Genomic DNA, 57,131 nt, shown 5'->3' with positions numbered 1-57,131 from the left:
CTGCTAAGGTGGCTATCAGCAGTAACGGAACCCAAATCCATGCGGCATTGGCCAGCGACAATAACGAGCCGTCGGCTTGCGGTACGCCCTGTACACCCAAAAAGGTAAAGATAGGCAGAAAGATCACCAGCGGCGCGATCAACTGCATCACGCTGACGCCAAGGTTGCCGAGACCACCGTTAACGCCTAATGCGCTGCCTTGTTTCGCTTTGGGGAAGAAAAAGCTGATATTACCCATGCTGGAGGCAAAGTTTGCGCCAGCAAAACCACACATCAGCGCAATGATAATAAATACGCCAAACGGAGTAGCGTTATTTTGCACGGCAAAACCGAGCCAGACGCAGGGAATCACCAGAATAATCGTGCTAAAAATGGTCCACCGGCGCCCACCAAATATAGGTACCATAAAGGAGTAGGGAACGCGCAATATTGCGCCAGAAAGAGAAGGCAATGCCGTTAATAAAAACAGTTGGTCAGTAGTGAAATTAAAACCAATTTTATTCAGATTGACGGCCACGGCGCTGAACAACATCCAGACGCAGAACGCCAGCAACAGACAACTTACTGATATCCAGAGGTTTCTGCGTGCAATATGCTTACCTTTGTTTTCCCAAAAGGCAGGGTTCTCCGGTTTCCAGTCAGTTAAAAGATAACGATTATTTTTCTCATTTGATGCTGACATATTATTCTCCATGCCCATGCCGTTCATGAAAAAGAAATAAACGCACAAAGCGCCGCGCGAGTTCTTTTTAGAAACTATTGAAAAGTTTTGGGAATATTGACTGAAAGAATAGATAAAAAAGTGCAATAACGCGGCGTGATGAGGGAATTACATGTTGCTTAAGTGTTACCAATTGTAAAAATAAAAGATGTATTATTAATTCATCTATAACATCAATTAACTAACTCTAACGTAATCATACGATCCAAATGGCGTTCGAATGCAGGGTCGGCCATTTCCTCAATGCCTAAGACATAGATGCCATCCAGGCCGCAAACCAATGCGATTAAGCGCCAGGCCACCTCGGCCGCATCCGGTATTGCTGAAAATTCACCTGCACTCTGTCCTTGAGTGATGATAGCGGCGGTTTCTTCATGCCACATCCGCATGGTTAGCAGGTAGGCGCTTTTGATTTCCGGATCTTTATCCGCCAGGACCTGCGCTTCGCGCCACAGTTTAATGTAGGGTTCGAACCCGCCATCTTCGCTGCCCAACATAGCATGCAGTCGTTCGCGGAAGCTGGCGTTATCACTGACCTGTTCGGCATCCAGAAGGGTCCGTATCAGTTGCACAAAAGCGAGGGATTTTAACTCACCCGCAGAGGTAAAGTGATGGTGTACCTGCCCGGTGGACACCTGAGCTTCCGTGGCAATACGCCGCACCGTCATAGCAGTAAATCCTTCCTCAAGCGCGACACGCATGGCCGCTTGCAGAATAACTTCCCGACGTTCGTCCCGATTCAGATAGCTCATCTTTCCTCCTGTACCCGTATAGCACGCAGTCTAACAAAAAGTTGGACATGCGTTCAAATTTCCGTAGGATCGCTAAAGCTGGACACGTGTCCAGTTTCAGTTTCGTTAGGGAGTTTTATGTTTCGTCAGTGGTTAACGTTAGTCATTATTGTACTGGTCTACATCCCTGTTGCGATTGATGCAACGGTGCTGCACGTTGCCGCGCCCACGCTGAGTATGACGCTGGGTGCCAGTGGTAACGAGCTGCTGTGGATCATTGATATTTATTCTCTGGTAATGGCCGGAATGGTATTGCCAATGGGCGCGCTGGGCGATCGTATTGGCTTTAAACGTCTGCTGCTGTTAGGGGGCGGATTATTTGGTCTCGCATCGCTGGCCGCTGCCTTTGCCCACAGCGCGGGTTGGCTGATTGCCACTCGGGCTGTATTGGCGATTGGGGCGGCGATGATTGTTCCGGCAACGCTTGCGGGTATTCGCGCCACATTCGCTGAGCAACGGCATCGCAATATGGCGCTCGGTGTCTGGGCTGCCGTGGGTTCCGGCGGTGCGGCATTTGGCCCACTGGTTGGTGGGATGCTGCTGGAGCACTTCTACTGGGGATCCGTGTTCTTAATTAATGTGCCGATTGTCATGGTGGTAATGGCCTTAACCGCACGCTTAGTGCCGCGCCAGGCCGGACGTCGCGATCAATCGTTAAATTTCGGTCATGCGATAATGCTGATTGTCGCCATTCTGCTGCTGGTTTACAGCGCTAAAACCGCGCTGAAAGGGCATACGGCGACCGCTGCCATTGCGTTGACGCTGTTAACCGGCGCGTTACTGTTGTGGCAGTTTGTCCGCATCCAGCTTGCCGCTTCCCGCCCGATGATTGATATGCGGCTGTTCACGCATCGCATCATCTTAAGCGGCGTTGTGATGGCGATGACCGCCATGATAACTCTGGTGGGTTTCGAGTTACTGATGGCTCAGGAGCTACAGTTTGTTCATGGTTTAACACCGTATCAGGCGGGACTGTTTATGCTGCCGGTGATGCTGGCAAGCGGCTTCAGCGGACCCATTGCCGGTATGCTGGTGTCACGCCTGGGATTACGTTGTGTGGCAACGGCGGGTATGGCGCTTAGCGCCGTCAGTTTTTACGGCCTGGCGATGACAGATTTCAGTACTCAGCAGATTCAAGCCTGGATATTAATGGCTTTGCTCGGTTTCAGCGCCGCCAGTGCGCTGCTGGCCTCAACGGCGGCTATCATGGCGGCAGCCCCGGCAGAAAAAGCCGCAGCCGCGGGCGCCATTGAGACAATGGCTTATGAACTGGGGGCCGGGCTTGGGATCGCTATCTTTGGTTTGTTGTTGAGCCGCAGCTTTTCAGCCTCGATTCTGCCGCCTGTCGGACTTAATCCACAGGAGATAGAACGAGCCTCATCGTCAATGGGGGAGGCGGTGCAACTGGCGCACTCGCTCCCGTCGTCGCTGAGTGAGGCGTTGCTGTCGGCTGCTAAAGAAGCCTTTACCTGGTCGCACAGCGTGGCCTTAAGCAGCGCCGGCAGCATGCTTATCGTATTAGCGGTAGGAATGTGGTTCAGTCTGGCAAAGGTACAGCGTCAATAACTAATGGGCTAAATGACAGGGGTAATCCATCTCTTCGACTTCTTTCCCACTCAGTCGAGCGTATTGCCCCGTCAGCCTCCAGAACGCAGGCTGTGTTTCCGTATAGATCTCTGCCGCTAAAACCAGGCGGCGGCGATCCACCTCATTCAGTTCCAGCAGCGTCCACGGCACAAAATAACGATCGCTGCCCGTTAGGGTAAACCACAGCGGGCACCCGCAACCGGAACAGAAGAAACGTTCACCACGATTTGAAGAAGGGAAGTGCGAAGGTTCTGCTGAATCTGGCGACATCAGCGGCTGAGCGCTGGCTTCCAGATACATAGCGATGCCACCTGACCACTTCTGGCACAGCGTACAATGACAGGCATAGACATCCAGCATTTCGACGTCGACGGTAAAATGACTCTGCCCGCAAAGACAACGACCAGTGAATGTCTGCACGGCATACTCCTTATGACCGAGTCTACATTAAGAGAAAAAGCCAGCCCTGGAAGGACTGGCTTTGTATTCAGACTACAACAAAATTAGAACTGGTAGTTCAGACCAACAGCAACGATGTTGTCAGTGCTTACACCGGCAGCTCTTGTGAAGTTGTTGGCATCCAGCAGGTTGATTTTGTAATCAACGAAGGTGGACATGTTTTTGTTGAAGTAGTAGGTCGCGCCCAGATCTACGTATTCAACCAGATCCTGGTCGCCGTAACCGTTGATGTCTTTACCTTTAGACTTCAGGTAAGCAACGGACGGACGCAGACCGAAGTCGAACTGGTACTGAGCAACAGCTTCAAAGTTCTGTGCTTTATTTGCAATACCGATGATCTCAGTACCTTTAACAGTACCACCAAAGGTAGTCATGTTACGGGTTTCGGAGTAGGTGGTTGCCAGGTAGATGTTGTTCGCATCATATTTCAGGCCAGCAGCCCAAATTTCAGCGTTCTTACCGTCAGCTTTGAACTGACCGCTGTGGTTGTTCTGGGAGTCAGTACGGTCAGATTTCGCATAGGTTGCACCTACGCCGAAGCCATCGTACTCATAGGTAGTAGACAGACCGAAGCCGTCGCCATTAGCTTCTTTGTCGGCGCTACGATCGTTTTTACCCTGGTACTGCAGGGCAAAGTTCAGACCTTCAACCAGACCGAAGAAGTCGGTGTTACGGTAGGTTGCAACGCCAGTAGTACGACCAGTCATGAAGACGTCAGTCTGGGTCCAGGTATCGCCACCGAACTCTGGCAGAACGTCGGTCCATGCGCCGATGTCGTAAGCTACGCCGTAGTTACGACCGTAGTCGAAAGAACCGTATTCAGCGAATTTCAGGCCAGCGAATGCCAGACGGGTTTTATCTTTGTCGGAACCCTGATCTTCAGAACGGTTGCCTTTGAATTCATATTCCCACTGACCGAAACCAACCAGTTGGTCATTGATCTGAGTTTCGCCTTTGAAGCCCAGACGCGCGTAAGTTTTGTCGCCATCGCTGCTGGTATCGTTAGAGAAGTAGTGTTGAGCGTGAACTTTACCGTACAGGTCCAGTTTGTTTGCGTCTTTGTTATATACCTCAGCTGCGTTTACCGCACCTGCCGCCAACAGGCTAGTCACTGCCACTGCAACTAATTTAAGTTTCATTCTAAATAATCCTTATAATTATTTCTTGGTGTGTTTCCTAAACCATTGCTAAACGAAGGGGTTCGTCAATGGCAAACCATTTTTAAATGACGCAGTGGTATAAGTTCAATAATAAGTTTCATAATATTGCGAAATATTTGAAGTTGTGTGATCCAGATCTACATAATATAGCTGATTGTATTAATCTTAATATGTGACAGATCGGAATGGGTATATTTACATGGGGAACTATTGTGCAGGCTATGATTTAAATGGCGTTAGTTTCGCAGGTGTAATATATACATGTGAAGAGATATAGATGACCGAGTAATACTTTCGGGTGTTAATTAATTTCCATATGTTTAACATTTTATTAAACAAATATAAACATAAACCGCAGCGGAATGAACAATTATTATTCATTAAATTGTCTAAAGTATAGCCGGATTTTATTTGTTTGTGATAAAACCCGACTTTTTTCAGGCACGGCGCGTTGCCAGCCAGCAAAGCAGAGACCCCGCGCAGACCATCAGCGCTCCTTGCCAGAAGGATAGTGACAGCGGGGCGCTGAGCAACACCGCCGCCAGCGCAGAGGACAGCACTGGAGTAAAATAAGACCCGACGGCCATAACGGTCACGTTGCCATGCAAAATGCCAATATTCCACGCGGCATAGGCAAATCCTAACGTTAATGCTGCCGTGAACATTTTAATCGTCACCGAAGTGCTGAAAACCATTTCCGGTTGAGGCGTAATAAAATAGTAAACCCACAAACTTGCCGCCGTTAGTAAAACGAACACGGTGATGCCGTTAAAACCTTTTGCATATTTATTGGTCACCGTGCAATACGTTGCCCAGATAAAAGCGCCGAGAAAGGCGAGAAAATAGCTAAGCGGACTGCTGGCAACATTACTGATAATTTCTCCAGGATTGAGGCCGTTTTCACCCCCCAACACCCAACAAACCCCGGTCAATGCGATGATTAATCCGGGAATCACCAACCAGGTTGTTTTTTGGCCATTAAATAAGATGGCAAATAATATTGTCAGACTTGGCCAGAGATAATTGACCATACCGACTTCAATAGCCTGGTGACGAGTGGCGGCATAGCCCAGGGCCAGCGCTAAGCATATTTCATAGCTAACAAAAAGCACGCTACCGGCGATTAAATATCGCACAGGAATTTTTCTGATATTTGGGAATCCGACGGTAAATATCAGCAACAGGCCGCTTAATGTAAAAATCATCGCCGCGCCGCCTGCCGGCCCCAGTCCTTCGCTTACCCCACGAATAAGCCCGACCATCGTGCTCCAGAGCACGATGGCAATAAGCCCAATTAACGTTGCTTTTTGTTTTGTCATGCTGATTGTCTGTCCATGGTACTGGCAAAAATTAAGCTGAAATGTATAGCACCTTTACACCGTAGCGCGCTAATTAATTCCCTTTTGTCTACTCCCTTATGGGTACAAAGGTTAAGCGAAGTGCACTATTTAGTAGCGGAACCGTTTCGTTATTGATTTGACGCAAAAAAAATATGGATATAGCTGATAGTTTCGTCGCGAAGTTGTACATGTCATCTTTCAATCATGCCGCGCTGGCGCAATTTGAGAGATTTCCTGTACGAATCCCTGCAAAAAAGAGGAAAGCAATGGACGTCAGCCGCAGACAATTTTTTAAAATCTGCGCGGGCGGTATGGCGGGAACAACAGTAGCCGCTCTGGGTTTTGCACCCAAAATGGCACTGGCTCAGGCGCGAAACTATAAGCTGTTGCGCGCCAAAGAGATCCGAAACACCTGCACATACTGTTCCGTAGGTTGCGGGCTATTAATGTATAGCCTGGGAGATGGAGCAAAAAACGCCAAAGAGTCGATTTACCATATTGAAGGGGATCCGGATCATCCGGTGAGTCGTGGGGCATTATGCCCTAAAGGCGCAGGATTACTGGATTACGTGCACAGTGAAAACCGTCTGCGTTACCCGGAATATCGCGCTCCAGGCTCCGACAAATGGCAGCGTATCAGCTGGGATGAGGCTTTTACCCGTATCGCGAAGCTGATGAAAACTGACCGCGACGCCAACTTTATTGAGAAGAATGAGCAGGGCGTAACGGTAAACCGCTGGCTTTCTACCGGGATGCTGTGCGCATCTGCGGCAAGTAATGAAACCGGCATGCTGACGCAAAAATTTGTGCGCTCACTCGGCATGCTGGCAGTAGACAACCAGGCGCGCGTCTGACACGGACCAACGGTAGCAAGTCTTGCTCCAACATTTGGTCGCGGTGCGATGACCAACCACTGGGTTGATATTAAAAACGCCAACGTCGTGATGGTGATGGGCGGTAACGCCGCTGAAGCACATCCGGTGGGATTCCGCTGGGCGATGGAAGCTAAAAACAACAATGATGCCACGCTAATTGTTGTTGACCCCCGTTTTACACGTACAGCCTCGGTAGCGGATATTTACGCGCCAATTCGTTCCGGCACGGACATTACGTTCCTGTCCGGCGTCTTGCTGTATCTGATTGAAAACAACAAAATCAACGCTGAATACGTTAAGCATTACACCAACGCCAGCCTGCTGGTGCGGGATGATTTTGCTTTTGAAGACGGCCTGTTCAGCGGTTACGACGCGAAAAAACGCCAATACGATAAATCGTCCTGGAACTACCAGTTCGATGAAAACGGCTACGCGAAACGCGATGAAACGTTAAGCCATCCTCGCTGTGTCTGGAATCTGCTAAAACAGCACGTTTCCCGCTACACGCCGGATGTGGTGGAAAACATCTGCGGTACGCCAAAAGAAGACTTCCTGAAAGTGTGCGAAGTGCTGGCTTCCACCAGCGCAGCGGATCGCACCACCACGTTCCTGTATGCGCTGGGCTGGACACAGCATACCGTCGGGGCGCAGAACATCCGTACCATGGCGATGATCCAGTTGCTGCTCGGCAACATGGGGATGGCAGGTGGCGGGGTCAACGCTTTACGCGGTCACTCCAACATTCAGGGTTTAACCGACTTAGGGCTGCTCTCTACCAGTCTACCAGGCTACCTGACGCTGCCGTCAGAGAAACAGGCCGATCTGCAAACCTATCTGGCCGCTAACACGCCAAAAGCGACGTTGGCCGATCAGGTGAACTACTGGGGCAACTACCCGAAATTCTTCGTCAGCCTGATGAAATCTTTCTACGGCAATGCGGCGCAGAAAGAAAACGACTGGGGCTTTGAGTGGTTGCCGAAGTGGGATCAGTCCTACGACGTCATCAAATACTTCAACATGATGGATAGCGGGAAAGTCACCGGCTACATCTGTCAGGGCTTTAACCCGGTCGCGTCCTTCCCGGACAAAAACAAAGTGGTGCAGTGCCTGAGCAAACTGAAGTATCTGGTGATTATCGATCCGCTGGTGACCGAAACCTCTACGTTCTGGCAGAACCACGGCGAATCAAACGACGTTGATCCGGCTTCTATTCAGACCGAAGTCTTCCGTTTGCCATCCACCTGCTTTGCGGAAGAGGACGGATCCATCGCCAACTCCGGTCGCTGGCTGCAGTGGCACTGGAAAGGTCAAGATGCCCCGGGTGAAGCCCGCAACGACGGCGAAATTCTGGCCGGTATTTATCACCGTCTGCGCGACATGTATCGCACTGAAGGCGGTAAAGCCGTAGAACCCGTGCTGAAAATGAGCTGGAACTATAAGCAGCCGGACGAACCGCACTCCGAGGAAGTGGCAAAAGAGAACAACGGCTATGCGCTGGAAGACCTCTATGATGCCAACGGTGTGCTGGTTGCGAAGAAAGGCCAGTTACTCAGCAGCTTTGCGCTTCTGCGCGATGATGGGTCTACGTCATCGTCCTGCTGGATTTATACCGGTAGCTGGACCGAGCAGGGCAACCAGATGGCCAATCGCGATAACGCCGACCCGTCAGGTCTCGGTAATACGCTGGGCTGGGCCTGGGCATGGCCGTTAAACCGTCGCGTGCTGTATAACCGCGCTTCGGCGGACCCGCAAGGTAAGCCATGGGATCCAAAACGCATGCTGATCCAGTGGAACGGCACGAAGTGGACGGGGAACGATATCCCGGACTTCAACACCGCAGCACCGGGCAGTGGCACCAATCCGTTTATTATGCAGCCGGAAGGGCTGGGTCGTCTGTTCGCTATCGATAAGATGGCGGAAGGTCCGTTCCCGGAACACTACGAGCCAATGGAAACGCCGCTGGGTACGAACCCGCTGCATCCGAACGTGATCTCCAACCCGGCAGCGCGTCTGTACGAAGCGGATAAGTTACGCATGGGCACGAAACAGGACTTCCCGTACGTCGGGACGACCTATCGTCTGACCGAACATTTCCATACCTGGACCAAGCACGCATTGCTGAATGCGATTGCTCAGCCAGAGCAGTTTGTGGAAATCAGCGAAACGCTGGCGGCGGCGAAGGGGATCTCCAACGGCGATCACGTCAAAGTTAGCAGCAAGCGTGGATTTATTCGCGCAGTTGCCGTGGTTACCCGTCGTCTGCGTACTCTGCACGTCAACGGTCAGCAGGTTGAAACGGTTGGGATCCCGATCCACTGGGGCTTTGAAGGAGTCGCGCGTAAAGGCTATATCGCCAACACCCTGACGCCGAATGTCGGTGATGCAAACTCGCAAACGCCGGAATACAAAGCGTTTTTAGTTAACATCGAGAAGGCGTAAGGGAGGCGAACATATGTCTATGGAAACGCAGGACATCATCAAACGGTCCGCAACAAACGCCATCACGCCGCCGCCTCAGGCCCGTGATTACAAAGCTGAGGTCGCGAAGCTGATCGACGTTTCCACCTGCATAGGCTGTAAGGCCTGTCAGGTGGCATGTTCAGAGTGGAATGATATCCGCGATGAAGTCGGCCACTGCGTCGGGGTGTATGACAACCCTGCCGATCTTAGCGCCAAGTCCTGGACGGTGATGCGGTTTACCGAAACCGAACAGAACGGCAAGCTCGAGTGGTTGATTCGTAAAGACGGCTGTATGCACTGTGAAGATCCGGGCTGCCTGAAGGCATGCCCGTCTGCCGGGGCTATCATCCAGTACGCCAACGGGATTGTTGATTTTCAGTCAGAGCACTGCATTGGCTGCGGCTACTGTATTGCCGGGTGTCCATTTAATATTCCGCGCCTCAATAAAGAGGATAACCGCGTGTATAAATGTACGCTGTGTGTGGACCGCGTCAGCGTCGGGCAGGAACCTGCCTGCGTGAAGACCTGTCCGACCGGGGCAATCCATTTCGGTACCAAGCAGGAAATGCTGGAAATGGGCGAACAACGTGTGGCAAAACTGAAAGCACGCGGTTATGAACATGCCGGTGTTTACAACCCGGAAGGTGTGGGTGGCACGCACGTGATGTACGTTCTGCATCATGCCAACCAGCCGGAGCTGTATCACGGCCTGCCGAAAGAACCGCAGATCGATACCTCTATCAATCTGTGGAAAGGGGCGCTGAAACCGCTGGCCGCTGCCGGATTTATCGCCACCTTCGCCGGACTGATTTACCACTACATTGGTATCGGTCCGAATAAGGAAGTGGACGACGACGAGGAGGATCATCATGAGTAAGTCGAAAATGATTGTGCGCACGAAGTTTATCGACCGCGCCTGTCACTGGACGGTGGTGATCTGCTTCTTCCTGGTGGCGTTGTCGGGGATTTCGTTTTTCTTCCCGACTCTGCAATGGCTGACGCAGACCTTCGGTACGCCGCAGATGGGGCGCATTTTGCACCCGTTCTTCGGACTGCTGATCTTCGTGGCACTGATGTTCATGTTTGTACGCTTTGTTCACCACAACATCCCGGATAAAAAAGATATCCCGTGGCTGAAAAACATTGTGGAAGTGCTGAAAGGCAATGAACACAAAGTGGCGGACGTGGGTAAGTACAATGCCGGGCAGAAAATGATGTTCTGGTCGATCATGAGCATGATTTTCGTGCTGCTGATCACCGGCATCATTATCTGGCGTCCGTACTTTGCGCAGTTCTTCCCGATGCAGGTCGTGCGCTATAGCCTGCTTATCCATGCGGCTGCGGGGATTATCCTGATGCACGCCATCCTCATCCACATGTATATGGCATTCTGGGTGAAAGGATCGATTAAAGGCATGGTCGAAGGGAAAGTGAGCCGTCGCTGGGCGAAGAAACATCACCCACGCTGGTATCGCGAAGTTGAACGACAAGAAGCGAAAAAAGAGAGCGAGGAAGGGGTTAACTAACTTCTGACGTGCCCTGATCGTAATGGCGCTACACCAGTAGCGCCATTTTTTTGCCAAAAAAACGTCATATTTCGATAAGCCGGATGACGGGCCTACACGCGCATTTTGCTGATGTAGGCCTGCCATCCGGCAATACGGTTTACTCCAGTTGTGAGTTCAGGCGCTCAATCTCCTCACGCCATTGCGCCTGTAACAGCGGCTTTTGATGTTTCGGCTTGCGGGCAAGATCGTCAGCCAGACGCTGCTCCAGCTCAAGAAGTTGTTCCAGCAATCCATCGCTGTCACCGCTTATTTCGGCTCTTGCATCGACCACCGTTTTGGGAACGGTTATCTCCGAGGATGTTTCCCGAATACGCGCATTGACCGCGTCCAGATCGTGCCATTCACTGAGTTCGCCGTGGTCGATCAACCAAAACCGGTTACAGCTTTGGCTAATAAGCTGACGGTCGTGACTGACCAACAACACGCCGCCGTTATAGCTTTGCAGCGTTTCTGCTAACGCCTCTTTACCTTCCAGATCCAGGTGGTTGGTCGGTTCATCGAGCATCAGTAGGCTGTAGCGCGCAAGCGTTAGCCCAACAAACAGCAGCCGGGAGCGCTCACCGCCGCTTAGGGAACTGATCCGCTGCGCGTGACGAACCCACGGAAAACCCGCGCTAATCAGCGCCATTTTGCGGATATCAGGCTGCGGAGCAAACGGCTCCAGCGCGTCAAATAACGAATCATTATCTGCGAGTTGGTGCAGCGTCTGGTCGTAATACCCCAACGTAACGCGCGGGTGCAACACCAGTGAAGGTGATGCCAGTTGTGAGTGAAACTGTTGCCAGATAAGCCTTAACAACGATGATTTCCCGCAACCGTTGCGCCCGACAATCGCCACGCGATCGCCGCTTTTTAACCGGAGACCGGCAATGGAAAACAGCGTATCGGCGTCGGGAGCAGGGGCCACGGACAGATTAGTCATCTCCAGCAAACGATCCGCACGCAGGGCATCTCCCTGCAATGTTAGTGTCCACTGACTTCCTGACGTCACTTCAGTCTGTACCTCTTTCAGGCGCTGTACCTGCTTTTCCATCTGCTTGGCCTTGCGGGAAAGATCTTCGTTGTCGTAGACCCGCCCCCAGGTAGCCAGCCGTTTGGCGCTGGCGGTCACCCGGTCTATCTCCTTTTGCTCAGCCTTATGGCGCAGAGCATCGCTGATGTCTCTTTCTGCCAGAGCCTGACGCGCTGCGCTACAGGGCAGATCGAAGGCATGAAGAGTTCGATCGCGCAGGATCCAGGTTCCGTGAGTCACCGCGTCTAACAGCTGCGGGTCGTGGGAAACCACCACAAAACTGCCAGACCAGTTTTGTAAGAACTGTTCCAGCCACAGTAATGTTGGCAAGTCCAGGTGGTTACCCGGCTCATCCAGCAGCAGCAGGTCAGGGTTTCGCATCAGCGCCCGCGCCAATAACAGACGCGTGTGTTGGCCGCCGCTCAGCGTGTGTGCTGTCAGAGATAAATTCTCCGGCGTGAACCCCATTTCAGCGAGCAGTGCTTCAACTCGCCACTGCTGACCTGCGCGTTCATGCTCGGGCAGTTGAGCCAGAACGGCTTCCTGCAGCGTGAGCGGCAATATTTCGTCAGGCAGATGTTGTTCTACACGGGCGAGATGGCAGTGATTTGCCTGCGCGATAACCCCACTGGTCGGCGAAATTGTGCCATCGAGCAGTTTTAACAGCGTGCTTTTGCCGCAGCCGTTGTAGCCGATAAGCCCGATGCGGTCGCCTTTTTTCAGGGTAAAGGAAAGATCGTCGAATAGCGTGCCGAATGCCGTATCAACGTGTAAGGATTGTGCGGTTAGTAATGTGCTCATTGTTGCTTACTCAAGAGTTACAGGCGTAAAAACGCCTCGTCAAACATCGCTGACGATAACCCGGTAAGCCCGAGAGAAGGGGATTTAGAAGTTAGCTTCGCTCAAGCAGAAGTTATCGCAGCACGATACCGATAACGCTTGAGCACTGGCGATCGCCAAAAGCATGTGAAACGATAAAACGTTCACAGTACAGCATAAGTATCCTCCTTATTATTTTCCAAATGTTAATCGATGGTGAAAGTGTAATCGTAAGTCACGCAGTCGCGCAAGTTCTGAGCGCCCGGCAGCAACGTGCCGCCGGGCAAACCGTCAGATAGAGGTACGACGGTAGTCGCGGTATTCTGCCTGCCAGAAATTATCGTCAATCGCCTGTTGCAGCGCTTCGGCGGAGGTTTTCACCGCCACGCCTTGCTGCTGGGCCATTTTACCGACGGCAAACGCGATGGCGCGGGAAACGGTCTGAATATCTTTCAGCTCAGGTAACACCAGTCCTTCGCCGTTGAGCACCAGCGGTGAATACTGCGCCAGTGTTTCACTGGCCGACATCAGCATTTCATCAGTGATACGCGATGCGCCAGAGGCAATTACCCCCAGACCAATACCCGGGAAGATATAGGCGTTGTTACATTGGGCAATGGGATAGATTTTCTCTTTCCACAGTACCGGTGCGAACGGGCTACCGGTCGCAACCAGCGCGTTACCCTCGGTCCAGGCGATAATATCCTGTGGCGTGGCTTCTACGCGGGAAGTCGGGTTAGACAGCGGCATGACGATCGGACGCGGGCAATGCTTATGCATTTCGCGAATGATCTCTTCGGTAAACAGGCCGGTCTGTCCGGAAACACCAATCAGGATGTCCGGCTTAACGTTGCGTACCACATCGAGTAACGACAGCACATCTTCTTGCGTATCCCAGTGCTGCAGATTTTCGCGTTTTTGCACCAGTTTGGTCTGGAAAGAGAGCAGGTTCGGCATCTTATCGGTTAACAGGCCGAAGCGATCGACCATAAACACGCGTTGACGCGCCGCTTCTTCGCTTAAACCTTCACGCTGGATTTGCGCGATGATCTGCTCGGCAATTCCGCAACCGGCGGAACCTGCCCCGAGGAAGACAATGTTCTGTTCGCTTAACTGGCTACCGGCCGCACGGCTGGCCGCAATCAGCGTGCCAACGGTTACCGCAGCGGTACCCTGAATATCGTCGTTAAACGAGCAAATTTCATCGCGATAGCGGGTCAACAGCGGCATGGCGTTTTTCTGTGCGAAGTCTTCAAACTGCAACAGCACGTCCGGCCAGCGATGCTTCACGGCCTGGATGAATTCATCGACAAATTCGTAGTATTCATCATCGGTGATACGCGGATTACGCCAGCCCATATACAGCGGATCGTTGAGCAGTTGCTGGTTGTTGGTTCCGACGTCCAGTACCACCGGCAGGGTGTAGGCCGGGCTGATCCCACCACACGCGGTATACAGCGACAGTTTACCGATTGGAATACCCATCCCGCCGATCCCCTGATCGCCAAGACCCAAAATACGTTCCCCATCGGTGACAACGATGACCTTGATATTGTGGTTAGGAACGTTTTGCAGGATATCGTCCATATTGTGGCGGTTCTGATAAGAGATAAAGACGCCGCGCGCGCGACGATAAATCTCGGAGAAACGCTCACAGGCCGCGCCAACCGTTGGGGTATAGATAACCGGCATCATCTCATCAAGGTGATTATGCACCAGCCGGTAAAACAGGGTTTCGTTGGTGTCCTGGATGTTGCGCAGGTAAATATGTTTATCGATTTCGGTTTTGAATCCCTGATATTGGATCCAGGCGCGTTCAGCCTGTTCTTCAATCGTCTCGACCACTTCCGGCAGTAACCCCAGCAGGTTGAAGTTACGGCGTTCTTCGGCACTGAAAGCACTCCCTTTATTCAGTAAAGGGAATTCCAGCAGAACCGGGCCAGCGTAGGGGATGTAAAGGGAACGCAGTTTTTTAGTTTCGTTTTCCATGTCACTCACTCTTTTTTGAATAACCGTCCCTGGCACTCTTTATGATCGTATGTGGCCTGTCCGCCAGGGAAACGGCCGAAGTATAAAGCATTGTGAATGGGTTAAGGGGTTTTATAAGCAAAAACACCACTGCGGTTGCAATGGTGTTTATCTCGTTATTCAGTCAGACGTGCGAAAGGCTATTTGCCGTCAGCGCGGCGCTTTCTTCCGGTAGGATTATTGACCACGTTGGTTTTGTCACCTTCGGTCACGACTTTGCGTTGGTTTGAGATTTTGTGGTCCAGTCCGAGAATATGACGGGCCTGACGGTTCGATTTCATTCTAACTCCTTAATCCTGTTACTGGTTTCAAGGGCGAGTCCGTATGAGAACGGACGAAATACAACCTGATAGAAAGCCGATGTTAAAAATAGCGGCTTTCTGGATGGTCGGTCATTTCAGCTGAAAGGTCAATGCTTAAGCGGCAAATGAGAACTATCCCGTATGTGCCATGCTTTTTCTCAGCCGTCCTATACTTGTAACTCCAACGACAACACAGGAGAGCGGTAATGACTATCCATAAGAAAGGTCAGGCACACTGGGAAGGCGACATTAAGCGCGGTAAAGGTACCGTGTCGACCGAAAGTGGGGTGTTGAATCAGCAACCGTATGGGTTTAATACCCGATTTGAAGGGGCGAAAGGCACCAATCCTGAAGAGTTGATTGGCGCGGCGCATGCAGCCTGCTTCTCAATGGCGCTTTCGCTCATGCTGGGCGAAGCGGGTTTTACCCCAGATGCCATTGATACCACTGCCGATGTTTCTCTGGATAAAGTGGATGCCGGATTTGCTATCACCAAAGTCGCGCTACACAGTCAGGTGAGCGTCCCGGGGATAGATGCCGCCACGTTTGACGGCATCATCCAGAAAGCAAAAGCCGGCTGCCCGGTATCACAGGTACTGAACGCGGAAATCACGCTGGATTATCAGTTAAAATCGTAAAAAAGGTGTGCCGGATGCGACGGGGTCTTATCCGGCACCAGATATCTTTATTGCGCCACCCAGCCGCCATCCATATTCCACGCCACGCCACGCACCTGCGACGCCCCGTCTGAGCACAAAAATAGCGCAAGCTCACCCAACTGTTGCGGCGTGACGAATTCGCGCGACGGCTGTTTTTCCGCCAGCAGGGCGTCACGCGCGGCGTCAGGCTCAGCGCCTTCGGCAATACGTTTATCGATTTGCTGCTGGACCAACGGCGTAAGCACCCAACCGGGGCACAGCGCATTGCAGGTGATACCCGTCTGCGCGGTCTCCAGCGCAATGGTTTTGGTTAATCCCACCACGCCGTGCTTCGCCGCCACATAGGCGGATTTCTCTTTTGAGGCCACCAGACCATGAACAGAAGCGATATTGATGATGCGTCCCCAGTTACGCGTTCGCATGCTGGGAAGCGCCAGGCGCGTGGTGTGAAAGACAGAAGAGAGGTTAATGGCGATAATCGCGTTCCATTTATCAACCGGGAAGGTCTCCACCGGTGAAACATGCTGGATCCCGGCATTGTTGACCAGAATATCCACACCGCCATATTCGCTATCGGCATAGCGCATCATGTCGGCAATTTGCGCTTCATCGCTCAGGTCCGCGCCATGATAGCCTGGCGTTTTGCCATATTGTGCAATGGCATCTTTGGCGGCTTCCACATCACCAAATCCGTTAAGGATCAGGGTAGCGCCCGCTTGCGCCAGCACCTGTGCGATGCCTAATCCAATACCGCTGGTAGAGCCGGTAACCAGAGCGGTTTTTCCCGTTAAGTTCATGATGATTCTCCTTAAACAATTCCGGTGGTGTAGAAGACGCCGATAACAAACAGCACGGCCAGACTTTTAATTACGGTAATGGCGAATATCCCGCCGTACGCCTGACGATGGCTAAGACCGGTTATGGCCAGCAGGGTAATGACCGCACCGTTATGTGGCAGGGTATCCATACCACCGCTGGCCATTGACGCCACGCGGTGGAAGACCTCGAGGGGAATATTGGCGGCATGGGCGGCGGCAATAAAAGTGTCAGACATGGCGGCGAGGGCAATACTCATCCCGCCAGACGCCGAGCCGGTGATCCCGGCAAGCGTGGTGATGCTGATAGCCTCATTGAGCAGCGGGTCGGGAATGGCCGCCAGCGCTTTTGACAGCACAAGGAAACCTGGCAGGGCGGCGATCACTGCGCCAAAACCGTATTCTGATGCGGTGTTCATGGCCGCGAGGATCGCGCCGCCAACCGCCGTTCGGCTCCCTTCCGCCAGGCGACCTTTAATGTTGCGATAGCCGAAGAGCACCACCAGCAGGATCCCAGAAATCAGCGCCGCTTCTACCGCCCAGATAGCGGTGATTTTACCGACTTCGGTGGTAATCGGTTTGGCAAGGCCCGGAAGTTCCAGTTGATGCGTAGCGCCATACCATTGCGGGATCCAGTGGGTAAACAGTAGGTTAAAAACGCCAACCAGGATCAGCGGAGAGATAGCAATTATCGGGTTCGGCAGGTTAATGTTATCCGGCGTTTCCGGCTCGTTTAACAGTTCAGTGCCGTACCCTTCATTCTTTGCCTGCGCTTTACGACGCTGGCGCTCGAGATAAACCAGACCGACAACGATGATAAACAGAGAGCCGATCAAACCCAGCCAGGGCGCGGCCCAGGCGTTAGTTCCAAAGAAACTGGTCGGAATAATGTTCTGGATCTGCGGCGTGCCTGGCAGAGCGTCCATGGTGAAGGAAAACGCGCCCAGCGCAACGGTGGCCGGGATCAGGCGCTTCGGAATATTACTCTGACGGAACAGCTCCGCCGCAAACGGATACACCGCAAATGCCACCACGAACAGCGATACGCCGCCGTAGGTCAACAGTGCACACACCAGCACAATCACAGGGATGGCGTGACGACGCCCGAGAATGTTGATGGCGGCGGCAACGATGGAGCGAGAAAAACCCGATAACTCGATTAACTTGCCAAACACAGCGCCCAGTAAGAACACCGGGAAGTAAAGCTTCACAAAACCGACCATTTTTTCCATAAACAGGCCGGTGAAGGCAGGGCCGACGGCGCTGGGTTCGGTGAGCAATACAGCACCTAATGCCGCGATGGGGGCAAACAGGATGACGCTATATCCGCGATAGGCTGCCAGCATCAGCAGGCCCAACGCTGCCAGGGCGATTAATACACTCATCATGACTCCTCAATATCATTGTTATAGTGGGGTACAGAAAGAGAAGTTACGGTTTCAGGGCAAAGCGCAGCTGATGCTCTCTGCGTTGCTGGATATATTCCTTGCGCGAATCATCCCAGCGATAAAATCCCTGGCCGCTGCGCAAACCGGTATCACCGTTAGCCACCTTGTCAGCGACCAGAGACATCATGTCGATCCCGGTTGCCAGCTCCGGTAGCAGATGCTGACAAATGTCCTGTACCGTAGAAAGTCCGGTCATATCCGCCGCCTCCAGCGGACCGACCATCGCATAGCGACGACCGAGCGAGGCGCGCATTACCTGATCCACCACCTCTGCGCTGGCGATCCCGCTTTTTACGATATGCAACGCTTCACGCAGCAGAGCGAACTGCAGGCGATTACCGACAAACCCCGGCGCGGCGCGGTCGAGCACGACGGCTTCCAGTTGCATCGAAAGCAGCAGTTGTTGCAGCTCCTGCAGATATTCCGGCTTCGTGGCCGTGCCGGGTACAATCTCAACCAGCGGAATAAAATGCGGCGGGTGCCAGAAATGGGCGATTAACAACCGCTCAGGATGGGCGAGCTTCTCTGCCAGCGCATCCGGCGGCAGGCCGCTGGTGTTACTGGCAATGACGGCCTCAGGCGCGATCAATGCTTCCAGTTGCGCATACAACGCGTGCTTGAGTTCGAGTCGCTCCGGGATGGCTTCGATCAGTAACCCGCACGCGGCAATATCGTGCAGCGAGGTAGTACCATGCAGACGACTCACAGCCTGTGCTTTGTCGCCTGCAGGAAACTGTTCGGTGGCAATCAGTTCATCCAGAATACCGCTGGCAACTGCGCCAATATCTGCAATACGGTTGCTATCGGTGTCGTACAGCCAGACATCGTGACCATAACGGACGAAGTGGGTGGCAATACCGACACCCATTAAACCCGCGCCCAGTACGCAGATATGCTTAGTTTTCATGAGATACCTCCTGCGGGCGCTCAACCGCCAGCGCCACCCCCTGACCGCCGCCTACGCACAGCGTAGCCAGCCCTTTGGCGGCGTTACGGCGGGCCATTTCGTGCAGCAAAGTCACCAGAATTCGGCAACCTGACGCGCCAATGGGATGGCCCAGTGCAATCGCGCCGCCGTTTACGTTCACCCGATTGCTGTCCCAGTTCAGGGATTCGCCAACCGCCAGCGCTTGCGCGGCAAAGGCTTCGTTGGCTTCAATGAGATCGACATCATTCAACGTCCAGCCAGCTCGCTTCAGGCACTGAAGTGATGCCTCTACCGGCCCAATGCCCATAATCGCAGGGTCGACGCCGGAGACAGCGTAGCCCGCCACTCTGGCAAGAACCGGCAGATTGAGTTCTGCTGCTTTGGCGGCGCTCATCAACATCACCGCGGCGGCGCCATCGTTGATTGAAGAGGCATTCCCGGCGGTCACCGTGCCGTTACCTGGGCGAAACGCTGGTTTGAGCTGCGCCAGCTTTTCAGCCTGCGTATCCGGACGAGGCTGTTCGTCACGATCCACGACACGCGGCTGTTTTTTGCCCTGCGGGACGCTGACTGGCGTGATTTCCGCGCTAAAACGACCGGCTTCAATGGCGGCGGCCGCTTTTTGCTGTGAGCGCAGGGCAAAGGCGTCCTGCTGCTCGCGACCGATCACGAACTTATCCGCCAGATTTTCCGCGGTAATCCCCATGTGATAGTCGTTAAACGCATCCCACAGACCGTCATGCACCACGCTGTCTTTCATGCTGGCATGACCGAGCCGCAGTCCCGCCCGGGCGCCGTCGAGGAAATAGGGCGCATTGCTCATGCTCTCCTGCCCACCGGCAATCACAATTTGCGCATCGCCGCAGCGAATCGCCTGGACCGCCTGATGCACCGCCTTCATGCCCGAGCCGCACACCAGATTCAGGGTTAACGCGGGCGTGGTGAACGGCAGTCCTGCGCGTAACGCCGTTTGCCTGGCAGGGTTCTGGCCGCAGCCAGCCGTCAGAACCTGGCCGAAGATCACTTCATCAATTTGCTCAGGTGCCACGGCGGTTTTTTCCAGCAGCGAACGGATCACCACTGAACCTAGTTCAACCGCGGAAAGCGGCGCCAGCGCGCCATGAAAACTGCCAATTGGGGTGCGCGTTGCCGCGACAATAACAACATCCTGCATGGTCAGCTCCTCAGCTAAAGTGCATTTCGGGGACATTTTCGGGAACGATCAGCTTGCCGGCGGTTCTGGCGACAATCTCATCCACGCTGATGCCCGGCGCTCGCTCGCGCAGAATGAACGCCCCGTCGGCAATCTCCAGCAGCGCCAGATCGGTAAGCACATGTTTAATACAGGCCACGCCGGTCAGCGGCAGGGTGCAGGCGGGAAGCAGTTTCGACTCGCCGCTTTTAGAGGCATGCGTCATCACCACGATGATGTTGTCGGCTCCGGCAACCAAATCCATCGCGCCGCCCATGCCTTTCACCATTTTTCCGGGGATCATCCATGAGGCGATATTGCCGTTAACATCCACTTCAAACGCGCCGAGCACCGTCAGGTCGACGTGACCGCCGCGGATCATGGCGAAGGATTGCGCCGAGTCGAAGATTGCCGCGCCTTTGCACGCCGTCACGGTCTGTTTCCCGGCGTTGATCATGTCAGCATCAATTTCATCTTCCGTGGGAAACGGGCCCATACCCAGCAAGCCGTTTTCCGATTGCAGCATTACGTCCATGCCTTCAGGAATGTAGTTCGCCACCAGAGTAGGAATACCAATCCCAAGGTTGACGTAATAACCGTCTCGCAGCTCGCGGGCGACACGCATCGCCATTTGTTCACGCGTTAACATGGTCAGGCTCCTTTCTGGCGCAGGGTGCGTTGTTCAATACGTTTTTCAAACTGCCCCTGGATAATGCGGTTAACGTAAATTCCGGGGGTGTGAATTGCGGCGGGGTCCAGCTCTCCGGGAGGGACAATTTCTTCAACTTCCACGACGGTAATACGCCCAGCGGCGGCCATCAGCGGATTAAAATTTTGTGCGGTGTGGCGATAAATAACGTTGCCGTACCAGTCGGCTTTCCAGCCTTTAACCAACGCAAAATCACCGGTTATCGCCTGCTCTAAGATGTAAGGGCGTCCGGCAAACTCGCGAACTTCTTTCCCTTGCGCGACCGGGGTTCCGTATCCGGTCGCGGTAAAGAATGCCGGGATCCCCGCGCCGCCCGCGCGCAACTGCTCTGCTAGCGTGCCTTGCGGCGTCAGGATAGCTTCCAGTTCACCGCTGAGAACCTGCTGCTCAAACAGGGCGTTTTCACCTACATAAGATGCGACCACTTTGCGTACCTGGCGCGTTTCCAGCAGAACGCCAAGGCCAAAACCATCCACGCCGCAGTTGTTTGACACAACCGTAAGCCCCTGAACCTCCCGACGGCGTACTTCGGCAATCAGGTTCTCAGGGATCCCACATAAGCCAAAACCGCCCGCCAGCAGCGTCATGTTATCGGTCAGTCCTTCCAGCGCCTCTTGATAGGTGGCAACCCGTTTATCCAGTCCAGCCATACACTTGCCCCTCCTGTTGTCCTTGCCGACATCATTGGGGGTGAAAAATGATTTGTTAATTTTAAATTTGTGACTCACTCATTGGGTTTTTTTATCAATTTAATGTTAATTAAAGGTATTCAACAAGTTAAAGGAATGCGAAATGGGAATGAGCATCAAACAGTTACGCGCGTTTTTAGCGGTAGCTCACACTCTGAATTTTGCTCATGCCAGTGAAAGACTGAATATGTCGCAACCCGCTTTAAGCCTGGCGATTAAAGGACTGGAGGATTCACTGGGCGGGGCGTTACTGTTGAGAACCACCCGCAAAGTGACTCTGACGCAGGAGGGGGAAACGCTGCTCAACATGGGGCGACAGCTGCTGGCGGACTGGGAGAATACGGAAGAGGCAATGCGCCAGCGCTTTACGCTGCAGCGCGGGAAAATCTCTATTGCCGCCATGCCCTCATTCGCCGCTAACGTCCTGCCATCGGTACTGAAAACGTTTCGTGATTCCTACTCAGGGATCAACGTAACGGTACATGACGTGATTAACGAACAAGTGATTGAGATGGTCAGTGAAGGGCGGGTGGAGATGGGCATTGCTTTTGAGCCGGACTCTGCAGGGCATCTGCATTTCACCCCGCTCGGCGTGGATCGTTTTATCGCGATTGTTCCGCCGACATGCAAACTGGCGGGCCGGGATCGTATTGCGTGGCGCGAGTTACTGACGCTGGATTTTATCACCCTGCAACGTCCTTCTGCCGTGCGCCTGATGCTGGAAGAACAGCTGGTGCAAAGTGGGCATACGCTGGAGGTGGCGCTGGAGAGCCATCAACTGGTGACGGTTGGTCGCCTGGTGGCGAGCGGACTGGGCGGCAGCGCCGTGCCCGCATTGTGCCGTACGCAAATGACAGAGCTGGGCGCAACCTGTATCGATCTGGATACGCCGGTGATCCAGCGTCGGATCGGCGTTTTGCGTTCGGCGCATCATAAGTTATCTACCGCTTCTGAAGTGCTGGTGGATTCCCTGAAAAAGGCGTATTGCACCTGACTCTCACGCAATACGCCAACCGTTCAGCTCATGCAACTGCCCGCCAGCAGCGAACTTCACCACCGCTATCACTTTTCAGCAATGCCTGTTTCTTCTCACAGCCGCTGGTCGCCAGTGGGCATCTGTCACGGAAAAAACAACCCTGGGGCAGCGTTCGGTTCCCCGGTAGTTCGGTTTTCCGTAACACCAAATCCTCCGCCAGCGGTGCTCCCGTTTTAGGGACCGAATCCAGCAATAATCGCGTGTAGGGATGGGCGGGCTGCGTGAGTACCTGCTGCGCATCGCCCAGCTCAACAATTTGCCCGAGGTACATCACCGCCACGCGGTCGCTCATATGGCGGACCACCGACACGTTGTGCGAGATCAGCACGTAGGTCAGGTTTCTGCGCGCCTGCAATGACACCAGCAGATTGAGAATTTGTGCCTGCACGGAGATATCCAGCGCCGAAGTAGGTTCATCAAGCACAATCACGTCCGGCTCTGATGACAACGCCCGGGCGATGGCAATACGCTGGCGCTGTCCACCGGAAAACGCATGCGGCAGGCGGTCGAGATATTCAGGACGAATTCCCACTTGTCGCGCCAAATCTTCAGCAAGCATACGGCGCTCACGTTCTGCAGGACGTTTTTGGATCCACACCGGTTCGGTGATAATCCGCCATACCGGTAAGCGCGGATCCAGCGATGAAAGGGGATCCTGAAAGACCATTTGCATACCGGTATGCTGCTTGTCACCACGGCGCGCATAGTTGCCCTGACTGGGTTTCAGCATCCCCATCAGCAGTTGCGCCAGCGTACTCTTTCCACAACCGGACTCGCCAACAATCCCCAGCGTTTCCCCCTGACGGATCTGTAAATCCAGACCATTGAGGGCATGCACCCGTTCCGTTACCTTGCCGAGCCAGTTTTTACGCGCAGGGAAGTTGACATGAACATTCTGCAGCGCCAGTAAAAAATCAGACATGTGTTGTCTCCAGTTGCGGATACCAGCAGGCAGATTGTTGATCCCCGCCTCCCTGACTGCGTAACGCAGGTGTTTCTTCACAACGGGGGCCAGCGGCAAAGCAGCGCTCGCGAAACGCGCATCCCGTCGGTAAGCAGGTTAAGTTCGGCACGGTGCCGGGAATGGCGGGCAGCAATGCGCGCGGCTCGCCGTGTTCCGGCGCGCATTTCAGCAGACCAATGGAATAGGGATGCGTCGGGCGTTGAATAACGGTTTGCGTTGGGCCACTCTCAATCACGCTTCCGGCATACATGACGTACAACCGGTCGCATAACTGTGAAACCACTGCCATATCATGGCTGATAAATAACACGGCTGTCCCGCTGGCTCGCGCTTTTAACTTCAGCAAACGCAGCACCTGCAGTTGCACCGTGACGTCCAGAGCGGTGGTCGGTTCATCGGCAATGATAAGCTCCGGTTCACACGAAAAGGCCAGCGCTATCATTACGCGCTGGCGCATCCCGCCGGAAAGCTCAAACGGGAAACGCTTCATGACTTCCGCCGCGTCCGGGATTTGCATCTCCTGGAGTAAAGCAATAGCTTTCTGACGGGCATCCGTGCGGCTTAACGCCTGATGATGGCGGATAACCTCCACCATTTGCTGACCGATGCGTCGGGTCGGATTCAGCGCCGTCATGGGTTCCTGAAAGATCATCGCTACGCGTGCGCCGCGCCATTGGCGCATTTGCTTCTCGCTGGCATTAAGCACATCTTCCCCCAGCAGCGAAACGCGTCCCTGGTGGATATGATAACTGCCTTCCGGCAGCAGACGCATGGTGAGCATGGCCGTTACGGACTTACCGGAACCGGACTCACCAACCACGCCAACGATTTCTCCGCGGTTGATATGCAGCGATACATGGTTAAGCGCATGCACGTCAGCTTTATAGCCGGGAAAACTCAAATGCAAATCTTCGATTTCCAGCACGGGTTGTGTCATGACTGTTTTCCTCCGGCTTTCGGGTCAAGCAGATCGCGAATACCATCGCCAAAGAGATTAAAGCCCACGGCGGTAATCAGAATGGCGGCGCCTGGGAAAGCGCAATACCACCACTGATCAAGCACATAATTACGGCCTATTGCGACCATCGCTCCCCATTCAGCGCTGGGTTGCTGTGCGCCCAGACCGATAAATCCGAGCGTGGCGGCCATCAGGATCGCACTGCCGATATCCAGCGACGCTTGCACAATTAGCGGGGGCAGAGAGTTACGTAAAATGTGCCAGCTAATCAGATGCCAGCGTGATGCGCCGTAGGTCCGCGCCGCCTGCACATAGGTAAACTGGCGCACTACTAACGTTTGACCGCGTGCGAGGCGCACATAAAACGGAATACGTACGATAGCAATCGCCAGCATGGCGTTAAACAGGCTTGGACCCAACGCGGCGGCCAGCGCCATCGTCAGCACCAGCGAGGGAATGGACAGCATAATGTCCATTATTCGCATAATAATTGCATCGGCGCGTCCGCCCATGACGCCAGACAAACAGCCCAGCAGCGAACCCAATCCCCCGGCGATACCCACCACGACCAGCCCCGCAACGACCGATTGTTGGCTACCCACCAGAACGCGGCTGAACAGATCGCGGCCGACTTCATCGGTACCAAACCAGTGAGCGGCTGACGGGGGCAGCAGGCGCGCACTCAAATTGATGGCATTAGGGTCGTGAGGGGTTATCCACGGCGACAACACCATCAGCAGCAGTATCAACACAATGATGACCCCGCCAACCAGCGTCAGCGGGCTGCTTTTCATCATCCAGAACAGTTTAGCCCAGTCCGTGCGACGGCGTGCTGTCTGAGGCGCGGCTGGCGTTTCTTGTGTGAGCATCATTGTGCGTCTCCGCGTCCAATTCGTGGATCGATCCACAAGTAGAGTAAATCCACCACCAGGTTAACCAGCACATAGGCGAAAGAGACCACCACGGCAAATCCCATTACCGCCGGGAAGTCGAGCGCCTGAATCGACGTCACCACCCAGGCGCCCATTCCCGGCCAGGCGAAGACCGTTTCAGTCAGCACCGCACCGTAGAGCAGATCGCCCAATGCCAGGCCGAGAACGGTTATCGAGGGGATAAGCGCATTTGGCAACGCGTAACACAACACGATGTACCAGCCTGGCAACCCGCTGGCGCGAGCGGTGCGAATGTAATCTTCACTCAGTTGCTCCAGCATGGCGGAGCGAATCTGGCGGGCAACGATCCCCAGGTGCACAAAGGCCAGCGTCAGTGATGGCAGGATCAGGTGCTGAAGCGCATTGAAAAAGACTTCGCCATTGCCTTCCAGCAGTGCATCAATCAGATAGAACCCGGTGACGTGAGTTGGCGGATCCAGCCAGTCGTCTAAACGTCCACCGCCGGGTAAAATTTGCAGATGACCATAAAACAGCACAATCACCCCCAGCCCCAGCCAAAATGCTGGCGTGGAGATACCGGTGATCGCCATCAGGCGAACGAGGTGATCAAGCCAGCGGTTGCGCCAGACCGCAGATAAAATGCCCAAAGGAATACCGATAACCAGCGCCAGCAACAAGGAGCAGAAAGCCAGCTCAAGGGTGGCGGGGAAGAAGATGCGCAGCTCATCCAGCACCGGACGTCCGGTGCGAATAGAAGTGCCTAAATCACCGTGAAAAATGTCGCTGACATAGCGAAAAAACTGGACATACAGCGGCTGGTTCAGCCCCAACTGTTGGCGAATATTTTCGACAATTTCATCACTGGCGCGATCGCCCGCCAATAGCCGCGCGGGGTCGCCAGGTATCAGGTGCGAAATAATAAAAGTGATTACGCAAACACCGATAACCACCAAAATAAGTCCCCAGCATCGCTGGCGTAAAATGCTCCAGAACGTCATTAGCTTCCCCTTGCGGAGCCAGAGCGGCTCCGCATTAACGTGGCTTATTTACTCATGGTGGAGATATTGAAGACCTGTTCCAGCATGGGGTTGAATACAAATCCTTTGACGTCTTTGTTCATCGCCAACTGATAGTTTTTCTGGAATAAATAGACGTAGGCGGCTTCATCAATCACGATAGTTTGCGCCTGCTGGTAGTCATTGGTTCTGGCAACCTGATCGGTCGTGGCCAGCGCGCTACGCAGTAGCTTATCGACCTCACCGTTTTCATAGAACGAACGGTTACCCGGCAAGCCTTTCTTATCTGACTCAAACCAGTAGTTCATAAACATGTACGGATCGGCGAAATCTGGGCTCCAGTTGCCAATGGCAATGTCGTAATCTCCTTTGCCCACGCGGTCACGCATGGTGGCGTTCGCCAGTTTTTCCAGCTTCACCTTAATGCCCAGTTTGCCAAGGCTTGCCTGGGTCGCGAGCGCGATAGGTTCCCAGTTGGGATCATTATCCGAGTACAGGAAGCTCAGGCTGTCAGGTTTGGTGGCAACGTTGTCCCACGCCGCTTTCGCTTTGGCTTCATCGAAACTGTACTGCATGGCCTTGTCGTCAAAACCCCACATGCCTTCAGGGATCGGACCCCGCATTTGCTTACCGTTGCCGCTCAGGATCCCGTTTACCATGCCTTTATAATCGGTGGCCCACGAGATGGCGCGGCGTAAATCCACCTGATTGAGCGGCGCTTTACTGTTATTCAGATACAGATAGGTCACGCGCAACGAGGGATAATCCGCCACGTTAACTTTGCCTTCCTGTTTTAAGGCGGCAAGCTGGTCAACCGGAAGCGCATCAGCAATGTCGATATCACCCCGCGACAATTGCAGACGGCGAGAGGCGCTTTCACCGATGATTTTTACCGAAACCCGCTTAAACGGCGGTTTTGCACCGGCATAATATGGGTTAGGAACCAGCACTAACTGCTGTCCCTTTTGCCAGCTTTTGAGCATGAAGGGACCGGAGCCTGCCGTGTTCTGCGCCAGGAATCCGCGGGCATCGTCTGCGGCATGCTCTTTTAAGACGGCCGGGTTAATAATTGAGGCCCCGTCATTGGCCAGCGTATACAGGAACGGCGCAAATGGCTGGCTGAGGGTAAACTTCACCGTATTGTTATCGATAGCCTCGACCTTCAGATCTTTTGGGAACGCTTCTGCAGGCCCCTGGCCGATTTTGAGCAGGCGTTCAAAAGATTGCTTTACCGCATCAGCCGTCACCGGCGTTCCGTCGGCGAATTTGGCATCGTTTTTCAGGATAAACGTCCACTCTTTCTGGTCGTCAGAGGCCTTCCAGCCGCTGGCCAAATCGCCTTCAACTTCCGTGGAGCCTTTACCGCCATCCGTTTTGTACTGAACCAGCCGCTGATAAGAGGGATAGGTGACCGTCCAGTCGTTGTTATCGATGGTCACGGCGGGATCGAGCGTCTGCGGGTCGGCAGCTTTGCCGATCACCAGCATATCTTTGGGAACGGCGGCCTGCGCAGCGGGCAGGGCAAACGCCAGCGCAACGGCTATCAGAGCGGGGCGAAAAAACGCGTTTAACGCAAGTGTAGTCTTCATAACCAGGCTCCAGAATTAAAGGGAATGTTGTGTTGTTATGGGTGTGACAGTGTAACAATCTATCTGATCGTCAAGCAGCGGATAGCGGGCGGCATCAGGTAATTCAAAATGCCACCACTCGCTGCTGATACCGACAAAACCGCCACCGAACATAATGGCATTGAGCAGCAGGCGGTTGCGCTGCGCAGCCGGAGGAACAGAAGGGTGCCAGGCATGGGAACGGTCGTGCATCTCATCAAAGCCCGCGCCCATATCGAGAAGATTGCCACGATCGTCCATTAGCGTAACGTCAATGGCCGTCCCGCGGCTGTGATTGGATCCTATCGCCACATCAACAACATACTGAGGATCTGGACACGCATTCCACAGCACCGCCTGCGCCTGCTGCGGGCGATACGCGTCGTATACCACAAGTTTCAGGCCCGCCAGTTGCGCAATACTGATGCTTTTCGCCAGCGCAGTGACCGCCTCGGTGTGCAACAGGCAACGAGCTTCCCGGTAGATAGGGGCGCCGGTAATGTTGTCTGCCGTAGCGTATTTAAGATCGATATGCAGCGACGGGAATATCACCGACAGATCGACCAGTTCTGGGGTTTCTGACATAGCACGTTTCCTGTTTATTGTTCGAATTGACCAAATTGTTGTTGTAACTGGCGATTGGTTTGCAGGCGTTCTGCGAGGGAGCCACCCAGTTGTGCCACCACCGCAGAGAGTAATAAGTTGAACAGACAGCTCACCGGAGCCAGTGAGTCCCAGAAATGTCCGGTGTCAGTTTTCACCTGAAGTAAGTCAATGGAATAGTCTCTGGCCCACGGGCACCACACATCGGTGATTAACGCCAGCGGAATGCAGCGTTCTGTGGCAACGCGGCAATATTGTCGCGAGATAGCGGAATAGGCGCGCATATCGGTGATCACCACGTAAGGCTGGGTGAATCCTGAATTCAGCGACTCGACCCAACTGCCGGAAAGCCCTTCGGAGTAGCTGACTTTAGGCCGCAGGTATTCCAGGTGACTGAAAAAGGCGTTAGCGATCCCGCGGGTGGACTGGATCCCAAGGATATACACGGCTTCCGCATGCGCCAGCCGCTGCGCTATGCGTAAAAACGTTTCGCCTTGCGCGAGTTGATAGACATAGGTAATGGCGTCGATTTCCAGTAACAGCGACTGCTGCGCGCGATCTGGCAGGCTTTGTTGTTGGTGCCAGGAGTCCAGCCGCTCGTTCATCCCCCAGGGTTGATAGGCGACGACGGGTAGCTCCCGCAGGCTGGCTTTTGCATCTTCCAGATTGCGAAAACCCAGTTTACGCAGATAGCGTCCAACGGTAATGCCGCTGGTTCCGGTTGCTTTAGCAATACCATCCGCGGTTTCAAAAGGGATCTGCACAGCATGGGCTAACAGCCACCCGGCCACGCGCTTTTCGCTGGGCGTCAGTTGGCTAAAGGTCTGCTCTATGCGGGTAAATAACTCCGGTTTCGCTGTCATTACCTTCTCGCTGTTAATTGTTTGTCAGAGTACGGTTCACTGTTAGCAAATTAACAATGCAGGACGCGTGCCATGTTGGTAACAGCGGCACGCCGACCATTTTTGTTAAAAATCAGCACATATCCGTTAACTAATGATCAACATTTGTGCAGCGTAGTTCAGTTTTGGTGCAGCGACAGGGGAAGAGGGGTATGAATCTGCTGATTTCGTCGGAACGATCACATTGTGGCCACGTTTTACACCCAGACATCAGAATTAGTAATGTGAAATATAAATTTCAGCCATATCAATGGTGGCAATCTTTATTCTTATGACGTTAGGGGTATTATTTTTTGCGAACTACATTAACGGTTTGAAGCGCAAGTGTAGATATTATTTATATTATAAATGGAGTACTACAATGAATAAATTCTCCCTTTCTACAGCAGGTATTCTGGTCGCAGCGCTGTTAACCAGTGTCAGCGTCAATGCAGCAACTGATAACGCTAAAACTGAAGTGACTCCAAAAGGCATGAATTGCCAGGAGTTTATTGATTTGAACCCGCAAACTATGGCCCCGGTGGCTTTCTGGGTGCTCAATGAAGATGAAGATTTCAAGGGTGGCGATTACGTAGACTATAACGAAACCGTGACTACTGCAGTTCCTCTGACCGTTGAACTTTGTAAAAAACATCCGCAGAGCGAATTAAGCAAAATAAAAGACGAAATCAAAAAAGAATTATCCAAATAAGATTAAGTTATTATTAAAACCCAGCCAAAGTGCTGGGTTTTGCTATTTGTGACAATGTCACCTATTTATTTTGTGATACTTAAGAAAACTTTATAAAGATATAAACGCCTGTGCCGATACTGGATAAAAGTTAGTCTTTTGCAGAAGGAGTTTGTATGGCCTGGTATCCTACTCGTATTTCAACGCGTTTAACCATCGGCGGCATTCTGCTGCTTGCAGTCACGACCCTTGTTATTGTGGTGATTATGCTCTGGCGTGGTCAACCGCGCGTCGTTGAAATCAACACCGCCCTGATCGAAGAAACAGGGCAAGGTTTAACCCGCCAGTTGAGTACCGTATTGTCCCGAATTGAAGGTGAGACCGTTAGCTTGTCACGACTGGCTGAGGTGCTGCCAAATGATGAATCTCTTTATCAAAGCGTCGTTCCGCATCTGATTGGTGAAGATAAAGATTCGATTATTACCGGCGGCGGCATCTGGCCAGAACCAGACGCTTTCACCGCAGGTGTGGAGAAAAGAAGCTTTTTCTGGGCGCGTAATGCTGAAGGTAAACTGGTGTATTCCAACGACTATAACGTCGAAGGGTCAAGCGGATACCACAATGAAAACTGGTATCAGCATGCTAAAGGGCATTCACAAAACAGTTGCTTATGGTCTGATGTCTACCAGGACGCCAGTTCAGGCGTCAACATGGTGACGTGCAGTGTACCTTATCAACTGGCGGGCAAGTTTGCCGGTGTCGCCACCACCGATATTCGCCTGGATAACGTCGCCACTTTCATGCAGCAGCAGGGAAACAGCACCGGTGGTTACGCGTTTGTGGTGGACAAGCAGGGACAAATCCTCTATTTCCCGCAGGCCGACCTGGCGAAATATAAAACCATTAACGATCTGGCGCAAAGCGCGCAATGGCTTATCCCGGTGGAAAACGGTCTGAAATCTCTGCGCCCAGCGGACGGGGTGAAAACGATTACGCTTGCAAATGATAACGTCCTGAATTCGGCTTCACGGGTGATGCTGTTCCCGATGGCGGATACCGGTTGGGTTGTTGGTCTTGCGACGCCTGAATCGCGTATCGTCGGCCTTGCCAAAGTGATGATGCAGGACGTGCTGGAAGTGTTGATCCCGATCATGACCCTGTTGCTGGTGGGATCCTGGCTGGTGGTTCGCCGACTGATTTCACGTCTCGATGATACCCGTCAGGCTCTCGATGACATTGCGCAGGGAGAAGGCGATCTTACCCGTCGCCTGGATGTGCGTGGCAAAGATGAGATTTCTGCTATCGCCGAAGCGTTTAACCTGTTCGTCGATAAAATCTCAGCCATTCTGATCACTGTCAGAAGCAGTAGCGTAGTGGTGGCGAATAACGCTGTCAGCCTGGCAGACAGTAATATGGAACTTTCATCTCGCGTGACGCAACAGGCCGCTGCGCTGGAAGAGAGTTCGGCGGCAATGGAACAGTTAAATGCGACCGTTCATCAAAATGCCAGTAATACACAACTGGCGGATGAACTCTCTGATAGCACCGCGCAAACGGCCAACCGCTGCGGCGATGTTATGCAGGGTGTTATCTCTACAATGGATAACGTCAGTGCCTCATCCGGCAGAATGGTGGAAATTGTCGCGGTTATCGACAGCATTGCGTTCCAGACCAATATTCTCGCCCTGAATGCCGCGGTTGAAGCCGCCAGAGCAGGTGATGCCGGGAGAGGGTTTGCCGTTGTGGCCTCCGAAGTGCGCACGCTGGCCCAGCGCAGCGCCACCGCCGCGCAGGAAATAAAAGCATTGATCGATGAATCCGTTTCTCATGTAGGTAGCGGAAGCCAGCAAATTCACAATGCGGGCGAACGTCTGGGAGAACTGGTCAGTAATGTACGTCAGGTACGTCAGTTAATGGGGGAAATACGCGTTGCGGGTGAAGAACAACGCAAGGGCGTTTCCGAAGTTACGCTGGCCGTTACCGAAATGGACAGCACCGTACAGCAAAACGCCTCGTTAATAGATGATGCCGCCGCGCGAACGCAGGCGCTGAAAGAGGAGGCGGAACAGCTGGCGATGCTGGTCTCATCATTCAGATTGCCTGAGCCTTCAGTTGCCTGATGGATCGGTTAAGAGCGTCCGTATTACCGGACGCTCTTGCGTTATAAATCCAATACGGACGACCATTAACGCCCCCAACGACTGCGAATATAGGTCACGGCTTCCTGCGTTTGCGGCTGATTAAGGTAATCTTCGCGAAACAAAATTGTGCCGTTAATGTGCGGTTCAGACTCGTTCAGATCGAGCTGTTTTTTCAGCTCCGGCACGCCGCCTTTGACCGTCCAGTCAGGTTCTTTTCGCGACGGCTCACCGACTTTGTACAACGCCACCCCAATATACAGGCGGGTGTTGGTTGATTTGACGACATCTGCCCACCATTTCGCCAACACATCGTAACGCGCCGCATCGCGGGCAAAAGGCCAGTACAGCTGCGGGGCGATGTAGTCCAGCAAGCCTTGTTGCACCCAGCGGCGGGTGTCCGCATACGATTCATCATAGGCTGCCGCGCCGCGCGTGTCGGAGCCCGCCGGATCGTGCGAACGGTTGCGCCACACGCCCGCAGGGCTGACGCCAAATTCAACTTCAGGTTTGAGTTTCTTGATGGTTCGTGAAACCTGAGCGATCAGGCGTTGCGTGTTATCGCGCCGCCAGTCAGCTTTGGAGACAAATCCCTGGCCGTATCTTCTGAAGGTCTGGCTGTCGTTGAGCGCAGAGCCGGGAGACTCGGTATAGAAGTAATCATCGAATTGCACGCCGTCAACCGGGTAATTCTCAACGACTTCAGCCACGATACTGGTTATCCAGTCACGCACTTCGGGAATACCGGGATCTAACACAAAACGCTCGGCCGAGGTACGGATCCAGTCCCGATGCAGGACATAAACGCTGGAAGGCGTCTGTGACAGCGTGTTGTTTAATTCGGTAACCGTTGCCGGTTTAGTGTTAACGGACACGCGGTAGGGGTTAAACCAGGCATGGACTTTCATTCCGCGTTTATGCGCTTCATCGAGCATAAACCGTAACGGATCGTAACCCGGATCCTGACCAATCTTACCGGTCAGGGTATCTGACCACGGCAAGATTGTAGAATGCCACAACGCAGTGGCATCGGGCTTCACCTGGAAAAAAACGGTGTTAATACCAAGACGTTTCAGGTTATCCAGCTTGTCCGTCAGCGCCTTTTGCTGCTGGCTGATACGAACGGCAGGCGAGCTGATGTTGACGGATGAAATCGGCGGCCAGTCAAGACGCGAAACCGTTGCCAGCCATATACCGCGTACCGGCCCCTTGCTCTGCTGTGGATTGCCCACCGGGGGCAGTGGGGTGATTTTTGAACCGGGCGGCTGTGAAGAACAACTGCCAAGTAGCAACATACTGCCTACGAGCAGCGCGAACCATTTCATGTTGGTTCGCGGCAGCCTGGCTCGGGAACGGGCGAGAATATTCGCCAGTTTTTTCTGATAATTTGCTGAAATAAAACCGGATGCTGACATCAGATTTTGCTCTTAATTCTTCTTGTTGCGGCTGTTAGCCCAGGGATCGAACGCCGGTTCGGTGGTGTTATTTGAGGCAAGGTCATGCAGTGAATCCAGGTACAGCGCTTCAACTTCTGCCCGCGCCCACGGCGTGCGGCGCAGAAACTTCAGACTGGATTTAACGCTCGGCTCATTTTTAAAGCAGTTGATATTAATGCGTTGCGCCAGCTCAGCCCAACCATAACGATCAACCAGTGCATTGACCTGCATTTCAAGCGTTACGCCATGTAAAGGGTCTTTAGAAATATGAGCATTCATATGAAGTCCAGTTCAGTGGTTCCAGATTTTGTCAGTAGTGCAACGGGAAGAAGGTTACAAGAAAGCGGGGCGACCAGCAATGGCATCTGTTCCTCAGGCTTTCATGATTAAGAAGTAAACATCAGCCAGACATTGCTGAAGAAAAGATGTGGATTAGATGCGTTCATTAATCTTAAGTGGGTATTTATACCTGGATTGTTACTTCAGTTTCTCTTTATTTATGTATTATTGCTGTCATTCGACTATTAAAATTAAAAAAACAAAAGATCCAAAAAAAACCGAAAATAACATATCCATAATGTTAACCATTGATAAAATTAAAGTAACATTTAGTAAAACATGGATATTTTGTTTTTCATGGACGAGAGTTTACATATCATGATATAATATTGCGGAAAAATTTGCAGGTTATTAATCTGCGTGTAATGTAAATGAATTTCTGAGGAGACTATTCCAGTGGGACGTAAATGGGCAAATATTGTTGCTAAAAAAACTGCTAAAGACGGTGCAACGTCTAATATATATGCAAAATTCGGTGTAGAAATCTATGCTGCTGCCAAACAAGGTGAACCAGACCCAGAATCAAACTCAGCTTTAAAATTCGTTATTGAACGTGCGAAACAAGCACAGGTTCCTAAACACGTTATTGATAAAGCAATTGATAAAGCCAAAGGCGGCAGCGATGAAACGTTCGTGCAAGGGCGTTATGAAGGCTTTGGTCCAAGTGGTTCACTGATTATCGCTGAAACGTTGACGTCAAATGTTAACCGTACGATTGCTAATGTCCGCTCAATTTTCAATAAAAAAGGCGGGAATATCGGAGCGGCAGGTGCTGTCAGCTATATGTTTGACAATACCGGGGTGATTGTATTTGCAGGAACAGATCCTGACCATATTTTTGAAATTTTGCTTAATGCTGATGTAGATGTTCGCGATGTAACCGAAGAAGAGGGAAACATCGTTATTTATACTGAATCTACAGACCTTCATAAAGGAATTGCAGCCCTGAAAGCCGCTGGGATTACTGAATTCTCAACAACAGAATTAGAAATGATTGCTCAATCAGAAGTTGAACTTTCACCAGAAGATTTAGAAATCTTTGCAGGACTCGTTGATGCCCTTGAAGATGACGATGATGTTCAAAAAGTCTATCACAACGTTGCAAACCTCTAATTATAAATAAAGGAATCTGTTATTGCGGCAGATCTTTAACTTATAAAGTTGTTACAAAAATATCTAGCCCGATACATTGATTATAAAAAAAGAAAAAATTTACGGTAGAAAATCAAAGTGACTGTCTGCTTTTGCTCAAGGCAGACAGTCATGTCCAGCAGTTTTCAGTCAGGATTAGCAGGTGGAGCTTTTCCAGGAATGAAAAAAACCGCTTCCTGGCTTCCTGACTCGAAGGCGACAACAGCTCTGACCTTATCGTTTTTCATCACTGTGTACCAACCGGAACCGCCAAACTGAGAATGGCTAAAGAGGGATCTGCATTCGGGGTCATCTGACGAAAACTTTTTACCGTAGCAGATAAGGGAAGGGTAAGGATTTAATGGAACGGCGTCAGTTAAGGGGTATGAACTAAGCATCCATCAAATACCAAATTGCATTTAACATAATATACATTATGCGCACTGGTGTTGAGTAAGGTAGAATCTGATGCTTTATGGTAATCCTTGTGCTGCTCGATAATGATGGCCAAACCTCTTTTCAAATGCCGTTACCAGCGCTAACCATTTTCGACCTGCGCCACATCACTCACTGAACATCAAAATTGATAACTGTAGTTCACGCAGGCAAACCACAGACATGCCAATCTGTCTTCCTGGCATATTTCTGCCCTTATCCTTCATTATCATATAATCTTCTAAATGAAATGGCTCACCGGCAAGGACTTATGCGGTCCTTTCTGCCTTTTTCTCTCATACTGGAGATTCATTCATGGCTGACTGGAACCCTTCGCTTTATCTGCAATATGAAACTGAACGTTCAAGACCCGCAGCGGAATTACTCAACAGAGTGGCGTTAGAGAGTGTTCGTTCAGTTGTTGATCTTGGCTGTGGTCCGGGAAACAGCACGGCATTACTGCTTCAGCGCTGGCCTTCGGCTGTAATAACCGGGGTTGATTCCTCACCCGCCATGCTGAATGAAGCGCGCAACGCATTACCGCAATGCCATTTTATTGAAGCGGATATCAGTCAGTTCCAGCCCGAGCATCCTGTGGATCTGCTTTACGCAAATGCGTCTTTACAATGGGTACCCGATCACTATGAACTATTGCCGAACCTGGTATCGCTGCTGGGTCGCAACGGCGTTCTGGCCGTGCAAATGCCGGATAACTGGCTGGAACCCACGCATGTTCTGATGCGCGAAGTGGCTTATGAACAGGGTTTCCCGGACCGGGGCCGTGCGCCACTTCCTGGCGTACATGCCTACTATGATATTTTGACCGAAACTGGCTGTGAGGTGGATATCTGGCGCACCACGTATTATCACATTATGGATTCTCATCAAGCAATTATCGACTGGGTAAGTTCTACAGGCCTGCGCCCCTGGTTGCAGGATTTGAGAGAAAGTGAGCAACGTCAGTATCTGGCGCGCTACCACGAACTACTTCAGGAGCAATATCCACTGCAGGAAAATGGCAAAATTTTACTGGCGTTTCCCCGATTGTTTATTGTTGCGCGCCGCAATAATTAAGCATTTATCATCAGATAGATCACAGGAATAGAGGATCGCCTATGAGCGCCCTCGCCTTTTTAACATAAGGATCTAGTGACAATGCGAGGCATCTGCTAGTGTCTTGCCACGTGTTTCCGATGGGAGTTGTTATGTCTAAAGTCTACATTGGTGGGTGTCTTTGTGGTTCGATCCGCTTCACGGCCAGCAGTCCTAATAATTCCCATACCTACTCCTGCGATATATGCCGGAAACATACGGGCGCACCGACCGTCGTCTGGATTGAGTTTGATGCGAAAAATGTGGAATGGACCGGAAAAGCCGGAAAACCGACAACCTGGCGCTCATCAGAAACGAGTTGTCGAGCCTTTTGCCCTCAGTGCGGCAGTTCCGTGGGCGCTATTGATGATGCCCCGGTAATTGCACTTTTAGCCGGGGCTTTTGATGATCCTAACGATGAAGACCTGGCGCCAGAGTTTCATTCGTTTTCCGATATGCAGCCAGCCTGGTGGCAAAACGAACGTAACTAAGTTAGTTGGTAATGCTTATCAGGCATGTGTTTTGCTGGCACATTTGTTTCATCGTTCATCTGCAGCAAATCGATTTCGATCGCATTGCAAATCGCATCCAGCGGCAGATCATTGTTCTCTGTGCCAAACGGATCTTCAAGCTCTTCTGCAAGCGTGTCGAGCGAGATAAAAGTATAGGAAATAAGCACCGAGATAAACGGTGTCATGTAGTGCAGATCCACCACTAACGCGAATGGCAGCATGATACAAAACAGGTATACCGTGCGATGAAGGATCAAAGTATAAGCAAACGGGACCGGGGTATTCGCAATCCGCTCACAACCAGCCAGTACCGCAGACATATCGTTTAACCTATTGTTTAAACTATGAAATAATATGTCTGACAGTTGACCATTACGCCTGCGCACGGCCAACCACTCTCCCATCAACAACAAAATGCGGTTTGCTGGAGATTGTGAGGCAAATACCGTCTGCAGATCTTTCTCGCTGAGGTACTTCGCCAACGGCTCTGCCTGTGGCTTTCGACGTAAAGTCATGCGTAAACAGTGGGCAAACGCGATTTGCAGACGAACAAACTGCCCTAATTCGGCGTCGTCCGGTAAGGTGGTTTTTACCTCACGCAGTAGCGATCGGGAAGCAATCATCAACTGCCCCCACAGGTGTCGGGCCTCAACGTAACGTGAATAACAGGCGTTATTGCGAAAACCTAAAAAGATAGCAATCGCCACGCCGAGAATGCTGAATGGCGCCAGGGTGAATTTGATTCCCAGCATCGTATACCACGGAAGCATGATAATAACGGCGATGGAGAGTAGGAAGTTCAGCAACAGTCGTGAAAAGATTTTGGATAATACTGACCCATGCCAGACGAATATCAGGCGTAGCCAGTGTTGTTGGGGGCGAACGATCATGGTTTTCTTCGGGAAAATGTGAAATCCATCACATTAGACGCGATCATGATCAATGTTGCAAGTTAATCGCAACATTAACTAAACAACTGTTGCTCTGCCAGAACCACCGCGCACCGGAGTTACAGAACGGTGAAGTCATTAATAAATAATAGTATGTTGTAACTAAAGAATGTTCTATAAAAAACCCGGCCTGAGCCGGGTTGTATTCTTAGCACAATGGCTTAACGGCTTCACGCATGCCTTTGGCCAGAATGGTATCCAGATCGGCTGAAACCTGCTCCACGAGTCCGGAAACCTGAGTCAGATCCTGTTCCCAGTGTTCTTTAACGCCCAGTACCGATTTGACTAACTCTTCGGTGCTTATCTGGCGGTCATGATGCTGGGACCACAGCTGTTGAAAACGTGCCACCCAGTGCGCATCATCCTGGACCGGATAAGCCTCACCGTTACGCTCTCCACGATAGAAAGCAATCAGCGCGGCAAGCGCAAACGTCAGGCGCGCCGGCAGTTTACCGCTGGCCTGTTGCCCTGCCAGCAGCTGCGGCAAAATACGGGTACGGAATTTAGTCATGCCGTTCAGGGCAATCGACAGCAACTGATGCTTGATGTACGGATTGCAGAATCGACCGGTCACCGCGCTGGCGAAAGACGCCAGCTCATCGCGGGGTAAATCCAGTACCGGAATGATCTCTTCATAAATTGCTTTTTCAACGAAGGCGCAAATCTCTGCGTCATTCATCGCCTCACCCACGGTGTCCAGCCCTGCCTGCCAGGCAACGGGAACCAGTGCGGTGTGTGCGCCGTTGAGAATCGCCACTTTCCGTTCTTTGTACGGTTTGATGTCATCAACAATCAGGACATTGAGCGGATATTTATCCAGACGCAGTTCTGCAGCTAATGACTTCGGTCCTTGAATGACAAACAGATAGAAGTGTTCTGCAGTGTCGAGGAAGGCATCGTGATAGCCCAACTCAGCTTCCAGTTTCTCCACTTCGTCACGCGGATAACCGGTAACAATGCGGTCCACCAGCGTGGAGCAAAATGCGTTGGCCTGATCCAGCCACTGAATAAATGCCTCCGGCAGCGCCCACTCCTGAGCGTAGCGCAGTACCAGTTCACGCAGCGCATCACCATTGTAATCAATCAGTTCGCAAGGAATGATAATCCAGCCTTTATCCGACGCGCCATTAAAATGGCTGAAGCGTTCGAACAACAGTCGGGTCAGTTTAGCCGGATAACTCACCGCCGGTGCATCCTCAAACTTATCGCCCGCGTGGTAGCTGATGCCCGCTTCAGTCGTGTTGGAGAACACAAAACGCATATCTGGATTATGCGCCAACTTCAGGAACTCATCGTATTCGCTATAGACGCTGATTTCGCGGTTAACCGAACGGATCAAACGGGCATCGCTTACGGCCTCGCCCTTCTCATTCAAACCACGAATGATGGTGGTATAGAGACCATCCTGCGTACTCAGCGATGGCGGGAAGGTACTTTCGATGGGACGAACAATGACTACACCAGCGTTCAGATCGGTATGTTCGTTCAGCAAATCGACTTGCCAGTCAACAAAGGCGCGCAGGAAGTTTCCTTCACCAAACTGAATAATGCGTTCAGGATACTGAGCACCGGGGAAATCGCGACGATTTAGTGTTTGCACAATGGGTTCCCTTTTTAATTAGTCATACAACCTGATTGAATTGGTCCAACAGGTTAGCAAACTTTAATACATTGAAACCCTGTTTTGATCAATCCCCGGCGACAAATTAGAGAGTTTTGTAGAAAAGTGTGGTCCCGGTCAGCTTCCCGTCAGGCATTTTTGCATAGTCCGGTATCACCCCTACTTGTTGCCATCCACAATTGTGGTAGAACAACTCAGCGCCACTGCCCGTCGCTGTATCAAGCACCAGCAGCGTTTTCCCTTGCTGACGCGCGTAGTTTTCGAGTTCGTTCATCAACGTCCGGGCAACCCCACCACGCCGCGCTGAGGGGTGAACCAGCAACTTAGCGACATCAGCACGATGAGGTTGGTTTTCGGGTTGATCGATAATGAGCTGGACGGTACCGACAAGCACCCCCTGTGCGTTCTGCGTACCCAGAACAATCCTTTCTCCACGGTCAACGCTTTGCGCGACGCTCATCCAGAAAGGCCGTGATTTATCACCACTAAAAGGGAGCATAAAGCTGACAGAGGCGCCATCATTGACGCATGTTTCAAGGATGTCGCTGAACTCATCGATTCTCGACAGAATCTGGGCCGAGCTCAGCACAAAGCAGGGTTTACAGGAAGCCATTTTTTTCTCCTTACAATGACCCCTTCATACTGCTTTTAACAATTGCACAACACAAGGAGTCATATCATAGGATTATGTTATCTATGGCTTGTTCATCTGGATCACTAGCCAGTGGTAGATAACCGTGACAACGTAACGCTGCTGTTCATCGTTTAACGCCACACCCTGAGGGATATCATGCCATTTCGCCAGACATCCCCGACAACAGGTCGCCGTAGCATGTTGAGCGATAAATACCGGATGCCCGCGCATGGGTGTCTGCTTACCGTCATTGGCAGGAAACGCGGGCGCCAGCCGTTTGGCAATAAAATCCGTGGCATGTTGTTCGATAACCGGCGCGCCTTTATCCAGACAATACTGCCTTTCTTTCTGGCCAAGGCGAAACCGCGAGCGAAACGTTGATTTCGCCAGCCGGGCAAAAAGAGGATCGAGCGTGTTCATCAGTAAACCGAGCGCCCCAGTTGTTGCGTTAGTTGCTCCAGCACGGCGATACCCGCCAGCGAATTTCCCGCCGCATCCAGTTCCGGACTCCAGACGGCAATCGCCATCTCGTGAGGCACGATAGCCACGATACCGCCCCCCACGCCAGATTTCGCCGGTAAGCCCACTCTCCAGGCAAATTCCCCTGCGTTCTGATACATGCCACTGGTCGCCATCAGCGCGTTGATTTGCCGGGCCTGCATGGGCGTCACCACGGGCTCAGCAAGATGAAAAGCATGTCCCTGATTCGCCAGAAAGACGAACGTGCGCGCCAGCTCCACACAGCTCATTTTCAGTGCGCAGTAGTGAAAGTAATTTTGCAAAACGGTGGTCACGTCATGGTGAAAATTGCCAAAGGACTTCATTAACCAGGCAATAGCCGCGTTACGCGCCGAGTGCTCAAACTCAGAACGCGCCACCGTCGCATCATAGGCAATATCCGAAACGCCGCTTAGCGCCCGTACCACTTCCAGCATCCGTTGACGCGGTGCGCTCAGACGTCCTTGCAGCATATCGCAAACCACCAGCGCCCCGGCGTTGATAAAGGGATTGCGTGGGATCCCTTGCTCCATTTCCAGCTGCACCAGGGAGTTGAAAGGATGACCGGAAGGATCCTTGCCGACGCGTTGCCAGATCTCATCTTCCTGATAGTGACGCATCGCCACGACCAGACTGAGCACCTTTGAAATTGACTGAATAGAAAAGCGCTCTTGCGCATCCCCCGCCTGATAGTGCTGTCCATCGACGGTGCAAATAGCAATACCCAGTTTTGAACCGTCGACAGAAGCTAAGGCAGGAATGTAATCAGCGACTTTACCCTGACCAATCAGCGGACGAACCTGCTGCACAATGGTCTCTAAAATTGAATTGTCCATGGCCCTGGCCACAACATGCTCCTTGCTCGCAGGTATGAAAGGCCTGCGAGTATAACAGAGCTGAATACGCAGCGTCAGGCCGGAAGGCGGAATCTGGCCACGGTCTGCATGAGCGGGTGAGATTCATGCCGTAGACAGAAATATTGCAGAATTAAGGCCGGTGCCCCCGTCGGAGGCACCCACACCATCAGAGGCGGTTTTTCCAGACGGTCTGTACATTACAAAACTCATGCAGACCAAAGTGTGAAAGCTCGCGGCCAAAACCACTTTTCTTCACGCCGCCAAAAGCAACGCGGGCATCGCTGGCGCTGTAACCATTGATAAATACGCCCCCACACTCCAGGCGTGACGCCATCTTCTGCGCCAGAGCTTCATCCGCAGTGAACACCGTGGCTGATAAGCCGAAATCACTGTCATTAGCCAGCGCTAAGGCATGTTCCGCATTCTTTGCAACGGTAATCGCTGCAACCGGGCCAAACAGCTCCTGACGAAAAGCCGTCATCTCCGGGGTGACATCCCCCAGAACCGTCACGGCATAGTAATTGCCCTGACCCGCGATTTTTTCCCCGCCGAGAAGTAACCGCGCGCCTTCGGCAAGGGAGGCTTCGACCTGCTGATGCAGCTCATCGCGCAGATCAAATCTTGCCATCGGACCCAGATCGTTTTCTTCGTTCAGCGGGTCGCCCATTTTGAGCGCGCTCGCGGCCGCCACAAAACGAGCCGTAAATTCTGCTGCAATTCCTTCTTCGATAATAAAGCGCTTTGCTGCCGCACAAACCTGTCCGGTGTTCTGATAACGACCGGCGACCGCCGCCTTAACGGCCAGATCGAGGTCAGCATCATTAAGGACAATAAACGGATCGGACCCCCCCAGTTCAAGCACGCATTTTTTCAGCGCCGCCCCCGCCTGAGCACCAATCGCCGCACCAGCTCGAACGCTGCCCGTCACCGTTACCGCCGCGATACGCGGGTCATTGATCATCTGACTTACCCCGGCGTTATCGGCATTCACCCAACCATAAACACCCGCGGGAACGCCCGCATCAGCAAAAACCTGCGCGATAATCGCGGCACAGCCGGTTACGTTTGGCGCATGCTTTAACAGATAGCCATTTCCGGCCAGCAGAATTGGAATGGCGCCGCGAAGTACCTGCCAGAGCGGGAAGTTCCACGGCATGATCGCCAGAATAGTTCCAACGGGGCGATACTCAATCACCGCCTGGTTGTTCTCCACCAGCGTAGGTTCCGGGTTGAGCATCGCCGGTCCATGTTCGGCGTACCAGTCACACAATGCGGCTGATTTGGCAACTTCACCACGCGCCTGCTTGATGGGTTTCCCCATTTCACGTGAGATACACTGCGCCATCTCTTCGGCGCGATGACGCAGAGCCTGCCCGATATGACGCAGCGTTTGCGCACGGTGCTCAACGGCAGTGTGTTTCCATTCGCGGTAGCCATTCGCGGCAAGGCTCAGCGCATGTGCAATCTCCTCAGTACTGGCCCACGGCATTGCCGCCAACCTTTCACCGTTGGTAGGGTTAACGGAAATCGCATGTGTTGCTGCTGTGATAGTCATAAGTGCCTCTCTTTATCGCAGGGTATGGTCATATCATGCGCATATTTACTCTTTCTGAAAAATGAATAATATTAACCACACCATTCACGAACAGAGAACATTATGGATCTGACGCAACTGGAAATGTTCAACGCCGTCGCGGAGACAGGCAGTATTACGCAGGCCGCCGCGAAGGTGCATCGCGTGCCATCCAATCTCACCACCCGTATTCGCCAGCTTGAAGCCGACCTTGGCGTCGATCTGTTTATTCGTGAAAATCAGCGTTTGCGGCTTTCCCCGTCCGGGCACAATTTTTTACGCTACAGCCAGCGGATCCTCGCCCTGGTTGACGAGGCGAGAATGGTCGTCGCCGGCGATGAACCGCAGGGGTTGTTCTCTCTTGGCTCGCTCGAGAGTACTGCCGCTGTGCGGATCCCTGCCACGCTGGCTGAATACAATCAGCGTTACCCCAAAATTCAGTTTGCGCTGGCGACAGGTCCTTCAGGCACGATGCTGGACGGCGTGCTCGACGGGACGCTGAACGCCGCCTTTGTCGACGGCCCAATTACTCATCCAGGTCTTGACGGAATGCCGGTCTACCGTGAAGAGATGATGATAGTCACTCCGCACGGTCATCCCCCTATCCAGCGGGCCAGCGACGTTAACGGTTGCAGCATTTACGCCTTTCGCGCCAACTGTTCCTATCGTCGCCATTTTGAAAGCTGGTTTCATGCCGATCGCGCAATGCCTGGCACCATTCATGAAATGGAGTCGTATCACGGCATGCTGGCTTGCGTCATTGCCGGTGCGGGTATCGCGCTGATCCCGCGTTCGATGCTGGAGAGCATGCCAGGACACCATCAGGTCCACGCCTGGCCGCTAAGCGAAAACTGGCGCTGGCTGAATACGTGGCTGGTCTGGCGCAGAGGCGCAATGACGAGGCAACTGGAAGCGTTTATTGAGGTATTGAACCCTCAGTTGTCGAAAAGCACGGAATAATTCGCGATTCTCAAACAACGCCATAAATAGCGTTCCGGGTGAATTCTCACGCCCGGAATTTCATTAATAATGAAACAGTTAAAATTATGCGGAATGTTCGGCACTCAATTTTGCCACCCAGTCAATGAAATGAGATCTTCATCACGAAATGATTGTATTTTAGCCAGCAAAAGTTTTAAGATCGTGGCCTTACCTTTTCGCAGCTAATCCACCTAATTGATATGACAACAGACACTGTTTCCCGCAAGGTCGCGTGGCTTCGGGTAGTTACGCTTGCCATTGCCGGTTTTATTTTCAATACCACCGAGTTTGTCCCTGTCGGTTTGTTATCCGACATCGCACAAAGTTTTAATATGCAGACCGCTCAGGTCGGGATCATGCTGACGATCTACGCCTGGGTTGTCGCCCTGATGTCGCTGCCTTTCATGCTGCTTACCAGCCAGGTAGAACGCCGCAAACTTCTGATCTGCCTGTTTGTCGTTTTTATCGCCAGCCACGTTCTCTCTTTCCTGGCATGGAATTTTACCGTGCTGGTGATCAGTCGTATTGGTATTGCTTTTGCCCACGCTATTTTCTGGTCGATCACCGCATCGCTGGCGATTCGCCTGGCTCCTGCCGGGAAACGCGCGCAGGCTCTCAGCCTGATTGCGACCGGCACCGCGCTGGCGATGGTGTTGGGCCTGCCTATCGGGCGCATCGTTGGTCAGTATTTTGGCTGGCGTACCACCTTCTTCGCCATCGGTATGGGGGCGTTAGTTACCCTACTTTGCTTGATTAAGCTCCTGCCAAAATTACCCAGTGAGCATTCCGGTTCATTAAAAAGCCTGCCGGTTTTATTCCGCCGTCCGGCATTGATGAGCCTGTATCTGCTGACGGTGATTGTGGTCACCGCGCATTACACGGCCTACAGCTATATCGAACCGTTTGTACAGACCGTCGCCGGACTGAGCGCAAACTTTGCCACCGTGCTGCTGCTGGTTCTGGGTGGCGCGGGGATTGTCGGTAGCGTCATTTTTGGCAAGCTGGGTAATCAACATGCTTCCGTATTGATTAGTAGCGCCATTGCTCTGCTGACGGTGTGCCTGGTGCTGTTACTGCCCGCAGCGGACAGCGAAATGCATCTGGCCGTCCTGAGTATATTCTGGGGCATCGCCATTATGTTGATAGGCCTGGGTATGCAGGTGAAAGTGCTGGCGCTGGCCCCGGATGCCACCGACGTCGCAATGGCCCTTTTCTCTGGTATCTTTAATATCGGGATAGGCGCTGGCGCGCTGGTGGGAAATCAGGTGAGTCTGCACTGGTCAATGTCTACGATTGGTTACGTAGGTGCAGTGCCTGCGGTTGTGGCGTTCATATGGTCGGTGATTATCTTCCGTAAATGGCCAGTATCACTGGAAGAGCAGCCTCAGCATTCATAAAAGCGTGCCCGGTAGACAATACCGGGCACGTTGTTTTAAGCGTAAGTTTTAATGATTTCCAGCACGCCGTTAATAATAAACTGCACGCCCATACATACCAGCAGGAAGCCCATCAGACGGGAGATCGCCTCAATACCGCCTTTGCCGACCAGGCGCATAATTCCGCCAGAACTGCGCAAACAACCCCACAGGATAACCCCGACCACGGCAAAAATAATCGGCGGTGCGACCATTATCACCCAGTCCGGAAACTCAGCCCCATGACGCACGGTGGACGCCGAGCTGATGATCATTGCAATCGTACCCGGACCCGCGGTGCTTGGCATAGCCAGCGGAACAAATGCAATATTCGCCGTCGGTTCATCTTCCAGTTCTTCTGATTTGCTTCTCGCTTCCGGAGAGTCATGTGCCTTCTGCTGTGGAAACAACATTCGAAAGCCAATAAACGCAACGATTAACCCACCCGCGATACGTAACCCGGGAATCGAAATCCCAAAGGTATTCATCACCAATTGTCCGGCATAATACGCCACCATCATGATGGCAAACACGTAAACGGACGCCATGAGTGACTGACGGTTACGCTCTGCGCTGTTCATGTTGCCGGCAAGGCCGAGGAACAACGCCACGGTGGTTAACGGGTTTGCCAACGGTAACAGGACTACCAGCCCCAGTCCTATTGCTTTAAACAAGTCCATCATAATGTCATCTTTCCTGTGCGTTAATCGTCAACGGCAAGTATACGGTGAAATCCGGGAGATAAGCCATTTTCGCGGTGTAAGGATTCATTTTTCACCCGCACGTATAAACCATAATTTTCAAACCGTTAAAATTCCACTCGCCAGAAATTGAGTCTGATGATTTAGCAAAACGTGGCATTTGCTGACCCATTCATTTGACTTATATTTGCCTAAGCAATAATATCAGCCGTGACTAACTACTTGCCAGGGCAACCATTGTGAAAAGCACCAGTGATCTGTTTAACGAAATCATCCCACTGGGTCGTTTGATCTACATGGTTAATCAGAAAAAAGATCGTTTGCTAAACGACTATCTGTCACCGCTGGATATCACGGCATCGCAGTTCAAGGTGCTCTGCTCCATCCGTTGCGCGGTGTGTATTACCCCTGTCGAATTGAAAAAAGTGCTGTCTGTCGATCTCGGCGCCCTGACGCGGATGCTGGACAGGCTGGCCTGTAAAGGCTGGATAGAAAGGCTTCCGAATCCACATGACAAGCGAGGCGTGCTGGTGAAACTCACCGAGCATGGCGCGGCAATTTGCGAGCAGTGTCATCAATTAGTAGGGCAAGACCTGCACCAGGAACTAACAAAAAACTTAACGGCGGATGAAGTGACCACGCTTGAGCATTTGCTTAAGAAAATCCTGCCGTAAACAGAAAGAGGTATGACGATGTCCAGACGCAATACTGACACAATCACTATTCATAGCATTTTGGACTGGATCGAAAATAACCTTGAATCGCCGCTCTCGCTGGAAAAGGTGTCAGAGCGTTCAGGTTACTCCAAATGGCACCTGCAACGGATGTTTAAAAAAGAAACCGGTCATTCACTGGGTCAATACATCCGTAGCCGTAAAATGACTGAAATAGCGCAAAAATTAAAAGAGAGTAACGAGCCGATCCTTTATCTGGCGGAGCGTTACGGCTTTGAGTCCCAGCAAACGCTGACCCGGACATTCAAAAACTATTTTGATGTTCCGCCGCATAAATACCGTATGACGAATATGCACGGCGAATCACGCTATTTGCTGCCACTCAATCAATGTAATTGCTAATCGCCAGTTAACGACGTAACCGAGGAAATCATGAAACTTCTGTCTTATGCGATGCTGGCCCTGCTGTATGTTGTTTCGGGCCAGAGCATGGCGGAACAGACCGCGCAGCCTGCCACACAAAACAGTCGTGACGCGATGATTATGCCGCCTGCGCACGATCGGTCCCCGTTCGATTTTAATCATATGGGTGCAGGCAGCGACAAATCCGACGAATTAGGTGTGCCTTATTACAATATGCGCAACCTGTAATTTTTTTGCCCCGTCACTGCGGGGCTTTTTTTTACCCTCTCGCCTGCGCAGTCTTACGCAACCGAAAGCCAAACACATTAATGTACAATCCTGCCATGATCAGCAGCGCACCGAGCAGTTGTAATCCGGTAAGCGTTTCATCCAGCAGCACGGCCGCGCTCGCCAGTCCAACAACCGGCACCAACAGCGACAACGGCGCGACACGCCAGGTTTCATAACGCCCGAGTAAAGATCCCCAGATGCCATAACCCACAATGGTCGCCACAAACGCCAGATAAACCAGTGACAGAATGGTGGTCATATCTATCGTCACCAGACTTTGGATAATTTGCGTTGGGCCATCGAGAAGTATTGAGGCGAGGAAGAATGGGACAACAGGAATCAACGCACTCCATACCACCAACGACATCACCGCCGGGCGTGACGTATGCTGCATGATTTTTTTATTAAAGATATTACCGCTGGCCCAGCTTAGCGCCGCCGCCAGCGTCAGCATAAAACCGAGCATGCCAACATGCTGTCCGTTCAGACTGGCCTCAATCAGCACCAGCACGCCAAATATGGCCAGCGCAATTCCTACCCGTTGTTTACCTTGCAGACGTTCACCAAAGGCGAATGCCCCCAGAATGATGGTGAAAAACGCCTGAGCCTGTAATACCAAAGAAGCTAACCCGGCAGGCATACCGAATTTGATGGCGCTAAAGAGAAACGCAAACTGCCCAAAACTGATGGTCAGCCCATAGCCGAGCAGCAGTGAAAGCGGAATTTTCGGCCGGGCAACAAAAAAAATCGCCGGAAATGCCACCAGTAAAAAACGCAACCCTGCCAGCATTAACGGTGGCATATTGTGGAGCCCCACTTTGATGACGACAAAGTTCAGCCCCCAAACCACAACGACCAGTAACGCTAATAACCCGTCTTTACGCGACATACCACCGCCCCTGCGAATATTAAATTTTTGTAAACAAATTAAAGTAACGGAAATCGTTGTGCCGTAACAGATCATTAATTCAGGTAGGCCACACAGGGCATTTTCGGACAACTTATTGAGTGTACATCACACTTTTAGCATGCTATTTGTTTCTGATATCTAAAAAAAACATAACAACATGCATTGTCGGGCAGGAAAATGAATATCTCTCTGAGAAGGTCCACTCTCGCGTTACTCGCGTCATCATTGTTATTAACGATTGGGCGTGGCGCCACGCTGCCCTTTATGACGATCTACCTCAGCCGACAGTACAATCTGAGCGTCGACCTGATCGGTTATGCGATGACGGTCGCACTGACCATTGGCGTCGTGTTCAGCCTTGGCTTTGGTATTCTGGCCGACAAGTTTGATAAAAAACGCTATATGCTGCTGGCTATCTGCGGCTTTGCCTCTGGCTTTATTGCTATTCCACTGGTGCATAACGTAGTGGTAGTGGTTTTGCTCTTTGCCCTGATCAACTGCGCCTACTCCGTCTTCGCCACGGTGCTGAAAGCCTGGTTTGCCGATAATCTCTCGGCGACCAACAAGACTAAAATTTTCTCGCTTAACTATACCGTGCTGAACATCGGCTGGACCGTAGGCCCACCGCTGGGTACGCTACTGGTGATGCAAAGCATTAACCTGCCGTTCTGGCTCGCTGCTGCATGTTCAGCACTCCCTCTGGTATTTATCCAGACCTGGGTAAAACGTTCACCAGCAGCATCAGAAGGTTTGAACGCGGCAGTTTGGTCCCCCTCGGTACTGCTGCGCGACAGAGCATTATTCTGGTTTACGCTGTCAGCATTTTTGGCGTCATTCGTTGGTGGTGCCTTTGCGTCCTGTATTTCGCAATACGTTATGGTGGTTGCAGACGGCGATTTTGCCGAGAAAGTGGTGGCAGTCGTCCTGCCTGTTAACGCCGCCATTGTGGTATCACTGCAATATGCCCTCGGGCGCAGGCTCACCGCCACCAATATCCGCCCGCTAATGACTGTAGGCACGCTGTTCTTTGTGGTCGGTCTGGTTGGCTTCACCTTCTCCGGCAACAACCTGGTGTTATGGGGCATTTCTGCGGCCTTTTTCACTATCGGCGAAGTCATTTACGCACCGGGTGAATACATGCTCATCGACAACATCGCGCCTGCAGGAATGAAAGCCAGCTATTTTTCCGCCCAGTCGTTAGGCTGGTTGGGCGCAGCGGTAAACCCATTAGTCAGCGGCGTCATTTTAACCACATTGCCGCCGTGGTCGCTGTTTGTGGCGCTGATGGTGGCGATCGTTCTTGCCTGGGCGCTAATGATAAAAGGCATGCGCGCCAAACCCTGGGGCCAGACGGCGGTCTGCTAATGATGATCGCGACAGAGCCAAAGCCGCTCTGTCGCGAATCTCAAATGGCGACCAGCCCTCGAACGCCGTCGGACTCCATATTTTTACCGTCACCGCTTTGAATAATGCTGCCTCGCGACATGAGTAAGTATTTGTCGGCCAGTTGCTGCGCAAAATCATAGAACTGTTCCACCAGCAAAATGGCCATGTCACCCCGGTGCGCCAGTTGAGAAATCACCTGCCCAATTTCTTTAATCACCGACGGCTGGATCCCCTCCGTGGGCTCATCGAGGATCAACAACTGCGGGCGACTGGCCAGCGCTCGCCCAATCGCCAGTTGCTGCTGTTGCCCGCCGGACAAATCTCCGCCCCGCCGATGTTTCATCTCCTGTAGAACCGGAAAGAGCGCATAGATATCATCCGGCACACGTCTGGCCTCCTGTGCTGAAAAACGGGAAAGGCCGAGCAGCAGGTTCTCTTCTACCGTCAGTCGCGGGAAAATATCGCGACCCTGTGGTACATACGCCACACCGGCCCTGACCCGCTGATGCGGCTTCCAGTGAGTGACATTTTTCTCCTGCCAGAGCACACTCCCGCTGCGGGCAGGAATAAGCCCCATCAGGCACTTAAGAAGTGTCGTTTTCCCCACGCCGTTACGCCCCAGCAGACATGTCACCTCGCCGATACGCGCCTCAAAGTTCACACCTCGCAGAATATGGCTGCCACCATAGTATTGATTCAGTTCTTTCACCTGCAGCATCTGTGCTCCTTAACGCCCGAGATAAACTTCAATAACCTGCTCGTTGGCCTGCACTTCGCGCAGACTTCCCTGAGCCAGAACGCGTCCCTGGTGTAAGACCGTGACGCGATCGGCAATGGTTTCGACAAATCCCATATCGTGCTCAACAACCATCAGCGAGTGCTTCCCGGCAAGCTTACGAAACAGTTCCGCAGTGTATTCCGTCTCCGCATCCGTCATGCCCGCCGCGGGTTCATCCAGCAGCAGTAAATGCGGCTCCTGTACCAACAGCATGCCAATTTCGAGAAACTGTTTTTGCCCGTGAGAAAGCAGCCCGGCGCAGCGGGCCCGCTCGTTGCCCAGCCGCAACAGCGCCAGTATTTCATCTATACGATCCCGTTGTTCGCCGGTGAGGCGCGCCCGTAAAGAGCCCCAGACAGATTTATCGCTTTTCAGCGCCAGCTCCAGATTTTCCTCCACCGTTAACGCTTCAAACACCGTGGGTTTCTGAAACTTCCGCCCAATACCCTGACGTGCAATGGCGATGGGGTCCAGCGTTGTTAAATCGGTCGACTGATCGTATATCGCCCGACCACTTTGCGGCCTGGTTTTGCCGGTAATAACATCCATTAGCGTCGTTTTTCCGGCACCATTGGGACCAATGATGCAACGCAGCTCCCCAACGCCAATATTGAGCGTGAGATCCGTTAACGCCTGGAAGCCATCGAAGTTAACGTTAATTTTTTCCAACTGGAGCACCGGGTCCGTTTGGTTGCGAAACCGATCGCCTGGCATCTGGCGAGTAAAAAGCCCTTCATCTGGCTGCATTATTTGTCTCCCTTGCGAAACAGACCCATCACACCACGAGGTAAAAACAGCGTAACGCCAATAAAGATCAGGCCAAGAAACAGTTGCCAGTATTCCGGCATAATGACGGTAAACAGGCTTTTAGCGCCGTTCACCAGTACGGCGCCAAATACCGGGCCAATCAGGGTTCCACGCCCGCCGAGGGCAACCCAAATCGCCGCTTCTATCGAGTTGGTCGGCGACATTTCGCTGGGGTTAATGATTCCCACCTGCGGAACATACAACGCCCCCGCCAGGCCGCACAGCACGGCGGAAAGCGTCCACACCAGCAGCTTGAAACCTTTCGGATCGTAACCACAGAACATCAGACGGTTCTCGGCGTCGCGCACGGCAGTGAGAATTCGACCAAACTTACTGCGGGCCAGCGCCAGTCCCAGCCATATTGCCAGCACCAGCAGCATGACCGTCGCCAGAAACAGCGCGATACGGGTTGAGGTCGCGGTCACCGGAAATCCCAGAATGGTGGTAAAGCCGGTAAAACCGTTATTTCCCCCAAAGCCGGTTTCGTTGCGGAAAAACAGTAACATTCCGGCGAAAGTCAGGGCCTGGGTCATGATGGAGAAATAAACCCCTTTGATTTTTGAACGGAAGGCAAACCAGCCAAATACCAGCGCCAGCAGGCCCGGCACCAACACAACCAACAACATCGCCCAGATAAAATGTTGCGTTCCCCACCAAAACCAGGGCAGCTCGGTCCACGACAGAAACGACATAAAGGCAGGTAATCCTTCGCCGGAAGCCTGGCGCATCAGGTACATTCCCATCGCATATCCCCCCAGCGCAAAGAAAATACCGTGGCCCAGCGAGAGCATTCCCGCATAGCCCCACACCAGATCCAGTGCCACCGCCACAATGGCATAGCAGAGAATCTTCCCGGCCAGAGTCAATGTCCACACCGATATGGCCAGCGGATGATCCGCAGGTAACAGCGCCAGAAACGGCAGAATAATCAGCGCCAGCAGTAAACCCAGCCCCAGGACGCGTGTCGCGCGTGGCGCTTTACGCGCCAGCGTTAATGTCATTGGCATCGTCATCAGGCAATAACCCTCCCTTTCAACGCGAACAGCCCCTGAGGACGTTTCTGAATAAACAAAATAATCAGCACCAGAATCATAATCTTACCGAGAACAGCTCCCACCTGAGGCTCAAGAATTTTGTTGAAAATCCCAAGCCCAAACGCAGCGGCTACACTCCCCGCGAGTTGTCCCACGCCGCCCAGCACCACCACCAGAAACGAATCGATAATGTAGCTTTGCCCCAGCTCCGGTCCTACGTTGCCTAACTGCGAGAGCGCTACGCCCCCCAGTCCGGCAATCCCTGAACCAAGACCAAAGGCCAGCATATCCACTCGTCCGGTAGGTACGCCGCAGCAGGCCGCCATATTGCGATTTTGCGTCACCGCACGTACGCGCAGTCCGAGACGGGTTTTATTCAACAACAGCCAGGTGAAGAACAGCACCAGAATGGCAAAGCCAAGCACCACAATTCGGTTCCACGGCAAAATCAGATTGGCATAAACCTGAATGCCCCCGGAAAGCCATTCCGGATTTGCGACTTCAAGGTTTTGCGCGCCGAAGGACATACGCACCAACTGGATAAGCATCAGGCTGATCCCCCACGTTGCCAGCAGGGTTTCGAGCGGACGCCCGTATAAATGGCGGATCACTCCGCGCTCGAGTAGCATTCCAACCCCAGCGGTAAGCAAAAAGGCGACCGGAAGCGCAATAACCGGATACCAGGCCAACCATTGCGGGAAAAACTGGCCCATCAGCTGTTGCACCATCCAGGTACCGTAAGCGCCGAGCATTAACATCTCACCATGCGCCATATTAATGACGCCAAGTAAGCCGTAGGTTATCGCCAGACCCAATGCCGCCAGCAGCAAAATGGAGCCCAACGACAATCCCATAAATGCCTGTCCAAGAAGATCGCCAACCTTCATGCGATGCGCGATGGAATTCAGGCTTTCGTCAGCGGCAGCACGAACGCGGGCATCAGGTTCATGTTCAGCATGGGTGAATGGCTGCAGGCGCGCCTGGGTTTCAGGATCGTTCGACGCCCCTAGCAGTTCGATTGCCTGACGTCTGATCTCAGGCGAAGTACTGGTCAGTTGCAGATTTGCCAGTGCAATAGCCAGTAAAGATTTCACGCCAGCATCGGGCTCCAGGGCCAGTCGTTGCTGCAAAAACGGCAGCATCCCCGGCTGGGCCTCACGCTGTAATGTACGCGCTGCCCCGCCCCTTTGCGTGACACTGTCACTTAAGAGCTGGTGGACGGCCAAGGTTCCGGCAACCAGATTACGCAGGCGGTTAGTCAGGCGGATTTTTTTTAGCTCGCCGTTCGGACCTGCCGCCATTCCTAGCGGTTGTACGTGCGAGCCGTTCATGATGAACGCGTTTTTCGCGTTATCTGTCAGCAGGTTCTCATCACTCAGCGCTTTGAGCACCGGCAAGCGTTGAACGTCGGGTTTTACCGACCATTGTTCAAGCAAGGCGGCCTGCTGAGTCCGGTTGGCGGCGGTAAAGGTATCGGCATCTGCGGCCTGCGCTATCCACGGCAAAAGCCACGTCAGCAACAACACACCACGAATAAAGCGCATGGCTTTCATGAGCATTCTCCAAAGCGGTGCCCTCCCGCAGGAGGGCGTAAGATCAGTTGCTGGCGGTTTTAACGGGCTGTTCAGATTTTTTATCATTACCGGCGATATACGGACTCCACGGCTGGGCGCGAACCGGCGCTTCGGTTTGCCACACCACGTTAAACTGGCCGTTGCCTTCAATCTCGCCAATCATGACGGGTTTATGCAGGTGATGGTTGGTCGCATCCATGGTCAGGGTAAATCCTGATGGTGCTGCGAATGATTGTCCTGCCATAGCAGCCCGGACTTTATCCACATCGGTAGTTCCGGCTTTTTCTACTGCCTGCGCCCACATATGCAGGCCAACATAAGTGGCTTCCATAGGGTCGTTGGTCACCACCGAATCAGCATTCGGTAGCTTATGCGCTTTGGCATACGCCCGGTAATCCGCGACGAACTTCTTGTTGGCCGCATTATCTACAGACTCAAAGTAGTTCCACGCAGCCAGGTTGCCCACCAGCGGTTTAGTATCGATACCGCGCAACTCCTCCTCACCCACAGAGAATGCCACCACCGGTACATCCGTGGCTTTCAGGCCCTGGTTCGCTAACTCTTTATAGAATGGAACGTTAGAATCCCCGTTGATGGTCGATACCACCGCCGTTTTTCCCCCTGCGGCGAATTTTTTAATACTGGCAACAATGGTCTGGTAATCGCTGTGTCCGAATGGGGTATACACCTCTTCGAGGTCTTTATCGGCCACGCCTTTCGAATGCAAAAAGGCGCGTAAAATTTTGTTAGTCGTACGCGGATAGACATAGTCCGTACCCAGCAGGTAGAAGCGCTTAGCGCTGCCGCCGTCCTCACTCATCAGATACTCAACCGCCGGGATCGCCTGCTGATTAGGCGCAGCGCCGGTATAGAAGACGTTAGGCGACATCTCCTCACCTTCATATTGCACCGGGTAAAACAGCAAACCGTTCAATTCTTCAAATACCGGTAAAACCGATTTACGCGAAACCGATGTCCAGCAGCCGAAAACCGCCGCTACCTTGTCCTGGCTCAGTAACTGACGTGCTTTTTCAGCAAATAATGGCCAGTTCGAAGCCGGGTCAACCACCACCGGTTCCAGCTTTTTGCCCAATACACCGCCCTGCGCATTGATTTCATTAATAGTCATCAACGCCACATCTTTCAGCGGCGTTTCGGAAATAGCCATGGTGCCGGATAACGAATGCATGATGCCAACCTTAATAGTGTCGGCCGCCTGAACGCTAAAACTCATTCCCATTGCGACAACAGAGGCGGAAAGCGCAAAAGCTTTTAAAAATGTACGACGCTGCATAGTTTCACTCCTGAAATTAGTCTTGTTGAAAGCCCCGGTGCAGCCGGGCAGACAAAACGGTGCAAATTAATGGTATTCAGAAGTGATAAGGCAAAAACGATGCCAGATATTAAAACATCATATAAAATCAATGAATTAGAATTTTAAGCACAAAAATCAGTATTAATTTTTGCCACCAGAAGGATTAATCGCGTGAAACATTGAACCACAATGAGACAACTCTGCATTATAAACGTGCAGCAATCTGTGTCTGTCACACACGGTCATAACGGTGTGCCCCAGTATAAAAACGTGGTTATTTGTTCGCAGATAACCGTGCCTTGTCACTATTATTTATTTTTCCCGACGTAATCACGTCAAAATTTTACTTTTCCGCCGAAATAATCACACAGTTCAGCCTTTGTTTAAGATTGAATTGCTACTATAGTCATAAGCGAGGTGAACTTAAGGTAAGAGAGGAAACTCACAAATAAAGGAGCATTTACTATGCTGGGTAATATGAATATTTTTATGGCTGTTCTGGGAATTATTTTATTTTCCGGTTTCCTGGCCGCGTATTTTAGCCACAGATGGGATGATTGATGAACGGAGATAGTCCTGAACCGACCCGGCCCCTTGCTGCGTAGCTGCACAAGGGGCCATTTTTTTACCTGAATTCCCCCTCCCGGCACCTTTTCCCTGATGTACAGATAAAAAAAACCGCCGGATAAACCAGCGGTAAATGCTTGCATGGATAGATTTATGTTTTGCTTTTATACGCTACCTGGCAATTCCCTGCGAAGATAACGGATAGTTGGCTAATCTATCATCGACAACCCCAATGAACGTTAAACGAAACGTAACTACCTTCTATAAGACATGTTGGCCGCTAATGAGATTCTTGCAAACCGTACAGTAATCCATGTCATCGCAATGGTTATAAAATGAGCTATTTATTGCTTCATAGTGTATGGTAAGCACCCCATCACAAGGACAATCAATATGTCGATACTTAAAGATATTAAGATGCGTACTTTACGACCAGTGAAAAGTACCTGTCCTCACTGCTGCCGCCAGTCAATGCACAGCCTGTCGAGAATAAAAAACAACATAACGTTAGTCTGCCCCAACTGCGGCAATACCTACCTTCCTTCCCAAAGCAAACCAGTCAAGTAACGTAAGAGCAGGAAAACAATGCCGACCTTTCACCAGCAGCACTCCCTACCCGAGCGTCTCTATGAGATGCAAGGCATCAATACCCAACAACGATTCATTTTGCTGAAGAAAAAATCCAGCTAACAACCGGGCACCACGCCCGGTTCAATTTTCTGGCTGACCTGTCTTAAGCGCTCAAGCCACGATGTTCCAGCATGGGTTCCATGCGCGGTTCACGCCCGCTCCACTGGCGATAAAGTTCAGTTAAATCAGTGCTGTTTCCGCGGGACAAAATTGCTTCGCGGAATTTCTGTCCGTTTTCA

General features: G+C 52.3%; 56 protein-coding genes and 1 pseudogene (2 of these 57 running past the window's edge). 19 read left to right on the top strand and 38 right to left on the bottom strand.

From position 1 onward, the window contains the following. A protein-coding gene (locus OGV65_RS09235) for a NarK family nitrate/nitrite MFS transporter (RefSeq protein ID WP_047358146.1) crosses the window boundary here: on the bottom strand, positions 1-682 show its beginning. It extends 704 nt beyond the left edge of the window; only the first 682 of its 1,386 coding nucleotides appear in the window; the start codon lies at positions 680-682; its stop codon lies off the left edge, out of view. A 212-nt stretch (positions 683-894) separates the two neighbouring features. Beyond that, the gene (locus OGV65_RS09230; RefSeq protein WP_016153113.1) at positions 895-1,473 is read right to left on the bottom strand and encodes a TetR family transcriptional regulator; all 579 of its coding nucleotides are present in this window, start codon (positions 1,471-1,473) and stop codon (positions 895-897) included. 117 nt (positions 1,474-1,590) lie between these two features. Between OGV65_RS09230 and OGV65_RS09225 the strand changes: the two genes are divergently transcribed. Further along, a complete protein-coding gene (locus OGV65_RS09225) occupies positions 1,591-3,078 on the top strand; it encodes an MFS transporter (RefSeq protein ID WP_141875192.1) in 1,488 nt (495 codons plus the stop codon). Here the strand turns inward: OGV65_RS09225 and OGV65_RS09220 are convergent, their stop codons facing one another. The 3 genes from OGV65_RS09220 to yddG form a co-directional block, all read right to left on the bottom strand. Then, the gene (locus tag OGV65_RS09220; protein WP_016153111.1) at positions 3,079-3,519 is read right to left on the bottom strand and encodes a GFA family protein; all 441 of its coding nucleotides are present in this window, start codon (positions 3,517-3,519) and stop codon (positions 3,079-3,081) included. It lies immediately after the preceding gene. A gap of 83 nt (positions 3,520-3,602) precedes the next feature. Beyond that, positions 3,603-4,697, bottom strand: a complete 1,095-nt coding sequence (gene ompD / locus OGV65_RS09215; RefSeq protein ID WP_131345781.1) for a porin OmpD — start codon at positions 4,695-4,697, stop codon at positions 3,603-3,605. 458 nt (positions 4,698-5,155) lie between these two features. Beyond that, the gene (gene yddG, locus OGV65_RS09210; RefSeq protein ID WP_016156546.1) at positions 5,156-6,037 is read right to left on the bottom strand and encodes an aromatic amino acid efflux DMT transporter YddG; all 882 of its coding nucleotides are present in this window, start codon (positions 6,035-6,037) and stop codon (positions 5,156-5,158) included. 287 nt (positions 6,038-6,324) lie between these two features. On the opposite strand from yddG, the gene fdnG reads away from it, so the two are divergent. Genes fdnG through fdnI form a run of 3 tightly spaced genes read left to right on the top strand, consistent with a single transcriptional unit; the run spans position 6,325 to position 10,919 of the window. Next, positions 6,325-9,372: a formate dehydrogenase-N subunit alpha gene (gene fdnG / locus OGV65_RS09205; RefSeq protein WP_094169740.1), complete on the top strand. Its 3,048-nt coding sequence runs from the start codon at positions 6,325-6,327 to the stop codon at positions 9,370-9,372. 13 nt (positions 9,373-9,385) lie between these two features. Continuing rightward, a complete protein-coding gene (fdnH, locus tag OGV65_RS09200) occupies positions 9,386-10,270 on the top strand; it encodes a formate dehydrogenase N subunit beta (protein WP_016156544.1) in 885 nt (294 codons plus the stop codon). Next, a complete protein-coding gene (gene fdnI / locus OGV65_RS09195) occupies positions 10,263-10,919 on the top strand; it encodes a formate dehydrogenase-N subunit gamma (RefSeq protein WP_016153106.1) in 657 nt (218 codons plus the stop codon). Before fdnH ends, fdnI begins: the two co-directional genes overlap by 8 nt. A 139-nt stretch (positions 10,920-11,058) precedes the next feature. On the opposite strand, the gene OGV65_RS09190 is transcribed toward fdnI, so the two are convergent. The 3 genes from OGV65_RS09190 to sra all read right to left on the bottom strand — a co-directional run bounded on the left by OGV65_RS09190 (position 11,059) and on the right by sra (position 15,101). Continuing rightward, positions 11,059-12,774 carry an ABC-F family ATP-binding cassette domain-containing protein gene (locus tag OGV65_RS09190; protein ID WP_200079952.1) on the bottom strand — a complete coding sequence of 572 codons (1,716 nt, stop codon included), beginning with the start codon at positions 12,772-12,774 and terminating at the stop codon, positions 11,059-11,061. A 309-nt stretch (positions 12,775-13,083) separates the two neighbouring features. Then, positions 13,084-14,781, bottom strand: a complete 1,698-nt coding sequence (gene maeA, locus OGV65_RS09185) for a malate dehydrogenase (RefSeq protein WP_016153104.1) — start codon at positions 14,779-14,781, stop codon at positions 13,084-13,086. A gap of 179 nt (positions 14,782-14,960) precedes the next feature. Further along, a complete protein-coding gene (sra, locus tag OGV65_RS09180) occupies positions 14,961-15,101 on the bottom strand; it encodes a stationary-phase-induced ribosome-associated protein (RefSeq protein WP_006684530.1) in 141 nt (46 codons plus the stop codon). Between the two features lie 227 nt (positions 15,102-15,328). Here sra and OGV65_RS09175 point away from each other — a divergent pair, with 227 nt between their 5' ends. After that, complete coding sequence (locus OGV65_RS09175; RefSeq protein ID WP_019076792.1) at positions 15,329-15,760, top strand: OsmC family protein; 432 nt, start codon at positions 15,329-15,331, stop codon at positions 15,758-15,760. Positions 15,761-15,807: 47 nt separating this feature from the next. Here the strand turns inward: OGV65_RS09175 and OGV65_RS09170 are convergent, their stop codons facing one another. The 6 genes from OGV65_RS09170 to OGV65_RS09145 are packed head-to-tail and all read right to left on the bottom strand — an operon-like array spanning position 15,808 to position 21,523. Then, positions 15,808-16,578: a 3-hydroxybutyrate dehydrogenase gene (locus OGV65_RS09170; RefSeq protein ID WP_286454877.1), complete on the bottom strand. Its 771-nt coding sequence runs from the start codon at positions 16,576-16,578 to the stop codon at positions 15,808-15,810. An 11-nt stretch (positions 16,579-16,589) separates the two neighbouring features. Further along, the gene (locus OGV65_RS09165) at positions 16,590-17,984 is read right to left on the bottom strand and encodes a GntP family permease (protein WP_196615732.1); all 1,395 of its coding nucleotides are present in this window, start codon (positions 17,982-17,984) and stop codon (positions 16,590-16,592) included. Between the two features lie 43 nt (positions 17,985-18,027). Then, a complete protein-coding gene (locus OGV65_RS09160; protein ID WP_286454876.1) occupies positions 18,028-18,951 on the bottom strand; it encodes a 3-hydroxyacyl-CoA dehydrogenase family protein in 924 nt (307 codons plus the stop codon). Then, a complete protein-coding gene (locus OGV65_RS09155) occupies positions 18,941-20,146 on the bottom strand; it encodes an acetyl-CoA C-acetyltransferase (protein WP_286454875.1) in 1,206 nt (401 codons plus the stop codon). Before OGV65_RS09155 ends, OGV65_RS09160 begins: the two co-directional genes overlap by 11 nt. Before the next feature lie 10 nt (positions 20,147-20,156). Then, positions 20,157-20,813: a CoA transferase subunit B gene (locus OGV65_RS09150; RefSeq protein ID WP_286454874.1), complete on the bottom strand. Its 657-nt coding sequence runs from the start codon at positions 20,811-20,813 to the stop codon at positions 20,157-20,159. 2 nt (positions 20,814-20,815) lie between these two features. Further along, positions 20,816-21,523, bottom strand: a complete 708-nt coding sequence (locus OGV65_RS09145; RefSeq protein WP_016153096.1) for a CoA transferase subunit A — start codon at positions 21,521-21,523, stop codon at positions 20,816-20,818. 142 nt (positions 21,524-21,665) lie between these two features. Here OGV65_RS09145 and OGV65_RS09140 point away from each other — a divergent pair, with 142 nt between their 5' ends. Further along, positions 21,666-22,556, top strand: a complete 891-nt coding sequence (locus OGV65_RS09140; protein ID WP_141875186.1) for a LysR family transcriptional regulator — start codon at positions 21,666-21,668, stop codon at positions 22,554-22,556. 28 nt (positions 22,557-22,584) lie between these two features. On the opposite strand, the gene OGV65_RS09135 is transcribed toward OGV65_RS09140, so the two are convergent. From OGV65_RS09135 to OGV65_RS09105, 7 genes are read right to left on the bottom strand one after another with little or no spacing between them, the layout of a single operon-like run. Beyond that, positions 22,585-23,520, bottom strand: a complete 936-nt coding sequence (locus OGV65_RS09135; RefSeq protein ID WP_016156538.1) for an ABC transporter ATP-binding protein — start codon at positions 23,518-23,520, stop codon at positions 22,585-22,587. After that, entirely contained in the window at positions 23,513-24,499 is a 987-nt protein-coding gene (locus OGV65_RS09130) for an ABC transporter ATP-binding protein (RefSeq protein ID WP_016156537.1), read from the bottom strand. Before OGV65_RS09130 ends, OGV65_RS09135 begins: the two co-directional genes overlap by 8 nt. Then, positions 24,496-25,392 (bottom strand): D,D-dipeptide ABC transporter permease, encoded by an 897-nt coding sequence (ddpC, locus tag OGV65_RS09125; RefSeq protein ID WP_049281776.1) that lies wholly within the window; start codon positions 25,390-25,392, stop codon positions 24,496-24,498. The genes OGV65_RS09130 and ddpC overlap by 4 nt, the downstream gene beginning before the upstream one ends. Next, complete coding sequence (locus OGV65_RS09120; protein WP_016153091.1) at positions 25,389-26,411, bottom strand: ABC transporter permease; 1,023 nt, start codon at positions 26,409-26,411, stop codon at positions 25,389-25,391. Before OGV65_RS09120 ends, ddpC begins: the two co-directional genes overlap by 4 nt. Positions 26,412-26,455: 44 nt before the next feature. Further along, on the bottom strand, positions 26,456-28,018 hold the full coding sequence (locus OGV65_RS09115; protein WP_286454872.1) for an ABC transporter substrate-binding protein: 1,563 nt from the start codon (positions 28,016-28,018) through the stop codon (positions 26,456-26,458). 15 nt (positions 28,019-28,033) lie between these two features. Then, entirely contained in the window at positions 28,034-28,621 is a 588-nt protein-coding gene (gene ddpX, locus OGV65_RS09110) for a D-alanyl-D-alanine dipeptidase (protein WP_049281777.1), read from the bottom strand. Between the two features lie 14 nt (positions 28,622-28,635). Further along, complete coding sequence (locus OGV65_RS09105) at positions 28,636-29,502, bottom strand: MurR/RpiR family transcriptional regulator (protein WP_200046708.1); 867 nt, start codon at positions 29,500-29,502, stop codon at positions 28,636-28,638. 400 nt (positions 29,503-29,902) lie between these two features. On the opposite strand from OGV65_RS09105, the gene hdeB reads away from it, so the two are divergent. Next, a complete protein-coding gene (gene hdeB, locus OGV65_RS09100) occupies positions 29,903-30,232 on the top strand; it encodes an acid-activated periplasmic chaperone HdeB (RefSeq protein WP_003019999.1) in 330 nt (109 codons plus the stop codon). 155 nt (positions 30,233-30,387) lie between these two features. Further along, a complete protein-coding gene (locus OGV65_RS09095; RefSeq protein ID WP_016153087.1) occupies positions 30,388-32,331 on the top strand; it encodes a methyl-accepting chemotaxis protein in 1,944 nt (647 codons plus the stop codon). 65 nt (positions 32,332-32,396) lie between these two features. On the opposite strand, the gene OGV65_RS09090 is transcribed toward OGV65_RS09095, so the two are convergent. Together OGV65_RS09090 and OGV65_RS09085 are read right to left on the bottom strand one after the other, a co-directional pair. Then, the gene (locus OGV65_RS09090) at positions 32,397-33,764 is read right to left on the bottom strand and encodes a glycoside hydrolase family 10-like protein (protein WP_286454871.1); all 1,368 of its coding nucleotides are present in this window, start codon (positions 33,762-33,764) and stop codon (positions 32,397-32,399) included. A gap of 12 nt (positions 33,765-33,776) precedes the next feature. Further along, positions 33,777-34,064 (bottom strand): VF530 family protein, encoded by a 288-nt coding sequence (locus OGV65_RS09085; protein WP_016153085.1) that lies wholly within the window; start codon positions 34,062-34,064, stop codon positions 33,777-33,779. A gap of 456 nt (positions 34,065-34,520) precedes the next feature. Between OGV65_RS09085 and OGV65_RS09080 the strand changes: the two genes are divergently transcribed. Further along, positions 34,521-35,237, top strand: a complete 717-nt coding sequence (locus OGV65_RS09080) for a YebC/PmpR family DNA-binding transcriptional regulator (RefSeq protein WP_016153084.1) — start codon at positions 34,521-34,523, stop codon at positions 35,235-35,237. A gap of 176 nt (positions 35,238-35,413) precedes the next feature. On the opposite strand, the pseudogene OGV65_RS25485 reads toward OGV65_RS09080, so the two are convergent. After that, positions 35,414-35,548, bottom strand: a pseudogene (locus OGV65_RS25485) (alpha/beta hydrolase); the annotation flags it as partial. Positions 35,549-36,005: 457 nt separating this feature from the next. On the opposite strand from OGV65_RS25485, the gene tam reads away from it, so the two are divergent. Both tam and OGV65_RS09070 read left to right on the top strand, forming a co-directional pair. Beyond that, on the top strand, positions 36,006-36,764 hold the full coding sequence (gene tam / locus OGV65_RS09075) for a trans-aconitate 2-methyltransferase (protein ID WP_181220437.1): 759 nt from the start codon (positions 36,006-36,008) through the stop codon (positions 36,762-36,764). Between the two features lie 131 nt (positions 36,765-36,895). Next, positions 36,896-37,273: a GFA family protein gene (locus OGV65_RS09070; protein WP_286454870.1), complete on the top strand. Its 378-nt coding sequence runs from the start codon at positions 36,896-36,898 to the stop codon at positions 37,271-37,273. On the opposite strand, the gene OGV65_RS09065 is transcribed toward OGV65_RS09070, so the two are convergent. The 6 genes from OGV65_RS09065 to sad form a co-directional block, all read right to left on the bottom strand. Next, positions 37,270-38,184 (bottom strand): bestrophin family protein, encoded by a 915-nt coding sequence (locus tag OGV65_RS09065; protein WP_016153081.1) that lies wholly within the window; start codon positions 38,182-38,184, stop codon positions 37,270-37,272. The two genes, OGV65_RS09070 and OGV65_RS09065, sit on opposite strands and share 4 nt — an antisense overlap. A gap of 208 nt (positions 38,185-38,392) precedes the next feature. Further along, positions 38,393-39,844, bottom strand: coding sequence for a tagaturonate reductase (locus tag OGV65_RS09060; protein WP_016156489.1), 1,452 nt, complete (start codon positions 39,842-39,844; stop codon positions 38,393-38,395). A gap of 106 nt (positions 39,845-39,950) precedes the next feature. After that, complete coding sequence (locus tag OGV65_RS09055) at positions 39,951-40,478, bottom strand: GNAT family N-acetyltransferase (RefSeq protein ID WP_279265791.1); 528 nt, start codon at positions 40,476-40,478, stop codon at positions 39,951-39,953. 81 nt (positions 40,479-40,559) lie between these two features. Further along, positions 40,560-40,919: a DUF4186 domain-containing protein gene (locus tag OGV65_RS09050; RefSeq protein ID WP_016153078.1), complete on the bottom strand. Its 360-nt coding sequence runs from the start codon at positions 40,917-40,919 to the stop codon at positions 40,560-40,562. Continuing rightward, positions 40,919-41,845 carry a glutaminase B gene (glsB, locus tag OGV65_RS09045; protein WP_016153077.1) on the bottom strand — a complete coding sequence of 309 codons (927 nt, stop codon included), beginning with the start codon at positions 41,843-41,845 and terminating at the stop codon, positions 40,919-40,921. The genes OGV65_RS09050 and glsB overlap by 1 nt, the downstream gene beginning before the upstream one ends. A gap of 175 nt (positions 41,846-42,020) precedes the next feature. Beyond that, positions 42,021-43,409 (bottom strand): succinate-semialdehyde dehydrogenase, encoded by a 1,389-nt coding sequence (gene sad, locus OGV65_RS09040; RefSeq protein WP_029139536.1) that lies wholly within the window; start codon positions 43,407-43,409, stop codon positions 42,021-42,023. Between the two features lie 102 nt (positions 43,410-43,511). On the opposite strand from sad, the gene ptrR reads away from it, so the two are divergent. Both ptrR and OGV65_RS09030 read left to right on the top strand, forming a co-directional pair. Continuing rightward, complete coding sequence (gene ptrR / locus OGV65_RS09035) at positions 43,512-44,387, top strand: putrescine utilization regulator PtrR (RefSeq protein WP_065554453.1); 876 nt, start codon at positions 43,512-43,514, stop codon at positions 44,385-44,387. A 221-nt stretch (positions 44,388-44,608) separates the two neighbouring features. Next, a complete protein-coding gene (locus tag OGV65_RS09030) occupies positions 44,609-45,805 on the top strand; it encodes a sugar transporter (RefSeq protein WP_019076778.1) in 1,197 nt (398 codons plus the stop codon). A gap of 35 nt (positions 45,806-45,840) precedes the next feature. On the opposite strand, the gene OGV65_RS09025 is transcribed toward OGV65_RS09030, so the two are convergent. Beyond that, positions 45,841-46,506: a MarC family NAAT transporter gene (locus OGV65_RS09025; RefSeq protein ID WP_016153073.1), complete on the bottom strand. Its 666-nt coding sequence runs from the start codon at positions 46,504-46,506 to the stop codon at positions 45,841-45,843. 257 nt (positions 46,507-46,763) lie between these two features. Between OGV65_RS09025 and marR the strand changes: the two genes are divergently transcribed. The 3 genes from marR to marB are packed head-to-tail and all read left to right on the top strand — an operon-like array spanning position 46,764 to position 47,849. Continuing rightward, positions 46,764-47,198 (top strand): multiple antibiotic resistance transcriptional regulator MarR, encoded by a 435-nt coding sequence (gene marR / locus OGV65_RS09020; RefSeq protein WP_016156485.1) that lies wholly within the window; start codon positions 46,764-46,766, stop codon positions 47,196-47,198. A gap of 18 nt (positions 47,199-47,216) precedes the next feature. Then, positions 47,217-47,600, top strand: a complete 384-nt coding sequence (gene marA, locus OGV65_RS09015) for an MDR efflux pump AcrAB transcriptional activator MarA (protein ID WP_003032424.1) — start codon at positions 47,217-47,219, stop codon at positions 47,598-47,600. Positions 47,601-47,630: 30 nt separating this feature from the next. Beyond that, positions 47,631-47,849, top strand: coding sequence for a multiple antibiotic resistance protein MarB (marB, locus tag OGV65_RS09010; RefSeq protein ID WP_016153071.1), 219 nt, complete (start codon positions 47,631-47,633; stop codon positions 47,847-47,849). A gap of 31 nt (positions 47,850-47,880) precedes the next feature. Here marB and eamA read toward each other — a convergent pair whose 3' ends face one another. Next, positions 47,881-48,780 carry an O-acetylserine/cysteine exporter gene (gene eamA, locus OGV65_RS09005; protein ID WP_019076776.1) on the bottom strand — a complete coding sequence of 300 codons (900 nt, stop codon included), beginning with the start codon at positions 48,778-48,780 and terminating at the stop codon, positions 47,881-47,883. 198 nt (positions 48,781-48,978) lie between these two features. On the opposite strand from eamA, the gene ydeE reads away from it, so the two are divergent. Continuing rightward, positions 48,979-50,166, top strand: coding sequence for an efflux MFS transporter YdeE (gene ydeE, locus OGV65_RS09000; protein ID WP_047359042.1), 1,188 nt, complete (start codon positions 48,979-48,981; stop codon positions 50,164-50,166). A gap of 40 nt (positions 50,167-50,206) precedes the next feature. Here ydeE and urtE read toward each other — a convergent pair whose 3' ends face one another. From urtE to urtA, 5 genes are read right to left on the bottom strand one after another with little or no spacing between them, the layout of a single operon-like run. Next, complete coding sequence (gene urtE, locus OGV65_RS08995; RefSeq protein ID WP_279265792.1) at positions 50,207-50,905, bottom strand: urea ABC transporter ATP-binding subunit UrtE; 699 nt, start codon at positions 50,903-50,905, stop codon at positions 50,207-50,209. Between the two features lie 9 nt (positions 50,906-50,914). Beyond that, positions 50,915-51,712, bottom strand: a complete 798-nt coding sequence (urtD, locus tag OGV65_RS08990; RefSeq protein WP_103766290.1) for an urea ABC transporter ATP-binding protein UrtD — start codon at positions 51,710-51,712, stop codon at positions 50,915-50,917. Continuing rightward, entirely contained in the window at positions 51,712-52,785 is a 1,074-nt protein-coding gene (gene urtC, locus OGV65_RS08985) for an urea ABC transporter permease subunit UrtC (RefSeq protein ID WP_016153066.1), read from the bottom strand. The genes urtD and urtC overlap by 1 nt, the downstream gene beginning before the upstream one ends. Then, positions 52,785-54,359 carry an urea ABC transporter permease subunit UrtB gene (gene urtB / locus OGV65_RS08980; protein ID WP_286454869.1) on the bottom strand — a complete coding sequence of 525 codons (1,575 nt, stop codon included), beginning with the start codon at positions 54,357-54,359 and terminating at the stop codon, positions 52,785-52,787. The genes urtC and urtB overlap by 1 nt, the downstream gene beginning before the upstream one ends. A gap of 43 nt (positions 54,360-54,402) precedes the next feature. Then, on the bottom strand, positions 54,403-55,674 hold the full coding sequence (gene urtA / locus OGV65_RS08975; protein WP_286454868.1) for an urea ABC transporter substrate-binding protein: 1,272 nt from the start codon (positions 55,672-55,674) through the stop codon (positions 54,403-54,405). 486 nt (positions 55,675-56,160) lie between these two features. On the opposite strand from urtA, the gene mgtS reads away from it, so the two are divergent. Then, positions 56,161-56,256, top strand: coding sequence for a protein MgtS (gene mgtS, locus OGV65_RS08970; protein ID WP_003032406.1), 96 nt, complete (start codon positions 56,161-56,163; stop codon positions 56,254-56,256). Between the two features lie 399 nt (positions 56,257-56,655). Beyond that, complete coding sequence (locus OGV65_RS25420) at positions 56,656-56,829, top strand: YnfU family zinc-binding protein (RefSeq protein ID WP_213083734.1); 174 nt, start codon at positions 56,656-56,658, stop codon at positions 56,827-56,829. A gap of 166 nt (positions 56,830-56,995) precedes the next feature. Here the strand turns inward: OGV65_RS25420 and dcp are convergent, their stop codons facing one another. After that, positions 56,996-57,131: the 3' end of a peptidyl-dipeptidase Dcp gene (gene dcp, locus OGV65_RS08965; RefSeq protein WP_286454866.1), read on the bottom strand. It continues 1,910 nt past the right edge of the window; 136 of the gene's 2,046 nt are visible here — the last part of the coding sequence; its start codon lies off the right edge, out of view; the stop codon is at positions 56,996-56,998.

Origin of the sequence: Citrobacter sp. Cb004, assembly GCF_030337065.1 — a bacterium.
Taxonomy (GTDB): domain Bacteria; phylum Pseudomonadota; class Gammaproteobacteria; order Enterobacterales; family Enterobacteriaceae; genus Citrobacter; species Citrobacter braakii.
This window is presented reverse-complemented; position numbering and strand designations above follow the sequence as displayed.

Bases quoted from the DNA above. Each gene is read 5' to 3' on its own strand.
- OGV65_RS09230 (WP_016153113.1), bottom strand. From the start codon at position 1,473: ATGAGCTATCTGAATCGGGACGAACGTCGGGAAGTTATTCTGCAAGCG.
- OGV65_RS09225 (WP_141875192.1), top strand. From the start codon at position 1,591: ATGTTTCGTCAGTGGTTAACGTTAGTCATTATTGTACTGGTCTACATC.
- ompD (WP_131345781.1), bottom strand. From the start codon at position 4,697: ATGAAACTTAAATTAGTTGCAGTGGCAGTGACTAGCCTGTTGGCGGCA.
- yddG (WP_016156546.1), bottom strand. From the start codon at position 6,037: ATGACAAAACAAAAAGCAACGTTAATTGGGCTTATTGCCATCGTGCTC.
- fdnH (WP_016156544.1), top strand. From the start codon at position 9,386: ATGTCTATGGAAACGCAGGACATCATCAAACGGTCCGCAACAAACGCC.
- fdnI (WP_016153106.1), top strand. From the start codon at position 10,263: ATGAGTAAGTCGAAAATGATTGTGCGCACGAAGTTTATCGACCGCGCC.
- OGV65_RS09190 (WP_200079952.1), bottom strand. From the start codon at position 12,774: ATGAGCACATTACTAACCGCACAATCCTTACACGTTGATACGGCATTC.
- maeA (WP_016153104.1), bottom strand. From the start codon at position 14,781: ATGGAAAACGAAACTAAAAAACTGCGTTCCCTTTACATCCCCTACGCT.
- sra (WP_006684530.1), bottom strand. From the start codon at position 15,101: ATGAAATCGAACCGTCAGGCCCGTCATATTCTCGGACTGGACCACAAA.
- OGV65_RS09175 (WP_019076792.1), top strand. From the start codon at position 15,329: ATGACTATCCATAAGAAAGGTCAGGCACACTGGGAAGGCGACATTAAG.
- OGV65_RS09170 (WP_286454877.1), bottom strand. From the start codon at position 16,578: ATGAACTTAACGGGAAAAACCGCTCTGGTTACCGGCTCTACCAGCGGT.
- OGV65_RS09165 (WP_196615732.1), bottom strand. From the start codon at position 17,984: ATGATGAGTGTATTAATCGCCCTGGCAGCGTTGGGCCTGCTGATGCTG.
- OGV65_RS09160 (WP_286454876.1), bottom strand. From the start codon at position 18,951: ATGAAAACTAAGCATATCTGCGTACTGGGCGCGGGTTTAATGGGTGTC.
- OGV65_RS09155 (WP_286454875.1), bottom strand. From the start codon at position 20,146: ATGCAGGATGTTGTTATTGTCGCGGCAACGCGCACCCCAATTGGCAGT.
- OGV65_RS09150 (WP_286454874.1), bottom strand. From the start codon at position 20,813: ATGTTAACGCGTGAACAAATGGCGATGCGTGTCGCCCGCGAGCTGCGA.
- OGV65_RS09145 (WP_016153096.1), bottom strand. From the start codon at position 21,523: ATGGCTGGACTGGATAAACGGGTTGCCACCTATCAAGAGGCGCTGGAA.
- OGV65_RS09140 (WP_141875186.1), top strand. From the start codon at position 21,666: ATGGGAATGAGCATCAAACAGTTACGCGCGTTTTTAGCGGTAGCTCAC.
- OGV65_RS09135 (WP_016156538.1), bottom strand. From the start codon at position 23,520: ATGTCTGATTTTTTACTGGCGCTGCAGAATGTTCATGTCAACTTCCCT.
- OGV65_RS09130 (WP_016156537.1), bottom strand. From the start codon at position 24,499: ATGACACAACCCGTGCTGGAAATCGAAGATTTGCATTTGAGTTTTCCC.
- ddpC (WP_049281776.1), bottom strand. From the start codon at position 25,392: ATGATGCTCACACAAGAAACGCCAGCCGCGCCTCAGACAGCACGCCGT.
- OGV65_RS09120 (WP_016153091.1), bottom strand. From the start codon at position 26,411: ATGACGTTCTGGAGCATTTTACGCCAGCGATGCTGGGGACTTATTTTG.
- OGV65_RS09115 (WP_286454872.1), bottom strand. From the start codon at position 28,018: ATGAAGACTACACTTGCGTTAAACGCGTTTTTTCGCCCCGCTCTGATA.
- ddpX (WP_049281777.1), bottom strand. From the start codon at position 28,621: ATGTCAGAAACCCCAGAACTGGTCGATCTGTCGGTGATATTCCCGTCG.
- OGV65_RS09105 (WP_200046708.1), bottom strand. From the start codon at position 29,502: ATGACAGCGAAACCGGAGTTATTTACCCGCATAGAGCAGACCTTTAGC.
- hdeB (WP_003019999.1), top strand. From the start codon at position 29,903: ATGAATAAATTCTCCCTTTCTACAGCAGGTATTCTGGTCGCAGCGCTG.
- OGV65_RS09095 (WP_016153087.1), top strand. From the start codon at position 30,388: ATGGCCTGGTATCCTACTCGTATTTCAACGCGTTTAACCATCGGCGGC.
- OGV65_RS09090 (WP_286454871.1), bottom strand. From the start codon at position 33,764: ATGTCAGCATCCGGTTTTATTTCAGCAAATTATCAGAAAAAACTGGCG.
- OGV65_RS09085 (WP_016153085.1), bottom strand. From the start codon at position 34,064: ATGAATGCTCATATTTCTAAAGACCCTTTACATGGCGTAACGCTTGAA.
- tam (WP_181220437.1), top strand. From the start codon at position 36,006: ATGGCTGACTGGAACCCTTCGCTTTATCTGCAATATGAAACTGAACGT.
- OGV65_RS09070 (WP_286454870.1), top strand. From the start codon at position 36,896: ATGTCTAAAGTCTACATTGGTGGGTGTCTTTGTGGTTCGATCCGCTTC.
- OGV65_RS09065 (WP_016153081.1), bottom strand. From the start codon at position 38,184: ATGATCGTTCGCCCCCAACAACACTGGCTACGCCTGATATTCGTCTGG.
- OGV65_RS09055 (WP_279265791.1), bottom strand. From the start codon at position 40,478: ATGGCTTCCTGTAAACCCTGCTTTGTGCTGAGCTCGGCCCAGATTCTG.
- OGV65_RS09050 (WP_016153078.1), bottom strand. From the start codon at position 40,919: ATGAACACGCTCGATCCTCTTTTTGCCCGGCTGGCGAAATCAACGTTT.
- sad (WP_029139536.1), bottom strand. From the start codon at position 43,409: ATGACTATCACAGCAGCAACACATGCGATTTCCGTTAACCCTACCAAC.
- ptrR (WP_065554453.1), top strand. From the start codon at position 43,512: ATGGATCTGACGCAACTGGAAATGTTCAACGCCGTCGCGGAGACAGGC.
- OGV65_RS09030 (WP_019076778.1), top strand. From the start codon at position 44,609: ATGACAACAGACACTGTTTCCCGCAAGGTCGCGTGGCTTCGGGTAGTT.
- OGV65_RS09025 (WP_016153073.1), bottom strand. From the start codon at position 46,506: ATGATGGACTTGTTTAAAGCAATAGGACTGGGGCTGGTAGTCCTGTTA.
- marA (WP_003032424.1), top strand. From the start codon at position 47,217: ATGTCCAGACGCAATACTGACACAATCACTATTCATAGCATTTTGGAC.
- marB (WP_016153071.1), top strand. From the start codon at position 47,631: ATGAAACTTCTGTCTTATGCGATGCTGGCCCTGCTGTATGTTGTTTCG.
- eamA (WP_019076776.1), bottom strand. From the start codon at position 48,780: ATGTCGCGTAAAGACGGGTTATTAGCGTTACTGGTCGTTGTGGTTTGG.
- ydeE (WP_047359042.1), top strand. From the start codon at position 48,979: ATGAATATCTCTCTGAGAAGGTCCACTCTCGCGTTACTCGCGTCATCA.
- urtE (WP_279265792.1), bottom strand. From the start codon at position 50,905: ATGCTGCAGGTGAAAGAACTGAATCAATACTATGGTGGCAGCCATATT.
- urtD (WP_103766290.1), bottom strand. From the start codon at position 51,712: ATGCAGCCAGATGAAGGGCTTTTTACTCGCCAGATGCCAGGCGATCGG.
- urtC (WP_016153066.1), bottom strand. From the start codon at position 52,785: ATGACGATGCCAATGACATTAACGCTGGCGCGTAAAGCGCCACGCGCG.
- urtB (WP_286454869.1), bottom strand. From the start codon at position 54,359: ATGAAAGCCATGCGCTTTATTCGTGGTGTGTTGTTGCTGACGTGGCTT.
- urtA (WP_286454868.1), bottom strand. From the start codon at position 55,674: ATGCAGCGTCGTACATTTTTAAAAGCTTTTGCGCTTTCCGCCTCTGTT.
- mgtS (WP_003032406.1), top strand. From the start codon at position 56,161: ATGCTGGGTAATATGAATATTTTTATGGCTGTTCTGGGAATTATTTTA.
- OGV65_RS25420 (WP_213083734.1), top strand. From the start codon at position 56,656: ATGTCGATACTTAAAGATATTAAGATGCGTACTTTACGACCAGTGAAA.